This is a genomic window from Zobellia barbeyronii, assembly GCF_018603515.1.
GTDB lineage: Bacteria > Bacteroidota > Bacteroidia > Flavobacteriales > Flavobacteriaceae > Zobellia > Zobellia barbeyronii.
In genome coordinates, this window is sequence record NZ_JACATN010000005.1 from 115,344 (window position 1) to 173,014 (window position 57,671).

The window sequence follows — 57,671 nt, forward strand, 5'->3', positions numbered from 1 at the left end:
CATCTGTGTATTTTGGAGCCAACTGTTCCATAAAAGCTAAGTCGCCGATCAGCTCTATTTTTCGTTTACCATCAATGGTTTCTTTAGAAGAACTACTGCTCTTTAACGCGCCTATCTGTTTTAAATAGGAAAACGTTGCTACAGTGGCGTGCCCACAATGGGCTATTTGCTTGTTAGGCGTAAAGAAGTCCAACTTAAAGTCTGCTGTTTTAGATTTTGAAACAAATGCAGTTTCTGATAAACCTACTTTTCTAGCTATTTCTAATTTGTTCTCTGCAGTAAGCGCATCGGTATTTAGCACTACTCCTGCCGGGTTTCCTCCTTTTCCGTTTTCGGCAAAGGCATTAAGAATCTGTACGGTTATTTTCTTTTTTGAAGTTTCCATTGTATCTATTTATTAGGTTACAACTTATAGACGTAATGAAATGGAAAAAGACGTAGCTAATCTTCGTTATTTTCAAAATCGATTATTTTTCCAGAACTATCAGACGCTACATTGGGGCAGTCTAAAATATTATCTTTCAAAATTTCTCGGGCTTTTTGAACTCTAGATTTTGTTCCTGAATAAGAGATTTTTAGATGTTGGGCAAGCTCCTTTTGAGAATAATTTTTAAAGGAAGTTAAAACAATTGCTTCCTTATGTTCTGCAGAAAGACTATGTATTTTTGAATTGATGCAGTTAGTTAAATTCGCATATTCAAAATTGTTGCTTTCTGTTTCGGGAATATCTAAATCACCTATGGCTACATTTTGATTTTTTGCTTTGCGGAAGTAATCAATGATGGTGTTTCTTGTAATTTGATATACCCAAGAGGTAATCTTAGAAGTGTGTTTAAGCTGATGAATATTAGTTTGAATCTTGATAAAAACCTCTTGATGAATATCTTTAGCTAGATGCTCATCTTTAATCTTCCCTGAAATAAATTTATAAAGCTCTACATTGAGGTCTTCCCAAATGATATTGATTTCAGTTTTCAAGATTTCGTTTTTTTACTGAGATGGAAATACCAACACCAGTTATTCCTTATAATTTACACTTTTCAAAATAAAGTCTACTATGGGTGTAGGATCCTCCAAACTATGAGGATGGTGACCCACTCCTTCTTTTCCGATGAGCTCTATGGTGCCTCCCGCTTTTTCAAAGTTTTCTTTGAGTAATGCCGTATTTTCTTCAAAAGGAACAACTACATCTGAATCTCCATAAACATGGATTACAGGAATACCTGCTTTAGCGACTTTTACACTCGTATTGATAGGAATACCCTCAAAGCTTTTAACCGAAACGGAGTCCAACCCATACGCCGCTAAACAAAGTTCCCAAGCCTTGGGACTTCCCTCTCCGCTGAACATTCCTCCTGGCCAACTCTTAATATCACATACAGGCGCATCGGCATATATACTGAAAACCTTATCCGTGTTTTGTGACGCCCAATTATAAATAATTAATCCGCCACGGCTCAATCCTTCCAATACTACTTTCTGATTAAGTCCATATTCCGAAATACAAAATTTATAAAAGTCATTCCATAGTTGTACTGCCTCATCGTTCCCGAATAAGTTGGCAACGTCTACATACACCACATGAAATCCTTTTTCTAAAAGAGCTTTATCTACTTGTGGCTCAGTACCCCAAAAGCGCGCTCTCCAAATCCAATAGGTGTTGGCGTTCGCTTTGCTCGGAAAAACTACCTTGGCATCATGTCCTTGAAATACAAATTCTTTTACCTCGTATTCAGGAAAAACGGAATCCTGTGCAAAGGCAGAAATAGAAATGAAAAGGGTTAACAAAATAAGAATGTGGTTTGCACTTTGTTTCATTTGGTTTAGTTTGATGGATAAATCTACTGGTATGTATTACTCTTTTGTTTTATTTTAAATTGATTTCAAAAAAGGACACATCTGCGTTATGATAATGAGATGGCAAATCTGAAGTGTTTTTTAATTTCTTCATTCCCAAGAAATCAAAACCACAGCTTTTATAATGATTGATTAGTTTATCATTCTTGCCACAAGTATCCATTCTAATGTACTGTTTGTTTTCCTTTGCGGCGAAGTCTTTAGACCAGGCTACAATGGCTTGCACAAAGTTCTTACCTCTAAATTCGGGATTTGTAGCAATACGGTGAATATAGATAGATGAGTCATTATCTTTCTCTTCCCAAATTTGAGGGTCACTATAGGTTATGGCCCAAACACAAGCTATTTTATCGTCAATTAAGAGCTTAAATTGTCGGTTTTCAATAACTTCCGTTGTTATAAAGTCTTTTTTAAATTCAGGCCATTGGTTGTCAGGGAATTTTATTTTCTGAAATTCAGTAGCTAATTTATACAGCCTAAATATTTCAGGAATATCATTGAGAGTGCTTGTAGTTATTTTCATATTTGAATGGGATTTTAGCTTACAGGCTGTATGAAGATGTTAACTTTTAGCAGTGAGTCTTTCCCTATTATTTCAAACCATTTTCTAAACATTTTTTTCCCTTAACTTTTTTAGTTTTCTCTTAATTCTATTGTCACTATTGAGCTTAACAGTTACTCCGGAATTTTCTAGAAAAAACAACATTTTTGAAATTTCCATAAAACTATTATCCAGAAGCACGTTGTATTTTTTTCCAGAATTGGTGAAGATTTTCATACTAGTCAACAGCTTACGCCCTTGTAAAAAGTCAACTTCTCTTATTTCTCCATAATTAATTTTCCTTCGACTATTTTTATCCAGTCCAAAAGGTTTGCTGATCTCAACAATATTTTCGTAGAGTATTAGCTCCCATGAAAATATACGTTGTAAAAAGTGGAAGACAAGTACAACCAATGGGATTCCAATAAAAATAAACTTAATCACAAGAGGTACCTCCAACTCATAAGTGAATATTATAAATCCAAATATAATAGCTGACACAAAAACCAGTAACCCAATGGGAAACAATAAATTTTGCTTTACTATATGTTTTGGATTACTTTTCAAATCAATTAGAATTGTTGAGCTATATTAGCACGTACAATAAACTTTTAATTAACCACCTACTCCACACTAGCCACTTGGCTACTTCCATCGTCATAACTGACACGATAAATTGCATCACCAAAATCATCAGAAATTAAAAGCGAGCCGTCTTTAAGTAGCAATATATCTACTGGTCTACCAAAAGCTTCTTGGCTTTCCTGATCTAACCAACCTTCTATAAAAGTTTCATAAGACACAGCTTCATTATCCTCTATTTTCACCAAAGAAATTTTATATCCAGACTTTTTAGAACGGTTCCAAGAACCATGTTCTGCTATAAAGGCATACTGCTTATATTTTTCTGGAAACATATCTCCTGTATAAAACTTCATTCCCAAAGGAGCCACATGCGCATCTAAGGTTTGAACAGGCGCTACAAAATCTGAACAAGGACGTTGGTCACCAAATTCCGGGTCTGGAATGGTCCCGCCATGGCAAAATGGAAAACCAAAATGTTGGCCAGCTTCCGTAACTCGGTTTAACTCACAAGGAGGAATATCATCACCCATCATATCTCTACCGTTATCCGTAAAATACATTTCTTTGGTCTCTGGGTGCCAATCAAAACCTACGGTATTACGAACTCCCCTTGCATAAATCTCACGATTGCTTCCGTCTGGGTCCATACGGGAAATAGTAGCAAAACGCTCATCTACTGCCGTAGAATCGCAAATATTACAAGGTGCGCCAACGGGTACATATAATTTATCATCAGGACCAAAAGCAATGTATTTCCATCCATGGTGAAACGGCTCTGGAAAATCATCATAAATTACTGTTCGCTCTGGTACGCTATCTAAATTAGCTTCAATATTATCATATCTAAAAAGCTTGCTTACATCTGCCACATACAGCGAACCATTTCTGAAAGCTAAACCGTTTGGCGACTCTAATGTGGTATCAAGTTCAATTACTCTATCCGCTTTAAAATCTTTGTCACGATCCTGAATGGCATAAATTTTCTTTTCATTTCGAGTTCCCACGAACAAAGTTCCATCGTCACCCATAGCCATGGAACGTGCGCCATCTATACTATCCGCAAAAACCTCAATTTTAAATCCGTTTGGTAATTTCAGTCCTTTAATGGGTAATTTAGATTCTGGTTCATCATAGGTAACCATCGGTTCCTTTTCTTCAACCTTTTGCTTCTTTTCATTACAGGCGGTAAAACCCACAAGCGTCATTGCAATCAAAAATGTTTTTAGTGTATAGTTTTTCATGTGTTTGTTTTGTTAGAGATATTGTCTTAAATTTTTCTTGAAGAATTCTGCGCTATCCGCTATACTTTTCATGGAATCCAGGGCAAAATTACTTCCTTGTTCTATATAATAATACTGCAGAGCATCCGTATCTATTTGAGAAAGCATTTCTGCATAATTTATTGAACCGTTACCTAGTTCCGTATAATCACGGGTAACCTTATCCATATCCTTTATATGCCACATCACGTAGCGTCCGGGCTGATCGGCAATAAGTTCCTGTGGTGTCTTTTTTGAGGAGTGCATCACCCAATACATATCCATCTGCAGCTTTACCAACTCCGGATTGGTTTCTTTTAAAATGATATCATAACCAATTTGACCGTTATGGTCCGTGAATTCAAAATCATGATTGTGATATGCAAAACCAAATCCAGCGGAATTTACCTGCTCCGCCATCCAATTCAGTTTTTCGCTAAGCACTTTATAATTTTCAATAGTACGGAATTCAGGAGCTAACCAAGGCCAAGTAATATAAGGTTTGTTCAGCATGTGAGCTCCTTCTATACAAGCGTCCAAGTATTTTTTAAGCTCTTCATCTGGCTTATCAAAATAAGACGAGAAATCATAATGGCCACTGCTAGTCGTAAGATTAAGGTCATCTAAAATCAGTTTGAATTCTTTTGCCTTGTATCCGTAATATCCGATGTTCTCAGGGTCAAAACCATAAATTTCTAGGTCTTGATAACCCATTGCTTTTGCCTTTTTAAGGCTCCCCAACGGGTTTGCTTTCATGGCATCACGAATGGTAAAAAGCTGCAATCCCATTTTAAACTTCGGCTTCTTGTCTAAGGAAAAACCCGTAACTGGCAATAGGGTTGCTGCCGAAGCCATACTACTCTGTTTTATAAAATCTCTTCTATGCATATATCCTAACGGAAGTTTCTAAAATTGGACAAAAAAAAGGGCTTGCTTAAAAGCAAACCCTAATATATTACAATCTTTTGGTACGAACGAAAATATCTACAATTTATGAAACTGAATCAATAGCCTCACCAATTAAAGTTTCCCCTTCCAAAATCTCAAAAGTGGTGTTTTTTACGGCATCATCATGCAAAGCGCGTACTAAAGTCTGGGCTACATCATCTCTACTGATAGAACCTGATTTCTCTAAACTAGATGCTGCTTTAATTTTCCCTGCTCCCTTATCATTCGTTAAAGAACCTGGACGCACTATGGCGTAGGTTAGATTACTATCTTTTAGATAGACATCTGCATTATGTTTGGCCTTCAAGTAATCCTTTAAGTCACTAGCCTGTTCTGGGTTGTCAGCTCCCATAGAGCTTAACATTACAAATTTCTTTAAATGACCAGCTTTAGCTGCATCTACCATTCTTTTGGCTCCTTCTTGATCTACTTCTTTTACTTTTTTTCCGCCAGAACCTGCTGCAAAAATTACTTTATCTATATTTTTTACGGTGTGCGATATATCTTCTTCCAAATCACCCATAACTGTAGTGATATTATCTTTCTCAAATTGCTCTTTCTGAGATTCTTTACGAACCATTGCTATAGGATTGAAATATTGAGATTGATTTAAAAGTGTTACTATTTTTTTTCCTGTGGTACCATTGGCACCAGCTACTAATACATTTTCCATTTCATCATTTTTTAGTTACAACAAATTTAGATGATTGCCCCTTTATAACTTGATGCAGAATGATTCATTTTTGACTCAGAAGCATTGTTGGTGAATGCAAACTCTATCCAAGGTATTGACTTACCTTTGTGGCATAATTTTTTTGAATGGCCCATCAACATTTTAAAATTTACAAACCCTTTGGATTCATAAGTCAAATGGGTTCCAATAATATAAAGGAAAAACGTTCCAAGCGTTTTATAAGTGAGTTACATCCTTTTAAGGATGATGTTATGGCAATAGGACGATTGGATTTAAAATCCGAAGGGCTCCTTTTAATGACTACCGATGGAAAACTAAGCGATACGGTTAACCGCTCGGGAATTGAAAAAGAATATTACGCCCAATTAGATGGTGTCATTACCCCCGAAGCCATAGAAAAATTACAAAAAGGAGTGGAAATTGGTATTGAAGGAAAAAAGTATTTGACCAAACCTTGCCAAGCTAAATTTATTAAGGAAGAACCGAATTTTCCGGAACCCCATCATTTATTACGGGTTGGTACACATAGACCAAATTCCTGGCTGTCCGTTACTTTAACAGAAGGTAAATTTAGACAAGTGAGAAAGATGACTGCTGTAGTAGGTTTTCCCACTTTGCGTTTGGTACGGGTTAGAATAGGAACGGTAACACTTGAAGGAATGAATCCGTCTGACGTGATTGATTTCCCGAATTTACCTACAGAATTGAATTTGGAATAATTTGGTAAACTGAATTTACTCTGTTAGGTTACTAATAGGAAGAAGCTCTACTTTACGAAACTCAACTTCAGAGCCTTCGGCCTGTAATGCAATTTGTCCTGTTTGAGCTGTAGCATCATAACCATGATTTACCAAGTCACCGTTTACCCAAACTTTAATTTCGTTTTTTAGACATTCAATAATCATGTGATTCCACTCACCTAAGGGTTTTTCAGAACCATCGGTTAGGTTAAGTATTCTGCGTTTTTTACCTTCAGTAATACCCCACTCTTCTTTAGGTCCACGACGTTCTACCATATCATCTACAGTAATATCCTCAACAATGCACCAAAAGTCCCCTGCATTTTCATGCATCATTTGAACTTCAATAGATTTTGGAAACATCTTATATAATGAGCGAGGTGTAGAAGCAAAAACTAAAACACCACAATTACCGGGCTCACCGGCAAAACGGTATTCTACATCCAAACGAAAGTCTTCGTAGGAGGCATCAGTAATAATATGGCCTGCTGGTGTGCCTAAGCTAACCAACATGCCATTTCTTATAATAAAGGGATTTCTTGCATCTGTACTGTCCATTGCAGGAACATCTATATGCCAACCATTTAGGTCTTTGCCATTAAACAGGCTGTTGGCCGTTGGCTTACATGAGCATAGGGCAATAAGTGCCACTGAAAAAACTAAAATGAATTTTTTCATAGATAAAGAAAACGGACAAATGCTATGTCCTATTTAATTAGATACAATTCGAAAATTGAATAGTAGTAGTCTTACTATATTTTCTTAACACGAACGGCATTCATGCCCTTCATACCTTTTTCTAGCTCAAAAGAAACTTTATCGTTCTCATTAATTTCATCGATAAGGCCACTTACGTGAACAAAATATTTTTCCTGATTCTCAGAATCGATAATAAAACCGAAACCTTTAGAGAAATCAAAATAAGATACTTTACCATTGCGAACTGGATCAAATTCTTCTTGGTCTCCTTCTTCTCTTTTAGGAATACCCAAAACAATATCTTCAGCATCTATCTTCACCTTCTGTGATGGATCTGGCGGAGTGTCTACAAGGTTACCGTTAAAGTCAACATATGCGAAAGGAATCCCTTCGTCGTTTTCTTTTGAAGCGACTTTACGTGCATTTTTTTTCTTTTGTTTCTCTTCACGTTTTTTCAAACGTTTCTTCTCTTTTTCAGTCTTATTATAGGTTTGCTGCGATTTAGCCATGCGCTATTTTTCTTGTTTTAAAATTAGGAGGATAAGGTAAGAAATTATTTTGTTTTTATTTGCATTTTAAACGTTAGAAATTATAGAAATACAGAAGGTTAATATAAATTCGTTTTTTGCATATAAAAATATAACTGTCAGCGTTTTAGAAGGATTAATACAAAGCAAATACCATAACTTTTAACTCCTTTTTTCTGAGTAATTCCGTATCTCCTTTAAATAACGAGCTGAAAGATGTCATATTTTGAAAATGAAATATATAAATCTGCACGTTGATTAGTCCTCAAAAGCTAATTTTATGTTCTTATAACTTTCATTTTTTTGATTGGTATAAATAACTTTAATCACCTTTATTACTATCTTTCGCCCGAGTCATATCGTTATCCTACAGACGAATAAAACTTTATATTTTGAAAAAACACTTAAACATTCTTGTGTTAATTGGCCTATTGTTTTTAGGTTATGCTTGTTCTAGTGATAGCAACGAATATGAATCTGTTCCCAATCCGGATGAAGAAACTCCTACTCCACAGCCAGAACTAGCACCGGACGAAATTATAGAGGTTAATGCCATACCAGCATCTCCACAAAGACTTGGAGATGCCGAGAAAGGATACGAATTTCTGATTACCGGAAACTATATGAGTTCCGGCGTGCCTTACGATGCGTTTGTACAAGGTTCCGGAGGAGACAACACAAACTTACTACAACGTACCGGAGACAATGCTAATATTGCTTATGAATATACAGCGGTTAACGCTGCAAATGGTGTTAGAATCGTATCTCCCAATTGCATGTCTTGCCATGCAAGCTTTATAAACGATGAGTTTGTAGTAGGGTTAGGCAATCACGCAGCAGATTTCACTATAAATAGAGCAGACAACATTGGTTTGGTCAGTGCAGGTGTTTCTTTGCTTTACGGGGGGCAAGAAAGTGATGAATGGGAAGCTTATGACCAGTTTAGAAAAAGTATAGAAGCCATTGGCCCTAAAACACTTACCGAAACCAGAGGAGCTAATCCTGCTGATAAAATCACACGGGTGTTAGCCGCTCACAGAGACAAGAATACGCTAGAATGGACGGACTCACCTTATGTAAATGTAAGTGATGAAGTTATTCCTACAGATGTACCCGCATGGTGGTTGCTGAAGAAGAAAAATGCTTTGTTTTATCACGGAATAGGACGTAAAGATTTTTGTAAATCTTTCATAGGTTCTGCCCTATTAACATTGGACGACCAAACAAAAGCCGAAGAATTAGACCCAAAAATGCCAGACATACTTGCTTATATCTATAGCATAGAAGCGCCGGCCTATCCTTTTGAAATTGATGCCGATTTAGCAGCTGAAGGTAAACCTGTTTTTGAAGAGAATTGTGTAAAATGTCATGGTTCTTATGGCGAGAATGAAGAATATCCAAACCTTCTTGTAGCACTTAAAACTATTGGTACGGATGCTGCGCTTTCGGACCTTTACACAACACCATCTGATGTTAACGATTATTTTCTAGACTGGTTTAATTCGGGCTGGTTTGGAACAGGAGCCGCTGGTTTAGAATTCAATGCCGAAGGCGGATATATCGCTCCTCCTCTAGATGGTGTATGGGCAACTGCACCTTACTTTCATAATGGCTCGGTGGCTACTATAGCGGAAGTGTTGGATAGCTCAAAACGACCCACATACTGGAGCAGAAGTTTTAACAGTACCGATTATGACAAAGAAAATTTAGGGTGGAATTACACGGAAGAAACTTCTAAAATTGATAAAGAAACATACGATACCAGCTTAAAAGGATACGGTAATGGAGGACATACTTTTGGTGACAAATTAACTGACCAACAACGTCTTGCTTTACTGGAGTACGTAAAAACACTTTAGTTTTTCTCGCTCAATAGAACTCATAAAAAAGAGCCCTTATCTTCTGAAGATAAGGGCTCTTTTTTATAATAATTCTACTTCAGATATTAATCTTTTAGAGTAATAGTTTCTGTGGTTCCATCAGGATAAACAAGCTCACCAAGGTCATCACAAGTACCATCACCAAAATCAACATCTACCGTCAATCCGTTTTTAGAAAGTTCCATTAGACCTTTTCCTATATAATCACAACCAAACTGAGCCTGAAGGTCAGAGGTTACATTTACAGCATAGCTATCGTCATTTGCGTTCACTACCCATTCACCTCCAACAGAAAGTACACCGCTACCAAACTCCTCATCAAAGGCAATGGTAAAAGATTTGTTTCCTTTTTCGGTAACAACAGAATCATCTTCCAATGTTAATGACATTTCTGTAACAACATCAAAAACTATAGAGTTCTCTTCTCCCGCTTTATAACTAAAGCTACGAGTACCATTCATTCCTATTCCATCAATATTCAAATCATTATACGTAACCGTGTAAGCAAATGAATCTGCTTGCTCATCATAAACAACAGCCAGCGAGCCGTTAAGGACTTCACCTTCTTCCTCTACAGTACATTGGTCAAAAGAAACCGTAAATCCCGTGTCTGTATAATCTGCCGTATAACACGCGTCATCTTTAGCGGATTTTCCTGATTCTCGGTTGTTAAAAAGACTTTGTACAATAGAATCTGCCGCACTGGACAATTCATCTGTCTCCAAAATAGTCTTTACTTCAGATTGATCTAATTTTTGATCTTGTTCGTTTTCTAATACTTCTTCCGCATCACTAGTACAGCTAAAAGCTAAAAAAGCGGCTGCTCCAACAAGAGCGAACGTTCTAACATTTCCAAATAAGTGTCTCATATTTAATTTTTCGGGGTTATGCCCTTCAAACGATCAATTTTACATTTTAGTATATACAAGTCTGATTTTCAGATGAAATGTATCGAAACATTTTTTATTAATTTATTTTGTTTTTTCGATTAAAAATTAAAGTCAATAAATCTGAAAAATCATACGGAAAAAAAAGAAATAATCGTATACGATACTATATATTTACCATATGGGAATGAGTATTATACTACGTGATAAAGTACGAGAGCATCTTTTGAGACAAATGCAAAAAGGCGATTTACAACCTGGACAAGGCATTAATCTTGCTGCATTATCTAGAAAATTGAAAGTGAGCGTAACTCCTATTCGGGAAGCTTTGACACAACTGCAGCAATCCCACATCATACGTGCTATTCCCAACCGCGGATTCGTAATTGCAGCTGTTAATCCAGACGAGGCTAAGAACCTTTATGAGCTTGTTGCTCATTTAGAAGTTCTGGCACTAGAGGAATCTACGTTTAATGAATCTTCAATATCAAAATTAAAAAAACAAAGAGACCTCATTGCAAACGCCAAAGATGCGCTGGAACGTGTGAATGCATATATGGAATTTCATAGATTACTAACCTGTAACTACAAGAATCCTGTGTTCCAACAAATACTTAAAGATTTAAAAACAAGGGTTTTCTTCTATGAACGTGCTTTTATGTCCAACGATTCCTTTCATTATAATTCTAATGACCAGCATGATGCTATAATTTCTGCTATTGAGGATGATAATATTCCTTCTGCCGCATTAGTTCTAAAAATGAATTTAATGTTGGTGAAAAGCTACATTGAAAAGCAACTTGTGGTATTATAGATTCTTCAACAAAAATCTTAATTCCCGTCTTTTATTTAGGCATTTTGACCTAATTCCAAAATTATCTTCAACCTTTTTAAGTAAACCATTGAAGACTTATATGTTGTTCATTATCAATACATAGGTCAACAAATCACAAAGTTTTTGTAAAATTATATCTGAATTCAAATTACACATTTACATTTGAATTGTATTTCGACTAAAAACCGAAAACGCAGACAACAATTTTAAACTAAAGGCGTTTTAACGATACCTAAAAAAACAAAAAGACATGGGTTACTTATCTCCTCAAATAGAAGTTTTGGCTAGAAAGAAAAAGCAAACAGAAAAATCTTTAATCAAGAAAGAGCATTCTTGTGGTATTTTTCAAGATTACGGTAATCTAAGCGAAAAAGAAGAGCTAGTTAGAGACTAGTTTTTTAAAATTGTTTGGGCAACTTCTAGAATAGTTTTGCCTATTAGTTCCGGCGCTCCGTCTAACGGATAAATAGCGTGACCTTCTCGTGCAACAAATGCGGTTCGCAATCCTGCACGTTTAGCTCCCAAAATATCCCATCCATGAGCGGCAACCATCATGGTGCTTTCTGCTGATGCACTCATTTTACCAAGAACGGCTTTATAAGGAGACGCGTCAGGCTTATAACTGGCAACCACTTCCACAGACATTATAGCATCAAAATATGAAGCGATACCTGCAAACTGCAATTGTTCTTTTAACAAATTCTCATTACTATTAGAAAGAGCTACCAATTTGACACCCGCGTCTTTCAAAAGTTTTAAACCTTCTTTTACATCATCATGCGCGGGCAATTTCTTTATATTCCCTAAGATTGAATCCACAGTATCTTCCGACAAGTTTTTATCAAATTTTTGCATTGTCATTTTCAGCGTAGCCTTTCCTATTGCGCTAAAGTCTTCGTAATTACCAGTTAAAGTTTCAACTAAGGAGTAATGTAGTAAAGTCCTGAACCACAATGAAAAAGCATGTTTTGAATCCAATGCCTCATTTATAGCCGAAGCCAAAGGGTCTAGATTCAAAAGGGTTTCGTTAATATCAAAAATAAGTAGCTCAGGTTTATTCATTTTGTTCCGTATTTTACTTGCAGTTCAGTTATTTCCCTTTTGAATATCAGTTATGAAATGTCTGATTTTCTTAGGTAGATTAGACTCATTAAATTGCGATTCGTAAATTCCATCTTCATCCGTAAACTTTACAGTATAGGTAAAACCGTCACGCAGTTGGCTGTTGTCTTGTTGCGTAACGCTAACCGCCTCACGCATTTCTTTTTCCTCATCTTTACCAAGCTTAACTTCCCCCTCAAAACGCTTGGGAATCGCCGTAAAACCTCCTTCTATATTTATATCGTACTTCATTATACAACAATTGGAGTTAGACCTACTTGAGAAAAACTCATACTGATAGCTTCTACAGCATTTTGAGCTACTTTATCTTCTGAAATCAGCTGTTGAGCGGTACTTACCAAAGTTTCTACCATATCATTAAAGTCAGACGTACGCCAAAGGGCTTTTAATGTCTCAAACCATATCAATGCACAGTCATCAATACCAATTTCTAAACAGCACAGATAAAAAGCCTTATTAGGTATGCCTGAATTGATATGCACACCTTGGTTGTCTCCCATTCCGTTGTAATAATTATCCATATGGTCTGGTTGCGTATCAAAATCATTTGCGGTACCAGGTGCTTTCATGGAACGAATAGCAACGCCTGGAAATTCTTCGGTTACCACGCTATCACCAATCAACCAATCGGCATCAGCAATATCTTGCTCCAAGTATTTTTGTTTGATAATCGTTCCAAATACATCAGAAAAATGCTCGTTAAGTGCGCCAGGCTGACTTTGATATTCTAGATTAGCAAAAAACTGGGTTACACCATGTACAAGCTCATGAGCAACAACATCTATAGCGCTGGCAAAATCTGTAAATTCTTTACCGTCACCATCGCCATATGTCATTTCATCACCATCCCAATAAGCATTGTTATAAGCTTCACCATAATGCACGTTGGATATAATATCAAGTCCATTTCCATCAATTGAATTCAATCCAAAAGTCTCCTGAAAATATTTGCGAACAAAACCCGAAGTATCATATGCGTTATTCACACTTTCATCCTCTACAGGATCTTGTCCTTCTTGTCTAACCAGCTTCATACGCTGCTCAAATTGGTTCTGAGAATCGTATACGAAACGCTCCCCACTCCCTTCTGCTTGGTTGCGTAACAACAAATTATTGAGGCTACTGCGTCTGCGTTCCGCAATTCTTCCCGTATCGTTCAAAGCTCTTTTACAACTTCGGTTGCCATGTTTGGCTAATTTCTCAAGTAAGTACGGTGGAATTATATAGCAATGGGCTTTTGTGCACATAGAAATAGAATTTAGGGTTTGCGACGTAATTTCGCATGTTTTAAGAGTATCTCCAAAAAATAAGCGTTAAGCTTTTATCTAAAATTGACATAAGTTACGTCTTAATCAATCTTCGGGAAACAAGCTTTTATCCAAACCCGGAACTAAACTAAGGGCATTCTTATAATATACTTTTTTCAAAATTTCATCGGGCAAATTAAGGCCATACATAGCCCAGAACGCATGATATTTCTTATAGTAAGGAAAATACTCGTCATTGGTTTCTAAGACCCTAAAATAGGTAGGGAACTCCTCTGGCTTCCAACTATCCTTTCCAAATAGGATTCGATTTTGATACTTTGTGAAAAATTCACGTGCATTTTGCGGCTGACGACCTAGCTCTGCAATTACGGCAGCTATACCCACGTACATATTAGGAATGTCATCTAAGAAACCACCCAATTGTTGTAAATCATTGGCATACCAACCCATATGAGCACTAATAAATTTTGTTTTTGGATGTTTTTTGAACATACGGTGTTGCTCATCTATAATTTGTTGCCACGGTGCCGGGTCTGTGTCTGAACGCTTTCTACGGGAATGTGTTTTCAGCTCCAACCACCGTTCATTATCTGCATTCATATCATCCCAAAAGGATTTTGGGTCGGCAGAATGAATTAATACGGGAACGCCCAATTCCCCACACTTTGCCCAAATAGGGTCTAAGCGCACATCATCAACCGCCAATCGCTTACCATCACTATCTACATTTCTAAGCCCTAGACTTTTGAACACTTTTAAGCCTTTAGCTCCTTTTTTAATATCGGCTTCTAGTTGGTCTACGGTCTTTTGAATCCAACCTGATTTTCCAGCCCCATCAAAATCCACATTAGCAAAGACTACAAATCTATTAGGATAGTTTTTGGCTATATTATCTACGCTTTCCACCAGTTTGCTCCCTGAACCCCCGCTTAAATTGACCATAACAGCCTCATTCATAGCGTCCATATCTGCTACCAAACCATTAAGGCTCTGCGCACTCATACTTCTTTGATGACTATGAATATCTACAAAAGGATATTTCGCTTTTGTAACCTCATGCACCGGAACCACCAAGGTGGATTTTGGATTATACTCTTCAAACCCCATTTCCTGAGCAGCTAAACCATTGCAAACCAATACTATTATTGCAAGACTAATTTTCAAATTCATTCTTGTTCTTTAATTGTTTATAATCTTCCTCAGTATCAACATCGCTAATACGATTTCCTGCAGAAACTGTGATAACAGTGTCCCGCTCTTGCTCTAAAAGATGTTTCGCACCAAAATCTTCATTTAGATTTAATAGCATGTCCACATATTTTATTGGAAAAATGGTTGGCACTCCTGCCCTATTTTTATACGCGGTAGCAATGATTCTGTCCGTTTGCTCCACGGATGTAGCAATCAATGTATTAAGGTATCTAAAATCGATTAAGGGTTGATCCGCCAGCATAATTAATATCCCATCAAACTCTATATCAGATTGTAGCAACCATTTGGTTCCAAAAGCAATAGAACCACCTAAACCTAATTGCCAAGCGGTATTTTCAATAAAAATTACTTCCTCCTTAATTTGAGATTGTATCAATTTAGTATTTGCGCCCAATACAGTGACCACCTCAATTGCATCCGCAGATTTAGCTGTCTTAATAGCATGCTCCAACAAAGTAGTGTCTTTCCAAGGAAGGAGCTGTTTTGGTTTTCCCATTCTTGTGGAAGCCCCAGCGGCCAATATTAAAATTGCAATACGATGCGGCGTATTCTTCATTAGGTGTGTATTCTACCCTGCTTATTCTTGAGCATTATGGGCTCTTTATTTCTTGTAACCGAGAGTATTTCCGAAAGAATGGCCATAGCGATTTCCTGGGCAGTTTCTGCACCAATATCCAATCCTGCCGGACCATGGATTACATCAAAAAAAGCATCTGAGACTTCAGGGTAATTTTCTATGAATTCGTTTAGAAGTTTCTCCCTTCGTTTTGCAGGCCCCAACATTCCTAGATACACTGGGCGTGATTCTTTAATAGCTAACAAATACTTTAAGTCGCGAACATAACTATGTGTCATTAAAACAATTGCAGTTTGTTCGTCAATAGAATTAAGCGATAACATTTCTGGTTCTTCTGTTAGAAAAAGATTGGCTCCCGGGAAATCATTTATATTCTTTTCCTCTGCTGCAGAAGCCACAATAGTAACTTCCCAACCCGTTAAAGAAGCAAAGGAACACAACTGCACCGCATCATGTTCCGCACCAATTATAATCAGTTTAAAACAAGGGTTCATTTGTTGCTCAAATAACTCCTTATCATCTGTTAGAACTGTGTCATTCCGTAATCCAATTTTCTTTCCTCCAAAAACAAAAAACGAACCTAGGCTTGCATCGCTACCTTCACTCTTACTAAAAGATGAAACAATTTTAAATTGCTCTCTGCTATTCAATGTGAGCTCAAAGGCTTCAAGGAATGTCGAGCTTGGAGAAAAGGGTTCTATCAATATGTAAAGAATGCCCTCGCAGCCCAATCGATACCGACCATCATAAATCATCATCTTGGAAACATCTTCTGCAAAAACAGTTTGCGCCTGTCTAATGATTTCTTTTTCTACGCAACCGCCACTTACTGCTCCAATCCTCTTGCCGTCTTCACGAATGAGCATACGAACTCCAGGACGACGGTACGAAGAGCCCTCTAAAGCAACGACCGTCGCTAGGACGGTCTTTTGCTTCTTATTTTTAGCAGCCTTATAGGCTCTAACTAGGTTTTTTAATTCATGCGTCATACAAACCGGAATCGATTAAAGAAAGTGATTTTATTGGAACCCAATTTACTAGCCCAAAATATCCTCTTCTTTTACTTTCCACAAATCAGCCTGTTCTATAAAAGGTTGTTTATACGCTCTTTTGCCTGTTGCTGCCTTAAGTGCATTGGCTACTGCTCCTCCTGCTGGCGGTAATGTTGGCTCTCCTAACCCTGTTGGAGAAAGTTCATTTTGTACTAAATGAGTTTCCACAACTGCTGCGTCTTTCATACGGCCCAAACGATATTTATCATAATTGTTAGCGGTAGGTACTCCATTTTCAAAGCCGAAACTACCATACATACTATGGCCAATTCCATCTACAATACCTCCTTCAATTTGGTTTAGTGCGCCCAATGGGTTTACTACAATACCACAATCTACTATACAAGTTACTTTTTTGACCACTGGTAGACCATTTTCAATCTGTACGTCCGCAACTTCTGCAACATGCGTGTTATGACAATAATAAGCTACAAAACCTTGATAAGTTCCTTTGGGTTGTTTGCCCCAACCAGATTTATCAACTGCCATTTTTATAACGTTTTGCATACGTTCTGCCGAATATTGAATCCGCTCATCTTCGGTACCTTTTACTTTTTCTAAAAGGTCTAAACGCATCTTAATTTTATCGACCTCCATTTCTTCGGCTAGTTCATCAAAGAAACTCTGCTCTGCATAGGCCAAAAAGTTCGTATACGGTGCTCGCCATGCGCCAGTAGTAATGTTACTCTTATAGTTAGCTACATCTACCTGATAATTTTCCACGGTACCAGCAGGAAAGAAATTCGGAATTAATCCGTACATGTTTCCATTAATAGCTGCTTCTTTTAATTGGTAGCCTGTTAACTGACCGTCTTTTATTGCTGCTTTAATCCTATATTTTATAGCTGGTCTGTACACACCGGTAGACATGTCATCTTCACGAGAAGAAACCATTTTTATTGGTTTTCTAACTGCGTCACTAATTTCTGCTGCTTCATAAACAAAATCGCCATAAAGCCTTCTACCGAAACCACCACCCATACGGGTCATCTCTAAATGAATATCTTCAACATCTCTTCCCAAGAGTTCAGCAACGGTATTCGCTGCATCTTCAGGGGTTTGTACAGGTCCTACCAAATGAATTTTTTCGTCCGTTACGTTAGCGAAAAAGTTCATAGGCTCCATACAGTTATGAGGCAGAAACGGAGATTCATAGGTACGCTCCAAAACCTTATCTGCCGTAGCAAAAGCTTTATTAACATCACCATCTTTTCTCATGGTTACAAAATCTTTACCGTCTAGGAGAGCATTCAGTTTTTCATCGTGAAACTCCGTGCTTTCTAAAGGTGTAGCATCTGACCAAACGGCTTTAATAGCTTTTTTACCTTTAAAAGCATCCCAAGTCGTCTTTGCCAAAACAACAACTTTACCACTACCACTTAATTGGGCTGTCCAATTTACTTTTTCACCACCTAAAAGAGCTTTTGCTTTATCTCCAATCTTAATCACATCAACTACACCGGGCAATGCTTTAGCCTCAGCAGCATCAAAAGAAACCAATTCTTGTCCAAATGCCGGCGGTCTAAGGACTGAGGCATAAAGCATTCCTTCTTCCTTATAGTCAATACCAAATAATGGTTGACCCGTAACAATTTTATCAATATCTACATTACGTCTATCGGTACCTATAATTTTATAATCCTTTGGTTCTTTTAAAACTGCATTTTCAGGAACCTCTAAAGCAGCAGCGTCATCTACAACATCACCATAGGTTAGCGTTTCTCCCGCCTTGTTGGTGATTACACCTTCACTTACTGTAAGTTCAGAAGCATCTACACTCCATCGTGCAGCAGCCGCATTCACTAACATTTGTTTTGCCGTAGCACCTGTTTGACGGAGCGCATCCCATCCAAAACGAATGGACTGGCTACCACCAGCAATTTGTCTTGTGTAATTTTTGGTATCAAGAACCCCTTGCTGCACATATACATTATCCCAAGAAACATCTAATTCTTCGGCAATAATCATAGGCATAGAGGTTTTTACCCCTTGTCCAATTTCAGGATTGGGCGAAAAGATAGTCACCGCCCCGTTTTTGGCTATTTTTATAAAAGCATTGAAATCGTTGTAATTCAAATCGGCCAAATCTACCGGCGGTTTTACATCAGATTTACATGCGGTAAAAAGGTTGAAACCTATTAAAAGGCCACCGCTCGCCAGTGATGACGTTCGTAAAAAATTTCTTCTACTAAATTGTATGGATGATTTTGACATGAACAGTATATTATAGAATTGCGGCTTTTGGTTTTTTTTCAAAAGCGTAATAGTATTTTTTAAGCCATTTTTTCAGCAGCTACGCCTACCGCTTTCTTAATGCGGTTATAAGCGGCACATCTACAAATGTTACCGTTCATTGCGTCTTTGATTTCTTCTTCAGTTGGGCTAGGGTTTTTCGCTAAAAAAGCGGAAGCAGTCATCATTTGACCTGCTTGGCAGTAACCACATTGTGGAACATCTACCTCTTTCCAAGCCTGTTGTACCGGATGTGAACCATCTTCGGAAAGACCTTCTATAGTTGTAATACTCATACCTACGGCAGATGCTACGGGCAAGGAACAACTTCGTGTGGCGTTTCCATCAACATGAACCGTACAGGCACCACATTGTGCTATACCACAACCAAATTTTGTACCGACCATATTTAAATGGTCTCGTAAAACCCATAATAATGGGGTGTCTTCACTAGCTTCTACCGTATGGGCTTTTCCGTTTACCGTTAGTTGATACGTTGGCATAAATATCGTTTTAGTTTTGTTTCTTTATTAAGATACTTACAAGGTATTAAAATTTTAACTTTTCGTCGCTACTTTAACTTTTCCTTTGGTCTTTTAAAAACTAGGGCTAATCCCATATTTACATCTATTTTTTTACACTCGTTTTAAGGAATATTTACTTCGATATAAAATCGAATTATCATTTTCCATTAAAGAGGACTCCCTTTTTTCGAAAAAAGTATTTTAACGCTTGACTTAAGGCCTTAACAATAATTAACATCTTTTTTTACCGTCTTCATACTTTAAATCGAAAATTAGCGTTGTGATGGTTGAACGTAAAAATCACGAAAATGAATTCCTTCTTAAAACTTGTTATGTTTTTTCTATCTATCTCTTTATTTGTTTCCTGTGGGAATGCAGATGATGATGTAAATTATGCCTTAAATACAGGTGATGGATTTGGACAAGGACAATCTGTTGACAACTGCCTTGACTTGGGTGAAAATGATTTAATTCTATCCATTCAAGACCAGTACACTACAGATCCCGGTAAAGTTTCTATTTTCTTTAAAGTTTCTAATAGCGATGGAAGTCCAGTTTCAGGATTGACCGCTGATCAATTTACTATTTACGAACAAGGAAGAAATGATGATTGTTTCAATACCATTTCAACTTCAGAATCTAACGCTAGAATTTCTCCTAACGAACAGATTTTTTCAAGTAATACTTTATTGATTTTAGATTTAAGTAATAGTGTTTTGCAAAGTAGCCTAGAAGAATTAAAGACGGCAAGTACAAGCTTTGTTAACACTGCCATGCCAGAAACAACACAAGAATCTTATAAAATGGCCATTTATTGGTTTGATGGCGAAGATGTCTTGCACGAGCTAAACCCATTGACTTCTGAAAAATCAGAATTGACTGAAGCCATTGCTACTATCAACAAGGATATAAGTAGCGATGTTTCTACAGACCTTTATGGAGCTGTTATTAAATCTACTGATATTGCTACAGAGCTTTTGAACGCAAGTACACAAGGCGATAAAATTGGAGCTGCTTCAGTAGTTATCTTTACAGATGGTAAAGATCAAGCATCTCGTTATTCAAAAGATTCCGCTCAGAAAAAGGTTGATACCGCAGACCCAAATATTTCTTTTTTCACTATTGGTTTAGGTTCTGAGATAGATACGGAAGCTTTAACAGCTATTGGAAAAACTTCTAGTGAGTTTGCTGCTAATAAAGAAGAACTGGAAGAAACGTTCAATAGAATTTCTGACCTGGTTTCAGATAGAGCTAGCAGTTTTTATCTTTTTGAATACTGTAGCCCTAAAAGAGGTGGTGACAATAATTTAGCTATACAGGTTAATAAAGGAAGCTTACAAGGTGCTGTTCAGACCAAATTTAATGCTGACGGATTTACCGGAGGCTGCGAATAGTTAGTAAAACTCCAGAAAAAATAAAAAAAAGACACCTATTTTAGGTGTCTTTTTTTATGGCCTGTTTTTAAGCACAAAATACTATGAATCAAATGATTGATGTTAATTTCATCGTATTTCAATGGCCTTTGGTCGAGAATGTTAATAGCCCTTTAACATCCAATCGCGCACCAACTTCGTATTACTAATGAGTCAAAATACTTTATAACAAAACATTTGAAAATGAAAAAATCAATTATCCTAAGTACCCTTGCCGTTACCCTATTGGCATCTTGTGTTTCTAAGAAAAAATTTGTTGCTCTTGAGAACAACTTATCTGAAACGCAAAGCGCATTAACAAAGACCCAAGTTGAAAAGGAAGAGCTTGAAGGGAAAATGACTAAGATTGAAGCTCGTGTTGCCGAGTACAATTCTAAAATTGGTTCTTTAAAAGAAATCAACGATAGCCAAATGACTTCTGTTGATGATGTTGCTGTAATGAGCAATAACACTAAAGCTAAAATGAGAGCTACTCTTGCAAAAGTTGACCCTACTAAATTAGCAGGCGCTGAAACTTTACAAGATTCTATGAACTTGGCTATATCTTACAAATTGAAAAAATCTATCTCTGATGATGAAGATGATGTAGATGTAAACATAGACAAGACTGTTGTTATGATCAATATATCTGACAAACTTCTTTTCAACAGCGGTAGCTACCGTGTAAGCAGCAAAGCCAATAAGATTCTTGAGAAATTAGCACAAGTAATCAACTCTGAGCCAAGCATGGAAGTTATGGTAGAAGGTCATACAGATTCTAAAACTATTAGCACTGAAATGTTCCGTAATAACTGGGACTTGAGTGTAAAACGTGCTACTAGCGTTGTAGACATCCTTCAAAACAAATACAATGTTGATCCTACAAAAATGATTGCTGCCGGTAGAAGTAGCTACTTACCATTAGTAGAGAACGACACTAGAGAGAACAGAGCTACGAACAGACGAACTAAAATCGTTATCATTCCTAACTTAAACAAGTTCTTCGCACTTTTAGATGCTGAGTCTCTTTAAGACCTATTTAGTACCAAGTTTATGAACTTGGTGATTGAAAAAGGGAGAACATACCGTTCTCCCTTTTTTTATGCGGTTTAACGAATTAAAACAATATTAAGCAGGGTTTTTGGCTACTTCGCTGTCTAAAGGAAATGAGAACCCCCATATTCGAAAATGAACACCTACATCCGAGAACAAATGCTGTGTTAAATGGAAAACTTAGAACACATGGATGTATTAACAGTTATTATCAAGAATACCGCTTTAAACGGAATGCCTAAATGGTACCAGGCTTTAACCCTTTCGTTATTTGCAATTATAGCTACGGTTGCAATTACAATGTACTTTAAAATTGGTTTTCAGGCGTCTGAAATGTCTGAAATGGCTATGAGATTCGGCTATTAAGAGCTGAAAATCTCCTATCTGTAAATCATTGCATTTTTAAAATTCGTTTTCTTGTCGCTATTAAGGTCGATAAGAAAACCGTTGATTACGGCGTGCGTGATATTATCACCTTTTTTTAGAATGAAGGTAGGATTGAGTCCTACTTCAACTAAAAATTCTGGCACTTCATATTTCTTTCCAATCACGTGGATTGGAAAGGGTGATGATAAATTTTCCTTAGGAATGTTTACCACACGTACATAGGTATACCCAGATTTTAATAAAAATTTGATGTCCATAGCTGCTAATGCGCTAAATGACGATACTAGGTCCGGATACACCTTTCCAGGTGTTATCGTGTACCCAGTGGCATCTAACGTTTCGTACCCATAATAGGTAGAAAGGTCGCCTTGATCCAAAATGCGACTACTATGCCAAAAATCGTTATGCTCCTCTTTGTCTACTTCTAGGCGGTTCATACCAATATCCAAAATATAGTCTTTTCCTAAAAGCGGATAGGTTGCATTTTCGATTTTTAGGTCGAAAAGCTTTCGGTCGTTTTCAGGTATTTTTTCATATTCTTCTAAAGCAATCTCTTTGTAATTTTCAGTAGCAATGGAATAAATGGCAGACAGAATAGAAACATAATTCAGTTTTCTAATTTCTTGCTTTTCTACATCACCAAGATATCCACCGGACTCAATTAAAATCGTGCTTGTACCCCACTTTTGAATATTATCGCCAAAAGCTCTTGGCTCAAAGTCATCATTATAACGCCCCACTTGTCCCTGGGCATATTTTTGAATAATATTGTTCATAAAGACAATCACTTTCATGGCATTGCCCCTCTTTTCGTTTATATCCTTCTCATAGTTATACGCTGGAGCTAAATATGAGATAGTAGCAGGTTTTCCCGTTCTTTCTGCATTATAATAGGTGCTTTGATCATGTAAGTTGAAACCAAAATCTGCATCTAAACTATCCCTAACTCTTTTTAAAGTCTGCCCTTCGGGAGATTGTAACCGTAATGCATCTCGATTAATATCAATACCCAAGCGGTTTCTTCGTCTAAAGACCTCTGCCCCATCAGGATTTAACATTGGCAGAAAATGCAACGTACAATTGGCTAATATTTCCTGTTTTTCAGTTTCAAAATCAGGGCTATTAAAAAGATTGAAAATATCAAAAATGGCTTGGGTGGCCGTGGGCTCATCGCCATGCATCTGTGACCATAGAAAAACATTTGTTTCTCCTTCTCCAATACTAATAAGGGATAACGGGCGCCCTTCAATAGAACTTCCGACACGACTTACCTTGAATTTATCGTTTTCACGGTATTTTTCAATTAAAGGATATAAATCAAAATGCTTTATACGTCTCTTATTTAACGTTGTTTCTTTATACGTTTCATACGTATCATAAAGCATGGTAGTTAAATCTTTCTGCTGCGCACTACAAAATAGGCTAGCAACTAGAAACAAAGCGGTAAATTGTATTCTCATGGGGTATTATGTTTTTTTGGTATAAGTTCAAAATTAAGATTTTTGGTGGCTTGTCTTACTTTGTCCATAAAATCCTCTCCTGGATCTGTTTTTATGGTACGATAGCCTCTGTCCTTTTCCAACCACAAAGGGTGATCTTCAAATAGGGTGTATTCATAATGCCCAATTAGATAATCAATAGCATATTTGTTGGCTAAGTATTTTACCAAAGCAATATTAGATTTTACCTGCTCCTCCGTTAAGGGCAACGCATCAGTACCTCCTACGTTTTCAATTCCAATAGCGCAATGGTTTAGGCCAATAACATGCCTAGCCATAGTGGTTTCTGGTAGTAGTTGGTAAATACTGCCATCACGATCCACTAAAAACTGAGAGGATACATTTAGACCGCTTACATCCTTAATGTCTGGCCGCCAGTTTGGTAACGCAGAAGGATTAAAAGCTTCAAAAGATTCTTCTAGCGTGGGTATGACCGTCCAATGCAGCACTATCATTTTAGGTTCTATTATTGCCGTCTCTTGTATAATCCCATACCTACTTTTCAAGTATTCTAAACTCAATTGTTTTCGGGTTTCGTCAAAAACAATCGGTTTATCTATAATCTCAGGAATTTGTACTGTTTCCTTAGCTGGTTTACAATGTATGAAGAAGACGCAGCTGCAAATAGCAAAGAGTATTCTAGATTTTTTAATCATTCATCTTTTGTATTGACTTCCCGTTTAACACGGTATTTAATTTTTAGTGTCTTATTTCCCCAATTTCTAGCACGCTCCACATCTACACCCATATAAATATCAATTTTATTCTCCCATCTGCTATGCATTTTATCCATTACCACATAAATGCCGTCCAGACCATTTATCTTTACTTGCGTGCCTTGCCCTATACCCAAATGCAATAAATCCTGCGATACCGCAATGGTTTTCATACCAGGTATTAAAGTATCTCCCCAGGCCGCCACGCCGGGTTCATCATCTGTCTGCCAGTACACAGAATTGTAGGCAGTTACATCTACTTCTTTAGTTTTCCAAACGTAATCTTTGTCTTTTTCGGCACACGCAATACATAGCCAAGACAGCAACAAAAACAAGGTTATCTTTTTGTACATAACGAAAGGGATTTACTTTAAAGCTACATAATTTTAAGAAACTGGGTATGGTAGCGGTTCTTCCCTATGGAATGCAATAATGTTTTTAGCCGCAAAAACGGACATTAGATTTCTGGCTTCTACCGTTGCAGAACCAATATGTGGGGTAACCGCTACACGCTCCATAGAGAGCAACGGGTTATCGTTTTTCATAGGTTCTGGATCCGTAACATCCAAACCTGCTCCCCATATCTCATCATTTTCTAAAGCTGCTATCAACCCTTTTTCATGATGCACTTGCCCTCTAGAGGTATTAATGAAAATTGCGGACGATTTCATTTTCTTGAATGCACTGGCATCAAACTTGTGTTTTGTGGCCTCTGTTAGCGCACAATGAGCCGAAACAACATCGCTTTGCGCTAATAACTCGTCAAAAGTTACTTTTTGAGCTTGTAGTGCCACTTCCGCTTCTATATTGACAGAGCGATTACAATAAAGAACGCTCATACCATAAGCCCCTTTGCATCGCCGCGCAAATTCCAATCCTATTCTTCCTAAACCAAAAACCCCAACGGTTTTGTTTTTTAGTTCAATGCCTAAATGTGCCTGAGGTCTAAAATGTTGCCATTCTCCTTTCGCTATAGTTTTATGCATATAAAACAATCTTCTAGACACTGCCAACATAAGCATAAAAGCTATATCGGCAGTGGCATCGGTCATAGAATTAGGTGCGTTAGCAATAGGTATACCTAGTTTTTTTGCTTCGACTAAATCAATATTGTCATAACCAGCAGCATATTGTGATATAATTTTTAGATGTTTATTCGCATTTAAAAATGCAGCATCTAAACGATAATTACTGGTGCTCAGAAGCGCATCATGTCTAGCAGTTGCCTCATAAAGTTCTTCTTTTGTCATGGGTAAATCCTTGGTCCATTTAGTGACTTCAAGGCCTTCCTTTTTCAATAGCTCTATTCCGGCTTCGGGAATATTAAGTGGTACGAGTACTTTCATAGGAAGCAATTTATAAAATCTAGTAGACGGTTTTACAAATTCCTTTACTTTTGCAGACTTATACGTATCTTTTTCATTTTCACAACCCCCAAAAGTTTCTATGAAAATCTTCAAACGCATACTTTTAATTTTATTTGTAATTCTAGCAGTGGCAGTATATTTTAATTTCCCCAAACTCAATTTTATCTCCGGTTATGCCTCCAAAAATATGGCCTCTACCGTTTTTCTAACCAATAGAAGTGCCGAGTCCGTTGAATTAAACGATAATGACGTGCCACTAATAAACCTTGCCGATGTTGAGACAGATGGCAAGAGCGCTACAGCTTCGGTTTTTGGACTTATGGCACGAAAAGCGATATGTAATGAAGGATTAGGTTGCACACTAGTCAACAAAGACTACGACCCTGATATCAAGATTCCCGTTCCACAACGTGCGAAAAACGAAAATGACTTAGCCTTTCCTTACGGAGATAAAGAGCCTAAAGACACTGTTTTTCCTAACGTAGACTATGATCAGCTGCAGAAAGCAATGGACCAAGCTTTTACCAATAACGAAGTTCAAAAAACACGAACTGTTTTGGTAGCTCATAAAAACCAAATTATTGGTGAAAAGTATCTGGAAGGATTTACAAAAGACACACCTATTTTGGGCTGGAGTATGACCAAAAGTGTATTGGCTACTTTGTACGGAATTTTGGAGTATGAAGGGAAAATAGACTTAAATGAACCTATGCTTTTAGAAGGTTGGGAAAAAGACGACAGAAAAAAAATAACGCTTAACCATTTGCTACGTATGCAAAGTGGACTTGCATGGGAAGAAGATTATACTTCTATTTCTGATGTAACCCGTATGCTTTTCATGGATGCGGACATGACCAAGGCACAAGGTGAAAAGAAAGCTATTGCTGCGCCAACAGAAGTTTGGAACTACTCTTCGGGAACCTCTAATTTATTGTCCGGTATTTTAAGAAAGCGATTTAAAACGCACCAAGAGTACATAAATTATCCTTACCAAGCACTCATTGATAAAATAGGAATGAGCAGTATGCTTATGGAGACAGATATGAAAGGAAATTTTGTTGGTTCTTCCTATGCATGGGCAAATACCAGAGATTGGGCCAAGTTTGGACTATTGTATTTAAACAAAGGGAACTGGAACGGAGAACAACTTTTTGGACCTTCTTGGGTGAGTTATGTATCTGAACCCACCATACTTTCTAATGGCACCTACGGTGGTCACTTCTGGCTTAACGCCAACGGAAAATACCCAGATGTACCTAGAGACCTCTATTCTGCAAACGGGTACCAAGGGCAGCGTGTTTTTATTATTCCGTCTAAAGATGTAGTGGTCGTTAGAACCGGTCTTGCCGAAGACCCTGATTTTGACATTAACCTTTTCCTCAAAAATTTATTGGCTGCTATTAAATAAATAGCATCGTTTCTGGCTCACGAAAACCTAAGAAAAAGCTTACATATCTTTTTTGTGTAGTTACACAACAATTTTCCCTTGCGTTGCAACAATAGTTTCGTTGTAATGTAACTTCAGGGTAAGTTTACAGTGTAATAAAAACAAGAAATAAAATTTTCATTTTCATATAGTGTTCTCGATGAAAGAGCCTTTTCCTTACGGATGGGCTTTTTCTAGTTTTAATAGGTTCGTGCCCTATAAAACCATAATATTAAATACGAAAACACTTTGTTCTGAAAATCAAGGAATATACTTGTTCTTACCAAAATTAGGCTTCCGCTTTTCTAAAAAGGCATTTCTACCCTCTCTTGCTTCTTCCGTACCGTAAGCTAAACGCGTGGCCTCACCTGCAAATACTTGCTGACCTACCATACCATCATCCGTTAGGTTCATAGCGAACTTTAGCATTTTTATAGAAGTAGGTGATTTTTCAAGAATTTCTTGCGCCCATGAATAAGCGGTGTCTTCTAATTCATCATGGGGAATTACGGCATTTACCATTCCCATTTCATAAGCCTCCTGAGCAGAGTAGTTTCTTCCTAAGAAAAAGATTTCCCGCGCTTTTTTCTGGCCAACCATTTTAGCCAGGTAAGCAGAGCCATAACCACCATCAAAACTGGTAACATCAGCATCCGTTTGTTTAAAAATAGCATGTTCTTTACTCGCTAAAGTAAGATCACAAACTACGTGAAGACTATGTCCGCCGCCTACCGCCCAACCTGGCACCACAGCGATCACCGCTTTTGGCATAAAACGAATTTGACGCTGCACTTCTAGAATATTCAAACGGTGCATACCATCTTCTCCAACATAACCTTGGTCTCCCCTAGCCTTTTGATCACCACCACTACAGAATGAGTAAATACCATCTTTGGTAGATGGGCCTTCCGCAGAAAGCAAAACAACGCCTATAGAAGTATCTTCTTGAGCATCATAAAAAGCCTGATATAACTCGCTAGTAGTTTTAGGCCTGAACGCGTTACGTACATTAGGTCGGTTAAAAGCAATACGGGCTACACCGTTACACTTTTTATAGGTGATATCTTCAAATTCTTTGGCTATTGTCCAATCTGGTTTTTGCATAATAAAAGTTTAAACGCTGCAAAGTAAAGCAATTTGAAAAAAGAAAGAACCATTGTTTAAGACTTGTAAGAAATAAAGCTTTAATCCTCAAAAATAAATGCGCTACTATTTCAATAAAATGCGTTTTTATAAACATTTTATCGGAAGACAAGACAGTGTTACTTTCAAATTAGACCAATTGTAGGTTTTTTATCATAATAACACCAATAAACACCCTAATTGACAGCATATTACATCAAAATATTATATTTTTACACCATTCTTAAATGTAAGAACTAAAGAATATCTTTATTTACAAAGAAAGTTATACACTATGCTATTCTAATCTTTTTCTTGTTAAATTAGAGTATTACAAATAGCTAATGGACAAAATAAAACAAAATATAGATATTTCAATTGCCGATCTAAATGCGATTGCAAGAATTGGTTATTGGCAGCTTGACACTTCTTCCGATACGTATTTACTTGATGACATTTCTTGTGAAATTACTCAGTTACCAAATGGCACTACATTAAGCACAAAAGAAAAACCTCCCTTTTGCCCTACCGGAAATAAATGGGCCGTTATACAGGAGACATTAGCTAAAGCTATAGAACAAAAATCTTCTTTTAATCATGAAGTAGAGTTGTTCCTTTCTGATGGAAACTCTATTTGGGTGTTATTAATCGGAAAAGGTAATTATGATGAGGGAGGTAATTGTGTAAACGTTTCTGGAATGGTCCAGGACATAACGATAAGGAAAAATTCTGAAATTGAATTATTCAAAAAAAATGAGATTTTAAACTATACGGAGAACAAGGCTTCGTTAGGTCACTGGAAATGGGACTTAAAGAGTAATGTTATTACCTGCTCTAGAAATATATCTCGTATAATTGGCTCTCCTGATGGTGAAAAAATTACTATTGAGATATTAACAGAAGGAATTCACCCGGGTGATAAAAAACAGGTACAAGATCATCTAAAAAATTCAGTAGAAAGTAAAACATTTACTCCCCTTCTACACCGGTATATCTTAGAGGATGGTACCGAACGTATAATTCAAGTTTTAGGAGAACCCCTTTTCAATAAAGCAGAAGAATTAACCGGTTTCATGTGTAGTTCTCAAGATATTACTGCAAAAAAACGTTTTGAGGATGAGCTTTTTGAAAAAAATAAATTATTTCTCACTGCTCAACAGAAAGCTCATTTTGGCTATTGGCTATGGAATCTTACAACTGATTTATTTAGTTGTTCCGAGAATATGGCAGATGCTCTAGGATTTGAAAGGAATGTTGAGTTTACCATGAGTGATCTTCTAAAAGATATTCCTCAAGAAAATCAGAAAGATATCTTAGATACATTAAATAAAACAATTGAAACAAAGTCCTTTGTTGAATTTACCCATCCTATTTATATGCATGGGGAACTCAGACACATAAAAGTTACCGGAGAAGTATATACTGATTTAGAAGGCAACATTTTAACAATCTTAGGAATTTCACAAGATATTACCGATCAAAAAAACTTTGAAAATGAACTCATAAGCAAGAATCAATTACTTGGGTTCGCAGAACAAATCACAAAGATTGGTAATTGGCAATGGGATTTAAATACCAATAAAATAAAATGGTCTACTAACCTCTACCGGATTTTTGAACGAGAAGATAATTTACCAATTGTTTTTGATATTTATTACAGTTATATCCACCCAGAAGACAGAGAAAGGGTGAGCGCAATAATTGACACCATTTTAGAAAGCAAGGATTTTGAAAGAGTTATACACCGCATCTTATTAGAAAATGGTAAAATTAAAACTGTAGAACTATTAGCTATGGCTATACGGGACCAGTATGGTAATGCTATTGAGATGTTAGGTACGTTGCAAGATGTTAGTGAGCAACGGGCAGAAGAAATGAAATTTAAAGGTTTGTTGGAATCTGCTCCAAATGCAACGCTCATATTGGATGAAGGCAATATTATACAGATGATTAATAAACAAGCTGAGCGCCTATTTAAATATACTCCAGAAGAATTAGTAGGTAGTAATATAGACCTTCTAATACCTTCTAGATTTGATGAAAAACGAGCACCATTAAGAGAAGCTTTTTATGCCAACCCTACAGTAAAAACCTATGACATGGGTGCTGGTCTTCATATGTTGAACAAAGATGGCAAGGAAATTCCCGTTCAGGTAACTCTTGGGCCATTGCAAATTGAAGGTGGGCTTCTCCTTTCTGTAGTAATCCGTGATATAACAGAAGAGAAGCTACATCAAGAAAATATTATAAAAGCTAAAGAAGATTTGGAGACTCTTACTCAAGAGCTTACAACACAGAACCATCAGCTTGCAGATTTTACTCAAATAACCTCTCATAACTTACGTGCGCCGGTAAGTAACCTAAACTCTCTCTTGGATATCTATAAAATGATGGACAATGAGGAAGATCAAAAAGAGCTATTCAAAAAATTTGAAATCGTAATAGCCCATCTTACACTAACACTCAACACCTTAATAGAAGCACTGACCGCAAAAAACCATACTTCTCTTGAACGTAGTGAGGTATCATTTGGTGCTACTCTAACGAAAACAAAAGAAATTTTCACTGCTGAAATCAGTAATTCAAAAGCAATTATTAAGAGTAATTTCGCAAAAGTAGACTCTATACGCTACCATAAAATATACTTAGAAAGTATATTTCAAAATTTAATAGGTAACGCTTTAAAATATAAATCTAGAGAACGTGTTCCTGAGTTAGAGATAAGTTCTAAAATAGATAATGGAAAGACAATCCTAAGCTTTAAAGACAATGGCCTAGGTATAGATTTAGAGAAACATGGACACAAAATATTTGGATTAAACAAAGTATTTCATAACCACCCAGAAGCAAAAGGTATTGGTCTTTTTATGACCAAAACGCAAATTGAGGCCATGGGCGGAAAAATTACAGTTTCTAGTAAAGTAGACGAAGGCACTACTTTTAATATTCATTTCATTTAAGAAATATGCAACACCCCTTTCACCTTTGTATTGTTGATGATGACGATATTTATAGGTTTACAATTATTCAATCTGCAAAGTTTTCTAAGATTGAACATATAACCTCTGTTTTCCCTAATGGGGAAGAGGCGATAAATTTCATTAAAGAGAATCAGGATACTCCTGACGCGCTACCAAATCTAATTTTATTAGATATTGATATGCCTATTATGGATGGCTTTCAGTTTCTAAAAACTTACAAAGAGATTGAAGCCAAAATAAGCAAGAAGATTGCCATATATATGGTTTCATCATCTGTAGATCCAGAAGATATAGAAAGAGCCAAAAGTTACACAGCGGTTATTGATTATTTATCAAAACCTTTAAAAAGCGATAAGCTCAAGGCAATAATAGAAAAAACATTAGAAGGTTAAGAACCTACAGTTATACACATGCTTTTTTGCTATATAAAAATTTCAAGTTAGTTATTCATGAATATGAAAGATGATAAAAAAACAATGGACGATACTAGCGCGATAACCATTCGTGACATGTTACGCATTGGCACTTGGAATTTAAATATTGAAACAGGTATTTATTCGTTGGACAAGGTTACCTGCGAAGTGTTAGGCATACCTTACGATTGTGTAGTTAAAAGAGGTGAAAAATCACTATTTGACAAGCCTGAGGCTACTGAATTTTTAATTAAGGATGGGATAATTGAATTAATAAAAACGGGGCAACCTTTTGACCAAGAACTAGAGTTTAAAACTAAAAAAGGAACTGTGATATGGCTGCACGTTATAGCTACCCGCAAATTAGAAAATGATAAATGCACTGCAATTGCAGGAATCGTACAAGACATTACAAAAAGTAAGCAAACTCAAGAAACATTTTTAAGGCATAATCAATTATTAAAATTTGCTGAACACAAAGCAAAACTAGGGCATTGGAACTGGGATGCTAGTTCAGATACGTTAATTTGCTCAGAGAACATGACTTATATAGTAGGTGTTCCTACGGACGTTCCAGTACCTCTAAGTGTTTTGATAGATAAGGTTCATCCAGAAGACAGAGAGTTCGTAAGAAAGCAAATAGCATATAATATTAAAACCAAACATTACCATAGTTTTAACCACAGAATGGTAATGCCAGATGGCAGAACCCGAATTATTCAAGTTTCAGGAGATGCTATTTTGGATGATGAAGGAAACCTCACAAACATATTAGGTATTTCACAGGATGTTACTAGTTATAAAACCATAGAGACTGAGTTAACTAAAAAAAATGAGCTCTTAATTTTTGCAGAACAAAAGGCTTTATTAGGTCATTGGGAACTAAATACGCTTACCGATGAGGTATTCTGGTCTGCCAATTTGTATTACCTTTTTAAGCAGGAAGAAAACATAAAACTAGAATTCAATACGTATTTTGAATGTGTACACCCAGATGACCAAGCAGTAGTTACGGCCCATTTTGCTCAAGCGATAGAGCAAAAACATTTTGACAAAATTATACATCGCATCCTATTAAAAGATGGTACACTAAAGTGGATTAGATTGTTGGGTGATGTTGAGGTTGATAAAAAAGGAAATACGGTAAAGTTAGCAGGCACTTGCCAGGATATCTCTGAACAACAACTACAAGAAATCAAGTTTAAAGGACTTGTGGATTCTGCACCTAGTGCAACCATAATAGTGGGTAATGAAAGTATTATTCAAATGGTTAACAAACAAGGAGAAAGCCTGTTAGGTTATTCTTCTGAGGAATTGGTAGGAAAATCTATAGAAACGCTAATCCCTTCAAGATTTGATGAGATTCGTACTCCGCATAGAGAAAAATTCCTGACCAATATGGAGGTAACAATAGTAGACCTTGGTGAAGATTTCTACTTAACGCACAAATCTGGAAGGGAAATTCCAGTTGAAATAACCCTTGGCCCTTTGCAAACAGATGAAGGTCTTATTATATCTATGTCTGTAAGAGATCTTACTTCTGCTAAAATTGCCGAGAGTAAAATTTTAAAAGCGAAAGAGGACTTGGAAATTCTGACCGAAGAACTCACCGCTCAAAATAACCAATTGGCAGACTTTACACAAATTACCTCTCACAACCTAAGAGCGCCAGTAAGCAATTTAAATTCGCTTGTGGAAATATACAAAATGATGGGAAGTGAGGAAGAGCGCAATGACCTGTTCAAAAAATTTGAAACAGTAATCTCTCACCTTTCACTAACTCTCAATACGTTAATAGAAGCATTGAGTGCCAAAAGCCATAATTCATTAGAACGTAGCGAGCTTTCCTTTAGCAATAAGTTATCTAAAACAAAAGAGATTTTCTCTACAGAAATAGAAAGGACTAAAGCGGTTATTAAAAGTGATTTTTCAGCGGTAGATTCAATTCGTTATAATAAAATCTACATGGAAAGCATTTTTCAAAATCTAATTGGAAATGCTTTAAAATATAAGTCTCCAGAACGCGTTCCAGAAATAGAGATTACTTCAAAATTAGAAAATGGAAAAATTATTTTGAGCTTTAAGGATAATGGCTTGGGAATAGATTTGGAAAAGCATGGTCACAAAATATTTGGTTTGAACAAAGTTTTTCATAACCACCCGGAGGCCAAAGGAATCGGTCTCTTTATGACAAAGACCCAAATTGAAGCTATGGGCGGAAAAATTACAGTAACAAGTAAAGTCAATGAAGGCAGTACTTTCAACATTCATTTTATTTAAAACATATGGCACAGCCTTTTCACCTTTGTATTATTGACGACGATGATATTTATAGGTTTACAATTATTCAATCTGCAAAGTTTTCTAAGATTGAACATAAGACTTCAGTTTTTCAGAATGGAGAAGAAGCAATTAATTTCATTAAAGAGAATCAGGATTCCCCTGATGCGTTGCCAAATCTTATTTTATTAGATATTGATATGCCAATTATGGATGGGTTTCAGTTTTTAGAGACCTATAAAACTATTGGGCCCAATCTGACCGAGAAGATTCCTATTTATATGGTTTCTTCCTCTGTAGACCCAGAAGATATTGAGAAAGCTAAAAGCTGTGAATTTGTTGTTGATTACTTATCCAAGCCTTTAAAAAGTGATAAGCTTAAAGCTATAATAGAAAAGACGATCGGGCTTTAGAACCACTTCAATTCTGGGTAACTATTTTTTTTTATTCTTTTCTTCTATCCATTTAGACAAATACTTTGTACTCTGTAAAGTTTGATGCTGCACTAAATTTCCCATAAAATTATGAATACGGTGTTCTTCTAGATTTCGCTGTAGATTATTCAAGACCAAAGAAAACCGTTCACGTAACTTTTGCTTGTTATACAATTGATTAATAAGATCCAGACCATTCTGCTGTGATTTCTTCCAATCCTTTCTGTTACGGTATAATTGTATTGCTTCACGAGCAAAATTCTCTGGTGTTTCTGCTACGACTCCAGACCAAGGCAAACCATCATGCATACCCTCTGCTCCTATGGCAGTTGTAACGCTTGGTGTGCCATTTTGCATTGCCGTGGTAAGTTTTCCCTTAATACCCGCACCAAAACGCAATGGAGCAAGGTTTACACGTGTGTTCTCAAAAACCTCATTTACATCTTCGGTCCAACCTTTAATAAGAAATCCTATTTCCGGTTTGTGTAACTGATTTACTTGTTGTGGCATATATGCTCCGTAGACAGAAACTTCTGCTTCCGGCAAAGCTTTCCTTATCAACGGCCAAATTTCTTTAGACAGCCATAATACCGCGTCTACATTTGGTGCGTGCTTTCCATTCCCTATGCATACAAAGTTTATCCGTTCATCAAAATCAGACCAGGCTTCTTGTTCTGCATATTGTATTTTCTCCAAAAGAAAAGGTAGATGCAAAAGCAGATTAGAATCAATTTTTAAAGTTTCCGTCAGCAGTTGCACTTCAAAAGTAGAAACCATTAAAGAAAGATCACAACGCAGAATACTTGCAACTTCACGTTTGGTAATATCTTCCTGCAACCAGGTACGTAATGAAAATGGGACTTCTTTTTTATGAGAAACCTCTCTTACCTTTCTAAGCGAATGTAAATCTTCGGTATCAAGTATTTTAATAGCATTGGGAACATTCTCAGAGATACGCCACCCAAATTGTTCTTCGGTCAAAAACCGGTCAAATAATACAACCGTAGGATTTATATCTTTTATAAAATCATCAAAACCAGAGTCGTTCAACATAATATCCCTAGACTTTATACCTAAAGCATCAAGATCCAATGAGAGTTCGCTTTTGGAGGCCGTGCTTGTGAAGACGATATCGAAACCTTCATTTTTGAAAAAATCCAGAAGTTGCAGCATGCGGTTTCCCGCAGCTGTAGAAGCAGGTTCAGGCCAAGTAAAACCAATTACTAAAAGTACATTTTGCTTCACTTTGCTTTACTTATTTCCTGTAAACATCTGGGATCTAAACTACAGTCAATTAATTTCCCTTTAGGAAATTACATTCTTTCTGCGAACATTTTAGAGATACTTGAACGTAATTTACGCTCATAATCCTCTTCCAACCACTCTTTGTAGTTTTTGGTGTTGTTCATAATGCAGTACGAATATTGACGTACACGGTACTTAATTTCTTCTTTTAGTTCTTTTGCAAGAATACGAGCGTCAAAAACATCTTCTGAGTTCTCTACACAAATTTGAGCATGTTGATCAATACTTCGTTCCAATACAATTTTGGACCTTAGACCTTCTGCAAAAACCTTTTTGTATTCCTCTTTTATATTGAACTCAATATTGGTAGAATTTTTGAATTTTTCACGAAGTGCCGTAGGCATTTCGTAAACGAACTCTTTTTCTATCTCCTCGTCGTTCTTAATGTTTTCCAAGTAGAAATCTGGAAAGTGGAAAATTTCCTGCCAGTCAATAGGTGCACTCCATAATCCGAAACGTGCTACGTTGTTCCCTAAATCTACTACTGTAAATTCACTCTTATTAGGCAAAATACGAGACCCACGACCAATCATCTGAAAATATAGCGTAAGCGAGCGCGTAGCCCTATTTAGCATAATTGTCTCTACAGATGGTTCATCAAAACCAGTTGTAAGAATACTAACTGAAGTAAGAATGGCATCTGGTGTATTGGAGAACCATTCTAAAATATCCTTACGTTCCGTAGCCGTATTTTTATTATCTAAATGGCGGATGTTGTAACCCGCCTTCTTAAAGGTTTCATACACGTAACGAGACGTGTTGATACCGTTATTGAATATCAATGTTTTAGTACCCTCTGCAATCTCTTTATAGCCAGAAAGTAGTTTACCCAACATACTCTGATTACTATAAAGCTCATCAGAAGATTTTACCGTATAATCACCACTAATACCTAGTTTAAGACTCTGTAAACTAACATCATAATTATACATGTTACCCTTAGCCAAGAAGTTTCTCTCAATTAGGGCGCCTATAGACTCACCCACGATCAACTTTTGATAGTTGTCTTTCATGGGTAATTTTATGTTAGAACTCAAAGGAGTTGCCGTAACCCCTAAAATTGTAGATTTCTTGAAAAACTTAAAGAGTTTCCGGAAAGAATTGTAATGTGCCTCATCAATAATAACTAGGCCAATATCATCAATTTCTACCTTTTCTTCCTGCAACCTATTGTTCAAGGTTTCCACCATGGCAACAAAACACATGAACTCATGTTGGTCATTAAGTTCTTTTACCTCACTATTGATGATCTTATTCTTGACACCAAAACTCTTCAGCATTTTAGAAGTCTGCGTACTCAATTCTATACGGTGCGTAAGTACTACTACTTTCTTTCCCGTTTTTTCTATATAACGACGAGCAATTTCAGAGAAAACTACAGTTTTACCACCACCAGTAGGCAATTGGTACAACAAGTTTCCGTTTTCTTCAGGATCCTCAAGATGCTTGAAAATCGTATTCAGATCTTCGTTCTGATAATCGTATAATTGCTTTTCGGTTGTATCCTTTTTTAACTCCAAGTAGGTTCTAAAATTTAGCGTTCAATTATAATAAATATGTGGGGGCATCCCAAAATTTGAATTTTACAAAATTAAAGGAAATTTGTACTTATCTGAAATTTATTCCTCTTAAATCAATAAAAAGAAAAAAGAAAAGCCTCACTCTACCCTTAAAATATAGCTGTATTCAAGTAATTATTAAGATAAAAATTGAGGTATTAATATCCTTTATCCATCACCACCTCATTTAGTAATGGACTACCCTTCTGTAGCCTATCATAATTTTCTAAAATCTGTGGGACTACAGAACTCGTATCAGAAACACTAGCGTAATGAGGCGTCATCTGAATTTTCTCATGGTTCCAAAACGGATGTTCCATTGGAAGAGGTTCTTGATGATAAACGTCTAACCCTGCTCCGGATAGATGGTCGTTATTCAACATTTCTAATAAATCCTCATCTACCAAATGACCACCACGAGCCACATTTATTACAAATGCTCCTTTTGGAAGTTGCTTAAAAAGTTCTTTATTTAAAATTCCAGTAGTAGCATTGGTCAATGGTAAAAGGCAAACCAAGATTTGAGTGGTTTCAAGAAAACCAGAAAAGCCAGATTCACCTGCAAAACAACTAACGCCATGAATATCCTTCTTAGAATTTGCCCAACCCTGAACTTTAAAGCCGTATTTCACCAAATCTGTTGCCAATTCTTTACCTAGAGCTCCCAAGCCCATTATACCGACAGTAAAGTCTGAAATACGATTGTATTGCATAGGTTTCCAAATACCTTTTGTTTGGTTAATCCTGTATCTATCCAGATTTTTAAGGTGACTAAATATAACGGCAAGCACATGCTCGCTCATGTCTTTGGCCAACATATCATCTACCACACGGGTTATTGGCAAGTTTTCAGGAACTGTATCATCCTCAAAAATAAAATCTACCCCTGCCCCACTAGACGCTATAAGCTTTAGATTAGGATAATCTGCCAATGAGCCGTTTGGATGCTTCCAGACTAGGGCCATTTCTATTTTATCTTTAGGGTGATTTTCTAAATAGCTGTAAACTTCTAAACCGGGTTGTTGTGCTAAAAGAGCTTCTTTCCAAAGATCAATTTTACCATCCTGTCTTATAATTACTAACGCCATATTTAGTCTATGATATCTAAGGCTCGAGAAAATCCCTCGCCAAATTGCCAATTCTGCTCTTCAGTTATAGTATAAATTTTTACTATGCGCTTTTTATAATCTGCTAAAAGTCCATTTATAGAAATAAACTGAACAGCCTCAGTAAATGAATTCATCATGCTTTTATAAAAGGCATCGGGTATATTACGATTTTTCTCAAACACCTGAGCAATTTCCAAATTATATAACATAACATCTGCAATAAGGTGTGGATCCACCCCTAGTTTTATAAAATGCTTTATAAACTTTTGAGCTACAGAACGCCTAGCTTTTGGTCTTCTGCGTCTAACAGGGAAGTATTCATTACTTATTTTAGTCTTTGCTTCCTGAACAAGCTTGTCTTCCTTTGGATTAAAGATGAAATTATAATACTCTTTTACCTCAGGAAAACGGTCATAAAGGTCTAGAAGCTGTTCTTCTATAGCATCCTTATCAATCTCGTTGAGATACTTTTTCAGCTTTCGCTTGCTCATTTTTCATGATTTAATTTCAAAAATAATGTAACTATTAGAAACTCCTCAATTTTGTAGGTAAATTCTTAATTTTATAATAAATAGTGTATAAGAATACTCACAAGTCTTTGGAAAATTGGTTATAAAAATGTATACTGTACTCTTGTAGCAATCCTAAACATACTAGATATATGAGGCAACTAAAGATTATCAAGCAGGTTACGAATCGTGAATCAAAATCATTGGACAAGTACTTGCAAGATATCAGTAAAATTGATCTGATCAATGCATCTGAGGAAGTAGAACTCGCACAAAAGATCCGAAAAGGAGACCAAGCAGCTCTAGAGAAATTAACTACAGCCAACCTACGTTTTGTAGTATCCGTGGCCAAACAATATCAGAATCAAGGTTTAAAGTTACCCGATTTAATAAATGAAGGGAATCTTGGACTTGTTAAAGCGGCGAAACGCTTTGATGAAACTCGTGGTTTCAAATTTATATCATATGCTGTATGGTGGATTCGCCAATCTATTCTTCAGGCTCTTGCCGAACAATCTCGTGTTGTACGTCTACCTTTAAACAAAATTGGTTCTATAAATAAGATTAAAAAGACTTTTTCTTATTTAGAACAGGCTCATGAGAGACCACCTTCTGCCGAGGAAATAGCCAAAGAGCTAGAGATGACGGTTAGTGAGGTGAAGCAATCCATGAAAAATTCCGGAAGGCACGTATCTATGGATGCTCCCCTTCGTGAAGGAGAAGATTCAAATCTTTATGATGTACTTCGTAGTGGAGAGTCTCCTAGACCCGATAAACTTCTAATGCAGCAGTCCCTTAATACGGAGATTAACCGTGCATTAGAGACTTTGTCTCCAAGAGAGGCCGATGTAGTTAAATTATATTATGGCATTGGTGATCAACAATCTATGACTTTAGCTGAAATAGGCCAGACTTTTGATCTTACCAGAGAAAGGGTTAGACAAATTCGTGAGAAGGCCATTAGAAAATTGCGCCACAACTCAAGAAGCAAATTGTTGAAGACGTATTTAGGATAGTCTTTTTTTACAACATAATTATATATAAAAAAGCCCTGACGTTTTATCGTCAGGGCTTTTTTTGAACAACTAATATTCACTAAATAACTAAGAAAAATTCAATTTACTAATTTGTTCGCTGTTTAGAATTTCATTCAAATTTTCAATGAAATTTAAATAAGCTGCGTTGTCTGGGTTTTGTTTTGACATAGTTGTAGGTTTTAAAGGTTGATGGATTTGGGATCCTGATTTACATATAATCTAACTCTACCAATTCATTTAAACTTAAAATTTCATTTAAGTCTTGAAGGAATGATAGGTATTCTTCTCCGTAAGTATCGTAAAGCATAATAGTATAGGTTAAATTGTTATTTTGATTCGGTGTCTCAAGTATTATGATGTAAACTTATTAATTAAGGCAGCCTTCAACAACAAAATGTGGTGTAACGAATAAAACATGTTGTAAAACCTGTTAATCATGTATAAATCTAATTTTGAGAAGCAAATCATGTGTGTAATTCATCGTAAAAATTGAACATTTCATCTATTACGTGCTGTTTTCCAACTATTTGTCGTTTTCCGAAGCCAATGTTTACAGGTGACACAAGCTATATAAGCAATTATGATACCGATCTGTGCTACTTTGTTCCACCTGTTTCTATATTTTTTCTCTACTTGAAATTAAAAGGAAGTGAATTTCGAAAAATAATAGATTTATCATCTTCTATATCATCTATTTAAGACCAAAAAGATTTGATTTTTCCTCCTCCATTTTAATAACAATAAGGATACCTTTCAAAACGTTATTACATTGTATTTATGATAGAATTCAGTCTTCTTAATAGATAAACAAGGGATCTTCAAATTACATTCAGACTTATATAATGAAAAACAAAGCGAAAATAGCCACCTTGGCCTTTATGTGTGCCAACCTCTGTATTGGAGCATCTGACATTAATTTGATTGAAACTGAGTTTACTCCTATTACCTCAGCAATTGCTATCAATGAAAAAACTGTAACGCTCAGCAGTCATGGTTTTCTTGCCCAGCAGAAAAGTAGTTTCACTATTTCTGGTCAGACTGAGCATATTGAACGAGGACTAACAGTCATTCATTTTAATTCTGATGAAACCTTTGAGTATAAAACCTATGACACCTATTCCAGTCCTGAGGCAGTAGATAAACTTCTACTTATACTAAAGCAGTTACAAGTAAACAAGGCCACTTTTGCTATTCTAGCCCATGATTCTGCTGTAAACGGTGCTTTAAATTCATCTGCAGAGTTATCAGAAATGGGATTCATAAAACTTGGTACACTAAAAAGTCGGGAAGCCTATGTCATGTATAACTTTAGTGGTGTAATTACGGAAAAGGTTAACGATCGTTCTGTAATAATTTCAGAAGACGTTCCTGATCTATCAAAGGATGACAAAATCTATTTTCCGCGTATCACTTATGAATTTGAACCTAACAACAACCGCTATATTGCCCATGCGGGCGGGGAGATAAACGGAGTTAAGTCTACTAACAGTAAGAATGCCCTAGATGAAAATTATAAAAAGGGATTCCGCCTTTTTGAACTTGATATTATTGAAACTTTGGATAAAAAGCTGGTGGCAGCACATGATTGGGATATGTGGGCACGCTTTACAGATTATACGGGGGCATTGCCTCCCTCCCATTCAGAATTCATGAAACATAAAATTTATGGAGATTATACTACTCTAGATTTAAAAGGAATAAATGCGTGGTTCAAGGCGCATCCGGATGCTACCTTGGTTACCGATAAAGTGAACGACCCTGTTGCTTTTGCTAATCAATTTATAGATAAAAGCCGATTACTAATGGAACTCTTTAGCCCAATGGCGGTTGAAGAAGCTTCTCAACATGGTATTAACGCCATGATTTCCCAAGGACCATTAATGAAAATAAAAGGGGACAAAATACAATGGTTAGCAATTAACAATGTGAAACACGTAGCCCTCTCCCGCAGGATATTATCCGCACAGAATAAGTTGATGTTGCAATTAAGAGATGAAGGAATTAAAGTCTATGTCTACAATGTGAACTTTGACCCTGGTAAAGATGAAAAGTATGTACAAGAGAATGAAATTGGACTTGTATATGGCATGTATGCCGATAAATGGGTGTTTGATACTAAAGTAAAAAAAGACAGCAAGTAAACGGTGCATTTAGAATTTCACTTCATAGGTGACACCTGCTGAAACTCCATAAAAGAATTTACCTGATGCGAATGCTAATTCTTGTCTTGTAGCTCCCACATTTGCCCTATAAATATTCGGGCTCTTTTTTCCGGTGAACTGATACTCCAAACTTACCCTTTGCGACTCTACATACAACAAGGTCTCCGCCAACAGTTCATCTCCAGAAGTCAACTGTCGTAACTCAGGCGAAAAGCCCATACCCACATTCAATCCCAAATAGTTCTCCGCATCTTTCAAGTATTTGCGTACAAGAAAATTACCTGAAAATTTGGTTAGATTATCTGACAATGGTGTAATGTATGAACGAAGTGAAAAATAATAGTTACCTCTATAGTGCCCTAAGGAGTTGGAGATAACAGAAACGTTTTTAGTTTCATAGCTGATGTAACGACCTCCTGCTGAAAATTCAAACGCACCTGGTAAATTCACATAAAGATCACCACCCATTTTATGCTCCGGATAAATTGATGAGCTAGAATAGCCATAATTCAAATAAGCATAAAAGCGCTTTGAAAACTTTGGATAAAAATCTAGATCATACTGTACACCATTTGCACCTGATCGATTACTATAGTTTATTCTAGGAATAATACTACCCGCCAACGTTTGTCTTTTAAACGAAATACTGGAGTAGTAGATAGGATCATACCTCTGATCAAAGACCGTTGCAGCATTTCTTACTGAAATTTTATTATTGAATACTTCTTCCCCTAGTGGAGTTTTTGCAGCAAGTTTATCAATAGCCTCTGGTTTTAAGGTTTCTGATTTTTTTTCATTGCTAACCAAAAGAGCTTCTTCTTTAGAAACTACCGAATCGTCTTGATTAAACCATCCTGATTCTGGGTATTCAGCATTGGCTACGCCTTCTTCGGCAATCGCTTTTAGCCTTTCTACCTCATCATCACTTTTAAGATGCACCAAAGCTTTATTGGCCAGACCAATTGCGGTAGCATTGTTATCAGCATAAAGTTCATTCTTTATAGAAGCTATCCAGACACTTCTATCCGTCTTGTCTGAAGAAATTAAGATATTAAATTCATCTCTAGCTTTGTCATACTCTTCACTCCAGCTGTAGGTACTCGCTAACAAAGAGCGAGCGTCATGGTCTTTAGAGTCTGGCTTTATTAATTGTGTCAACATTACGTTAGCAGACCTAAAATCACCATCATAAGCCAAATTACGAGCCTCCTCAAAACTTACAGCACTAATTTCTTTATATGCCGTATCTTGACTCCGGGCGAAAAGGCCTACGAAAATACATAGCACGAACAGAGATGTAGCTTTAAGACTCATTCTGATTCAAACGAATTAATAGCAGTCTCCGTATCAGATTTTTTAATTTTCTCTAAAAAAGCAGTAATTCTTTTATTTCGCGCCTGATTACGTGCGCGTTCTATTTTATCTTCTATTTCATGAGCGCTAGCACTATTCTCCTGTACCGTTTCAATTAATTCTAAAGCTTCTTTTGAGCGTTCTGACCAGAAATAAACATCAAACAAAGCAGAATACGAATCAATATAATTTGGATTCATTTTAATACAATCGTTCAATATTTTGATAGATGTATCATAATTGCCTTGCCAAACATTAACCCTACCCATTAGTATCTTAGTATCTATGTGGCTGGGAACATCAGATAAGATGTATTTACATAGTAATAAAGCTTTATCAAATTTTTTATCGAATGCGAGGTCTCTTGCTATGAAATACCCCTTATCTGAATCCCGCCCATTATAAACGCTGTTGAGCCAAATGGTTTCACTATCAGTAAATTGTTCTTCTTTTACCGTAAAGACAGCCAAGTCATCTGGAATTATCTTATTGTTATTCGTCACATAAGCGTTCATAGCTTTGAAGGATTGCATCTTGCTTTCACTTTTAGAACCTCCAAAAGTAGAACCTAAATCCATATTCTCATCCAACGAATAAACAGAACCATCAGAGTACAGATTCTCCCCGTCAACAAATTCTTTTAATTCGTTCTTATTACGCATTAGAGGTATGTTCTTAATTGAACGATACTCTTCGCTCATATCTAACGCGCTACCCATCCATGCGACTTCTTTAGGTGTTTTAAGTTCGTATCTAGACTCAAGAAGAGCCAATAACGTTGGAGTTACATCAAAATGAGAATTGACCGCACTCATTTTCTTAGTTGTCTTCAAAAGCGGACTATACATAATTAACGGTACATGAAACCTACTTATATTATTCCGCTGTGGTATTGGTATTAATCTGTGGTCACCTGTAATAACAAAAATCGTGTTGTCATAATTAGGTTGCTTTTTATATTCTTCTAAAACATATTTTAAAGCATTATCCGTATAAAGTAGCGTAGCAAAAACATTCTCGTTCTTTTCTATTACTCTTTCTACCTTTCCTTCATAATCGCCCTGAGCTAGTATCTTGGCTACTTTGGCTTCGTAGAAATCTTGTTTGGGCGGAAGAAACGGTTCATGAGTACTAATAGTCATATAAACCTCCATACGTGGCTGTTCTGCTGCCCTAGGTAAACTCATACTCTTTTTAAAAAGTTCTTTATCTGGGTAGCCCCATGAAGTACCTGCGGCATCTTCTTCCTGCATCTGATACTTATTTCCGAATCCCGACTTATCTAGAACAAAATCTAAGTTTTCGCTCTGTAAAAATCGATCTACATTATCAAAAGAACTATTAGTTCCTTGATAAAATGAAGTATGGTAGCCGTTGTTCTTTAAAATACTGAACAAGGTGAGTTTGTTTGGGTATTTCTCAAGCTCCATAAATCCGCTTTTACCGAAAGGCAACGAACCCAATAGAGAAGGTAGTACACCAAAAGTTCTTCCAGTGTTACTCAAGCAGTTCTCCCAATACAAAGACTTGGTAGTAAGAGAATCCAAAAATGGAGTAAAACCGCCATATTCTGCTCCTTCACCAACGAAGTCTCTTCCCAGGCCTTCAACCATTATGAAAACGATATTGGGTTTCTCTTCTTTAAGTTCAAAATAATCACCTAAAACGTTCTCTATCGGTTTTGACTTAATTAGCGGATACTCTACATCTGAGTTATACGAGGTATCTTCCGTAGAAGTACCATAAAGATTGAGTGCTAGATATTGTGTTTTATTATGGTTAATAGGTTTACCTTCTATAAAAAGCGTAGCCATAAACATGCTAAATAGAATAATGGTAAATGGATACATTTTACTAATGTGATGGTAATGCTTTGACGTCACCTTATAAAACCCGTAAAACATACCAACTATAGACACAAGCGCTACTGGAAGCATCCAAGATATTCCTCCAGAATTTGCGATGGTCATCTGAATATCATTGAAGCTATATCCCAATAAATCTGACCCCAAAGGAACTAAGGCCGTACAGAAATAGCTTATAAGCATTGCCTCGATGATTAAAAGAACAAGAAGTAATGCAAAGATTAAATTGAAACCATAACGTGGACGTAAATTCTCCCAAAAATTGAATGGAAACGCCAGTATAACCCCTATCAAAGAAGTGAAGCCTATTTGATGCACTACGGCTATAAGAAAACTGGCTCCAAATATAACATCTACTACACCTTTGAAGTATAGGGTGGTATATTGATAAATAGTAAGCACCAAAAGACTACCGAAGAAAGAAATCATCAATCTCGTATAGTGCTTTAAAGAGTATCTATCTATTGTACTTGTATTCATTTATAATTTTAAGCGGCTTTTGCAAAGCCTTTACGTACCTGAGATCCCCAGCCCGATTTAATCCTGAACAATTTCTTGTAATTACCCCTAACAGCAGACCATACTACGATTGGATGAAAAAATATAGGCTCTATAATGGCACAGAGCATTAAGGTTAAAATATCTTTTGTTTTCTTATACTCGTTATAACTGTACACATCCCAAAGAATGGCATAAAACGAAAACATAACGGAAAATATATATACCATTGCCGTTATGGCGATAAAGAAATCCCAATTTAGAATCCCTAAATAGACGAAGAGTATTATGGTAAAAAAACCAAAGAACTCCATAAGCGGTGCAAGCCATTCATAAAAAAACCAATACGGGTAGCTTAATAACCCTAAGCGACCATATTTGGAATTAAAGAACATGTCTTTATGCTTGAATAAGGTTTCTAAGTTACCTCTCGCCCACCGATCTCTTTGGTTGACCAGTATTTTTAAATCTTCTGGTACTTCTGTCCAACAGAGGGGGTCTGGTATGTATTCTATGGTATAGGGTTCTTTTCGGTCATGCATGTACCTACGCATCTTAAAAACAATCTCCATGTCCTCTCCAACGGTACCTGTATCATAACCACCTACGGCTAATGCAATCTCACGGTCAAAAAAACCAAATGCACCGGATATGATTAGAAGACTATCTATACTACCCCAAGCCATTCTTCCTAAAATAAAAGAGCGGGTATATTCTAATAATTGAAACCTTGCCAGCCAATTGGTCGGTAAACGTATTTCTTCTAGCTGGCCACCTTCTATTACACAAGAGTTGGCCACACGTATAACGCCGCCAACAGCAATCACCCTTTTTTCTGAACGTTGATAAAATGATTTCACTACATGTAACAAAGCATCAGGAAGCAAAAGACAATCTACATCTATACAACCTACATAACGATTGGTAGAAAGTGCCATGCCTGTATTTAAGGCATCGGACTTTCCTCCATTTTCTTTGTCGATGACAGTTAGCTTAGAAAAAGCTCTGTGAGGTGATTTGTAAATACCGCGAATAGGTTTATTCTTCCAATTCGGGTCAATTTTTTGGTCTATTTGAACAAGGTCGTACGCATCTATCATCTTCTGAAGCGTATCATCCTTACTACCATCATTAACCACCATAACCTCGTAGTTCACATACCGAAGCGACATAAGCGACCGTATGTTCTCAACAATGGTCATACCCTCATTATAAGCTGGTGCAATAATGGTAATGCTAGGCGCTAAAGGAGATGCCATAACCTTTGAAAGGTTACCAAAACTATTCTTTTTTCTATAGTGTATAGAGTTTCTAGTAGACAGGAAACCCATTATGGTAAATAAGGTAAATAGAGTTACAGTAAACATCAAGAACATGATGTTTATGTAATCTAAGATTATATTAAAGAGAGTACTATCCATTAAACTTACCAATCAGCTTTTTTGGGAAATCTATGATATTGGTTAAAAATGAATTATCGTTAGAGGATATTTCATTAGCCTCAACTTGAATATCCAATACTTTTTTATCGTACTTTTTATCAAGCACCTCGGTGTCTTCCAATACAAAATCAAAATCTAAAGTATCTGAGGCTCTTGGTACAAAAGCTGTTTTCTTGGTTTTGAAGTACTCTTTCTTGGACTTAGTTTCTATAAAAGGTTCTAGTATAGAAAGGTCAATAGGTAGTTCTCCCACTGGTCTTGGTATGAGGTCCTTCTCAAATTCGGTTTTTCTCGAAACTTTTTCTACTAGCAGTTTTAAAACTTCTTGCGCCTTAGCCCTAATTTCTAAATTAGAATCTCCCAAAAGTCCATCCAAAAAAGTAATTTCCTTTTCATCTCCAACTGAAACAATCTCATCTAGAAGCAACAGCTTAGATTCCGTATCCACATTCTTGAATAAATCTGCAAATACATTAAATGTCGGCATCTCCAACTCGCGTTCTACTGGTGTTTTACTACTAGTTTGTTTTATTGTTTTCTGTGTATAAGAAAACTGCTCTATAAGACTTGAAATACGGTCTTTTATAAAACTCTGGTTTTCTTCTGCCAAAAGCTCTTGTAATAACGGTATCTCTCTATGATCACCCATTTCTTCCAAATCATCAAGAAGCCCCATCATGTACGCTTCATGTTCATTGTAATAAATGGGTTCTGGTATTAAATCTGCAAAGGGTTTAATGGGCTTTATAGGCTCTACCTTATCGTTTTCTAATTCATTTTCTCGAAGTTCATTTTCTGCCATTAGCCAAGATATTACATCTTGAGAATCATTGACCACAGGCCCTACTTGATTAGTATTACTGGGCTCTTCTGAAATTTCTTCTTTTTCCTCTTTTACTTCTGGAATTGAGTTTTTTGTATCTTCAAACTGAACCTCAAAATCAGATAATGTATAGCCATCTATACTATTTGTATTTTTAGTCTCTACTTCTTCAGGCGTTGTGTCAACAACATGTTGCTCATCTACAACCTCGTTATCCATAACGATTGGCAAAAAATTAAGCTCATTAATTTCATTAATGAGTCCCTGTAAATCTTCATTTTCATCCAAAGTACTAGATTCAGGTAATTCATTCTCTACTTTCTGCTCCTCTACTACAATTGGTAGAAAATCGATTTTAGAAACGTCAAAATCTGGTTTATCTATTGTAGCATCGGATTGAATAATAGAATTAATTTCATCGAATTCAACTTCAATCTTTTTAATATCGCGGCTGGTGTTTTCTGAATCTGCCATGGGTTTATATTTTGGTATAGTATGGTTAGTTGTGTGTGTGTTATCATTTGTTACAAGGGGTAAAAAATCGAACCTTAGTGAAGGTTCTGAAAATATTTCCGCTTCTGGACTCCTTATTTTCGTTGAAATACCAGAGACCACAACAGGGTCAACAACAATTATCTCGGTTACTTGTAAAGCTTCGATTTGTTCTGGTTCGCAATCTTCTTTTTCTTCAACTGTTTTATTTTCAGTAATCTCAGGTACTTCAGTATTCACGATTATCTGCTCTGTAGCTTCTTCCTCTGATTGCTCTATGCTCGTATTAAAATGAACATCATTAGGTAGCTCTTCTGGGGCGCTATCAACAGATATTGATTCCTCTACCGTATCTTCTTCTTTAAAATCCTTAACAATAGCAGGAACACCTGTTTTTTCTTCAATCTCTTTTGCTGCTGCAGAAACTTGAGGTAATTCAATTTCTATATTTTCAGTAGTATCAAGTTTTATTTGTCCTTCTTTGATTTCAGCTACATACTCTTTTGAAACCTCAATACCTTCAGATGGCATAACACTTTCTGGATCAATAGTATTTATAGCTAACAAAGCCTTACTAGAAACTAAAAAATCGCTTTCTCCTTTTTCGATTTCATTTAGAAAACCAAGATCATCATGACTACCTATTTCTGCAATGGCCCCTAAGACAGCAATCTTACTATAGGTGTTAGATTTTTTAAAAATTGATTTAAGCGTAGGTATAGCCTCAGCCACATAAAACTCTTTAATACAGCTAATTGCCTCTTGTTTAATTTGATTGTCTTTATGCTTTAGCAGCTCAATAAGAGAGGCATTAGCATCGTTTTGGTTATAATATTTTATAAGCCTCAAGGAGAAAAGAACCACATGCTTATTCTTTGAAGTAAGCCACATTCTAAACCTAGGCGGTTCAAAACCGTCTTGGTTACGGATAACGTCTAACAACTTTAACTGCTGCCATTCAGATATTTTATAGCGTGTAGTGTCAAGAAAATAGTTAATTCCTTCTGGTTTTAGTGTAACCGTGGCAATTTCTGCCTGTTTCCTTATAGTGCCTGTTTTGTGATTAATGAATTTAGTAATAAAACTATAGGCTGATACAACCTGCATTTGTGTAAGTTCCAAAATACCTTTTGAGACAACTTCCCAATGCCAGCTTTTAAGTTTTTCAAAAGCATCTTTTTCAAGTCCTAAATCTTGATACAGAGCAAAGAGTCGCGTTTGTGTATCTCCAGAAACATCTTTTCTCAGGTCCAAAAGTACTTCTACTAGTATTTTTCTATTGAAATCGTTTTTAAGTAATTCACGTATTTCAATTTTAAGGGAGATGTAATTAGATTTTTCGTCTTTATTAGCATCCTCTTCATAAAACAAAAACTCACTAATCATTGGTGAAAGTTCCTTTTTACTTTGCCTTGTAAGTCGCGCGGTTCCAGATATTCTATTTCTAAAAAAGAAAACAGAGAGAAAATAGATTACAGCTAGGACAATAAAAAATATAGATAAAGCCCACAGAACATCTGTGTTTATCTTAGGTGCCGTTATAAAAGCCACCCCGTTGTATGTGCCGTAGGTATCTAACAAATTAGTTTTTGTTCAGTTCGCGGGCAACGCGCACCAAAAGTTCTGACGGACTTACTGGTTTTGATATAAAGTCGTTAGCGCCCAATTCAAATGCATTCAATACGTTTTCTTCATTTCCCGCAGAGGATATAATAATAATGGGTATTTGAGAATTCAATTCCTTGCGGACGTATGCAATGAGCTCCATACCTGAGAAGTAAGGCATCATAATATCGCTCACTATTATATCCGGCATAGTACCAGCTAGATATTCTTTTACTTCTTTTCCGTTGGCACGGTGGCTAACATCATAGCCTCCTTTTTTTAATCGAAAGTTTAGTAGAGATGCAAGCAACTCATCATCTTCCGCCAACAATAATCTCTTTTTGGTCATTGTTGGGGATTTTAGTTGTTGGTCAACTCCACATAAGCACTATCTAATGATTTTTTTACTTTTGGAAATTCTTCATTAAAGCACTTGCAAAGAAACTCTAGATGCTTTGGGTCCTGGTCTATTTTGCATCCTTTTTGAATTTGGACAACAATATCATGTAAACCATCTGTTCGCATCATGGCCAGTCCTGCTTTTATTTTATGTGCAGCGAAATCTAACTGTTCAAAATCCTCACTTTGAAGGTGAATTTTGGCAGCTCCCATGAATTCAAGGGCATTCCCTATGAAAAGGGTAATTAACTCACGCAAAAGGCCCATTTCGCCCATGCATTCCTCTAGAATTATACTTAAGTCTATTTGAGTATCGCTATTTTGCTTATCGTTGGTCTTTCCTTTAAAAATTAAAAAGTCTTTTTCGTCCATAGCAGCATCAATTTCAAGGTCTTTTAAAACATTACCATAAGATTTATGGTGTTCTACAATAGCTTCGTATGTCTGCAAATCTATTTCTGGATAAGCAGTTTCAAACTCATTAGTTCTGGCTATCGATTTTTTTTCTTGACTATCATTACTAGAATCATTATTGCTCTCCCTAGATAGGAAGACCATTTCTAATAGATTCTTTTTGAAATGTTGAAAAGATATTTTAAGATGGAAAGCTTCGTCTGTAGTTAATTTTTCAGATGAAAAATTATTAAGATGTGATTCTAAATCCGATAATTGGAAAAGTAGGTTTTTCGTTTTCAATTTGGGTAGTTTAGGTTAATAAGAATGGGACTGATATATTGTTATTTTTTCATTACTTCATTTATAAAATCCTTAAGTATATTATGCTATAAAAGTAAAATTCTCTTTTTATCAGAGGGTAGCCAACTTTATGTTCCCTAGAGGCCTATACCTGTTGTCAAAGTGCTTAAATTGTAGGTTAAAACCATATCAATATGAAGCATTTTATCTGTTTATTAAGTATTCTATCTGTCCTCTCCTGTGGCGAGACCAATAAAAAAGAGCATGATACCGCACAAGAAACTGTCCTAGAAAAAGCCAAAAGGATTCATGAAAAAGTAATTACCATTGATACGCATAATGATATCAATGTCCACAATTTTACAGATAGCCTGAACTATACTCAGCGGCTGGAGACACAAATTAATCTACCTAAAATGGAAGAAGGTGGTTTGGATGTTTCTTGGCTTATAGTTTATACCGGTCAGGATACATTAACCGATGAAGGTTATGCTAAAGCTGAACAGAATGCTATTTCAAAATTTGAGTCCATTCATCGTTTATGCGAAGAAATTGCTCCGGACAAAATAGATTTGGCCCTAACATCGGATGACGTAAAACGTATACATGCATCCGGTAAAAAGGTAGCCATGATCGGTGTTGAAAATGCGTATCCCATGGGTAATGATTTAACCAATTTTAAAAAGTACTATGACCTAGGAGCACGTTACATTTCATTGGCGCATAACGGTCATAGCCAGTTTAGTGATTCCAATACAGGAGAGAAAGATAGTGTATGGCTTCATAATGGTTTAAGTAAATTAGGTCAAGAAGCTGTAAAAGAGATGAATAGATTGGGGATTATGGTAGATGTTTCGCACCCTTCAAAAGAGGCTATGAAACAGATGATTGCTCTTTCCAAAGCACCTATTATAGCTTCACACTCTTCGGCAAGAGCCTTGTGTAACCATAGCAGAAACCTTGATGATGAGCAGTTGAAACTTATGAAAGAAAACGGCGGGGTTGTACAAACCGTAGCTTTTAGTTCTTACTTGAACACAGAAAAAGACGAGACTTACAATGCTTATATGAAGTCTATCTTAGAAAAGGTGGCCGATTCTATGGGTCTTGAATGGTATACGCGAGATCAGTTTTCTTCATTGACCGATACGCAGAAGGAGACCTTTATGAAAAACTACCCTAAAGTAAAAAAGATAGGAATTTCAATTGCTGACAAAACTGCTGGTGCTCCCCCAATGGTAGATGTAGCAGATTTTGTAGACCACATAGACTACATAGTCGATTTAATAGGAATCGACTATGTAGGTATTAGTTCTGATTTTGATGGTGGTGGCGGTATCAAAGGTTGGTCAGATGCTTCTGAGACCTTTAATGTTACCCTTGAACTTGTAAAACGTGGATATACCGAAGAAGAAATAGCCAAATTATGGGGCGAAAATCTGTTGCGGGTTTTAGACGAAGTTCAAGCTGTTGCCAAAGGCATGCAAGAATCTTAGTCTTCTTTAGCTAAACGATCTACAACGTATTCAATCTTTGTTTTCCCATGAGGCTTCGGCTTCCCGTTATCACCAAGGTTTACCATAATAATATTATCAACGGTAACGATGGTCTCATGGGTCATTTTATTACGGACTTCGCAATTTAATGTTAATGAGGATTTGCCAAATTTTACGACCTCAATACCAATTTCAACAATATCACCCTTTACCGCAGAGCTCATAAAATTGATTTCTGACATGTACTTGGTAACAACTTTTTTACTCTCTAATTGAATAATGCTGTACAATGCAGCTTCTTCATCTATCCAAGCTAATACGCGACCTCCAAACAAGGTTTCGTTAGCATTTAAATCTCCGGGTTTAACCCATTTTCTAGAATGAAATCTCATGATACTAATGGTTTAAGTGTGTTGAATTTTCTGTAAAATTAGCAAACAAATGCACCCTAAAATAGTTTACCGGTAGAATCTTGCAACGTTTTTGGGATATGAAGGTCAGTATTCCATTTTTTATTCAATTTGTCAATAAATTGAGCAGAAATTAAAGGAGACTCCAATTCCATATTTTGATGAACAAAGAAATGAATGTTTCGCAAACCTTGTTCTTTCCAACCATCAAGCCTATCAATCCAATCATCTAAACGGTCATAATCGCTTATGTGATTTGCTCCTACATAGCGCACAAAAGCCTCATTATTAGTGAGACGCATATGCAACATATCTCTACGACCCGCGGTGTCTACAACAATATTTGCAATGTTGTTTTCTTGTAAAAGGTGATACAATTCCTGACTTACCTTTTCATCATTAAACCAATCCGTATGTCTAAACTCCATAGCCAAAGGAAATTCTTTAGGCCAGAATTCTACAAAACGCACTACCCGGTCCCAATTTTTAGGATCAAAATTATCATGCATTTGCAAGAAAATTGTCCCCAACTTCTCTTTAAGGTTTGAGGTAACTTCCAAATATCTATCAACTATGGGCAGTGAGGCTTCATTTAATCGCCTCAAATGGCTGATGTCTCTAGATATTTTTGGAAAAAATTTGAAGCCTTCTGGCGTTTTATCATACCATTTCTCATATTGCTCCCCAGGAAAGATTCGGTAAAATGTAGCATTCAATTCTATACTATTAAATTGAGAACTATAATAAACGAGTTCATCTTTTGTGCCGCGAGGATAAAAATTCTTTAAATCCTGACGATTCCATTTAGCACAACCAATTGAGATACTCAGAGGCTGATTTTTATCCACAGTAGCCAACACTCCTGCCGTATCATTATGGTCCTTTGGCAAGGTGAAATCTACTAGTTCTGGGTGTTCTACTTTTCCGAATTTCATCTAAAAACATTTTTTGATTGCGAAGCTCTATTTATCAAAGGGTACATAATCGTTTTTAAAGAAAAAAAGCGACTAATTTAATAGTCGCTTTCTATACTTAAAACTTAAAGTCTTTATTTTAATGCTTTCTTTATAATAAACCCGGCAATGTTCTTAGCTAGTTTTGCATAACATTCTGAAATACGGTAACCGCTATTGTAATCATTACCCATGGCACCATACCCTTGAACATCTACATACGTACCTTCCAATAATATATTACTTGGATTCGCAGTTTCATAAACTGTAATAGTAGCATCTATTTCCGCATTCTTTCTTACCACACCAACATTATAACCTGCATAGATTTTATTTGAATGAATCTTCATTGTATAATCTGCTGGGTCCATAGAAACGCTAACCTCGCCATCATCAAACCGTTTGTTGAACGATTCAATAAATTTAGGTTCGTAACGCTCTTCTCTATCTGCAAACCATGACTTTTTAAACTCCTCTCCCTTTCCAGCTTCTTTTTCTTCACGTTTTGCCATCTTATCGGCTAAGAAATCCTCCTCTGAATCATATTTAGGAATCTCTAGGTTACTATAATCGAATTCTAAAGTATAAGCCGATACATCTTTTAGGTTTTTAATATCGCCTTGACTTACTTTCATCTTTTGTGCATAGGTACTAGCCGATACGACTAATAATGCCATTACTAAATGTTTACGCATCTGAGTACAATTAATTATTATGGTTAATATTTAAATACAAGATACAAACGTTTCTAAAATGTGCAAGTTCTGTAACGACTTAAGTACACATATTTATTTTTCCATTGTAGAAGAATTATTTAAAATTAAATAATCATAAATAAAATAGTAACCACTTCTAATTAAACATATTAACAGATTTATTTAAAGTAAATTCTATTTCTTGATATATACCGTTTTTTTGTTCAAAAACTCCTTAATACCATGGGAAGAAAGCTCTCTTCCGTAACCGGAAATACCAACCCCTCCAAAAGGTAACCTTGGGTCACTTTTCACCAATTCGTTAACAAAAACTGCACCTTCATCAAATTGAGGAATAAGTTTTTCTACACGGTCTTTATTTGAAGAAAAAATACTCACTCCCAATCCAAAAACAGAATTATTAGAAAGTTCAACAGCCTCTTCATCTGTATCAAAAATTGTAATTCCTATGGCAGGCCCAAATGTTTCCTCTTTAAAAATAGGCATATCCACGGTAACTTCAGAAAGTATGGTAGGTTCAAAAAAGGTGCCTTTCCTATTTCCACCTAAAACAACTTTAGCACCCATTTCAATAGAACCGGAAACTTGCTTTTCTAAATCTTCTGCCAAATCCTCACGGGCCATAACGCCTATATATGTGTCCTCGGCCATTGGGTCCCCCACTTTAAAACTCTTTACTTTCTCAACATACTTTTCAGTAAACTCTTCAGCTATACTCCTATGTACCAAAAGGCGCTTACCAGCAATACAACTCTGACCAACATTTTGAAAACGAGCCATAGCGCATGTCTCTACAGTTTCATCTAAATTGGCGTCCTCAAACACGACTAGCGCATTGCTCCCTCCTAACTCTAATACCGATTTTTTTATATTTTCTCCAGCAATAGAAGCTACAGAAGCTCCTGCAGGCTTACTCCCCGTAAGTGTTACGGCCTTTACCAAATCATTCTCTATCACCGATTTAATCTTGTCGCTGCTTAGTACTAAGTTTTGAAAACATCCTTTAGGAAAACCGGCATTCTCAAATACTTCCTGTATCATTTCAGCAGACTTCATAACATTTGAGGCATGCTTTAAAATACCCACATTACCAGCCATTAAATTAGGAGCTACAAAACGGAAAACTTGCCAAAATGGATAGTTCCAAGGCATGACCGCTAATATCACACCCAAAGGTTGGTACTTTACATAGCTGGTTTCCGCATCCGTTTCAATAATCTCATCTTGCAACTGATTTTCTGAATTTTCTGCGTAATATTCACAAGCCCATGCACATTTTTCTACTTCTGCAATGGATTGAGAAATTGGTTTCCCCATTTCTTTGGTGATAATCTCAGCATATTTCCTTTTGTTGTTGCGAAGCTCTTCGGCTGCTTTAAACATCAGCTTTGATCGTTCTTCATAAGAAGTCTTTTTCCAATCAAGAAAACATTCATGTGATGCTTTAATCTTTTCTTCTAACTCACTATTATTTAACTCTTTAAATTGAAATAATTTTTCTCCGTCATATGGATTTACCGACTCTTTCATCTTCCGCTTTTTTTTATTTGAAACCAACTATTTCTTCATTGGCCGTATTTGTCTCTATTACAAAGTAACAGGTTTGAATTAATGTTCATAACCTCGTTAAGAACTAATTTTAACACAAAAAGGCACTGCCCGCTTAATCTCTACCTTTATAAAAACCCGTATTATGAGCGATCGATCTAGTATTCTCTTAAGCATTCGTCCAGAAATTCCTTCCGCAAAAATTACCGATGGTATGAGCGAAAACGAAAGGTTTCAAAACCTAACCCTACGCCCTATTCTTAAGCTACAAAATTTCATGCTTGTAGCCGTTTTCAAAAATTACATTGCAAAACATAAGAACAGTTTTTATGAACTTACTTTGGAGAAACGCTTAGACTTCATTGAAAACGCAATCCAAAAAGACATCAAATTCCGTAATTCGTTAAAAGGAATTGTAATTGGCCAATTTACCTTAGAAGAGTATGAAATATACATCAAGAACTCTTCTGCTCTAAACAAGCGCATGATGAGCATGGTTGTAGACCGCCTAAAAGACCAAATACAGCTGTTTGAGCAGAAAGTACTAGTCTAATAGTGATTCCCCGTTCAAATTGGTTGTGAGTACATCACTCATATAATCGAAAAAAGGTCGTATTGCTCTAAAGGTCTTATTAACTTCATCTGCAAAACCAGTAGAAAGCACTTCCTTATCCGTGAATTTCCGGGTAAAAATAAATTGTTTCTTTTTTATCAAATCAATATCCTCATGGGTTTTATCAAAACCTTTGGGAGCTGTTTTCAATTCGTCACCTTGTAGTTCGCCCCAAGTGGACTTTAAGTTCTTTTGAGATAGAATTTCTCGCATTTCAGAAGCGTCTTCTTCCAATTCTTTTCGAATACGAAGTAAATCTTCTTTATTCGGATCCCAAAAACCAGTTGCCAAAAATGACTCTCCTGGCTTTATTTGTAGATAGTAACCACCACGTCTTTGGGCTCCTGCCCTGGAGAAAGAACCTGCAAAATGAGCTTTATAAGGTGTTTTGTCCTTAGAAAAACGAACATCCCTATAAATTCTAAACATTTTTGTTCTTTCTATTTCATCGTGAGTACCAAGCTTAACCGCTATGGCTTCAAAAAAAGCTTTTACGCTCTGTTCGTGACGTTTAAACTCTGGTTTGTTTTCAGTAAACCATTCCCTGTTGTT

General features: G+C 36.4%; 55 protein-coding genes (2 of these 55 cut by a window edge). 16 read left to right on the forward strand and 39 right to left on the reverse strand.

Annotation, left to right across the window (positions count from 1 at the left end; translation table 11 throughout):
• The 8 genes from HW347_RS16655 to HW347_RS16690 form a co-directional block, all read right to left on the reverse strand.
• Positions 1 to 385, reverse strand: partial view of a PhzF family phenazine biosynthesis protein gene (locus HW347_RS16655; RefSeq protein ID WP_214612884.1) — the beginning only. The gene continues 500 nt to the left of window position 1, outside the view; 385 of the gene's 885 nt are visible here — the first part of the coding sequence; its start codon is at positions 383 to 385; the stop codon falls past the left edge of the window.
• Between the two features lie 56 nt (positions 386 to 441).
• Positions 442 to 978, reverse strand: a complete 537-nt coding sequence (locus tag HW347_RS16660; protein WP_214612885.1) for a sigma-70 family RNA polymerase sigma factor — start codon at positions 976 to 978, stop codon at positions 442 to 444.
• Positions 979 to 1,017: 39 nt separating this feature from the next.
• A complete protein-coding gene (locus HW347_RS16665; protein WP_214612886.1) occupies positions 1,018 to 1,818 on the reverse strand; it encodes an alpha/beta fold hydrolase in 801 nt (266 codons plus the stop codon).
• Positions 1,819 to 1,867: 49 nt separating this feature from the next.
• Complete coding sequence (locus HW347_RS16670; RefSeq protein WP_214612887.1) at positions 1,868 to 2,380, reverse strand: GNAT family N-acetyltransferase; 513 nt, start codon at positions 2,378 to 2,380, stop codon at positions 1,868 to 1,870.
• An 84-nt stretch (positions 2,381 to 2,464) separates the two neighbouring features.
• Complete coding sequence (locus HW347_RS16675; protein WP_214612888.1) at positions 2,465 to 2,965, reverse strand: YdbT family protein; 501 nt, start codon at positions 2,963 to 2,965, stop codon at positions 2,465 to 2,467.
• A 56-nt stretch (positions 2,966 to 3,021) separates the two neighbouring features.
• Positions 3,022 to 4,224, reverse strand: coding sequence for a PQQ-dependent sugar dehydrogenase (locus tag HW347_RS16680; protein WP_214612889.1), 1,203 nt, complete (start codon positions 4,222 to 4,224; stop codon positions 3,022 to 3,024).
• Between the two features lie 12 nt (positions 4,225 to 4,236).
• A complete protein-coding gene (locus tag HW347_RS16685; RefSeq protein ID WP_225901959.1) occupies positions 4,237 to 5,097 on the reverse strand; it encodes a sugar phosphate isomerase/epimerase family protein in 861 nt (286 codons plus the stop codon).
• A 136-nt stretch (positions 5,098 to 5,233) separates the two neighbouring features.
• Positions 5,234 to 5,863, reverse strand: a complete 630-nt coding sequence (locus HW347_RS16690) for an SDR family oxidoreductase (RefSeq protein WP_214612891.1) — start codon at positions 5,861 to 5,863, stop codon at positions 5,234 to 5,236.
• A gap of 146 nt (positions 5,864 to 6,009) precedes the next feature.
• Here HW347_RS16690 and HW347_RS16695 point away from each other — a divergent pair, with 146 nt between their 5' ends.
• Positions 6,010 to 6,603: a pseudouridine synthase gene (locus tag HW347_RS16695; protein ID WP_214612892.1), complete on the forward strand. Its 594-nt coding sequence runs from the start codon at positions 6,010 to 6,012 to the stop codon at positions 6,601 to 6,603.
• A 15-nt stretch (positions 6,604 to 6,618) separates the two neighbouring features.
• Here the strand turns inward: HW347_RS16695 and HW347_RS16700 are convergent, their stop codons facing one another.
• Both HW347_RS16700 and HW347_RS16705 read right to left on the reverse strand, forming a co-directional pair.
• A complete protein-coding gene (locus tag HW347_RS16700; protein WP_214612893.1) occupies positions 6,619 to 7,302 on the reverse strand; it encodes a 3-keto-disaccharide hydrolase in 684 nt (227 codons plus the stop codon).
• A gap of 74 nt (positions 7,303 to 7,376) precedes the next feature.
• Complete coding sequence (locus HW347_RS16705; RefSeq protein WP_214612894.1) at positions 7,377 to 7,832, reverse strand: cold-shock protein; 456 nt, start codon at positions 7,830 to 7,832, stop codon at positions 7,377 to 7,379.
• Positions 7,833 to 8,242: 410 nt separating this feature from the next.
• On the opposite strand from HW347_RS16705, the gene HW347_RS16710 reads away from it, so the two are divergent.
• Entirely contained in the window at positions 8,243 to 9,709 is a 1,467-nt protein-coding gene (locus HW347_RS16710) for a c-type cytochrome (protein ID WP_214612895.1), read from the forward strand.
• A gap of 86 nt (positions 9,710 to 9,795) precedes the next feature.
• Here HW347_RS16710 and HW347_RS16715 read toward each other — a convergent pair whose 3' ends face one another.
• Positions 9,796 to 10,599, reverse strand: coding sequence for a hypothetical protein (locus tag HW347_RS16715; RefSeq protein ID WP_214612896.1), 804 nt, complete (start codon positions 10,597 to 10,599; stop codon positions 9,796 to 9,798).
• A 205-nt stretch (positions 10,600 to 10,804) separates the two neighbouring features.
• Between HW347_RS16715 and HW347_RS16720 the strand changes: the two genes are divergently transcribed.
• Complete coding sequence (locus HW347_RS16720) at positions 10,805 to 11,431, forward strand: GntR family transcriptional regulator (RefSeq protein WP_225901960.1); 627 nt, start codon at positions 10,805 to 10,807, stop codon at positions 11,429 to 11,431.
• Between the two features lie 271 nt (positions 11,432 to 11,702).
• The gene (locus tag HW347_RS16725; RefSeq protein ID WP_214612898.1) at positions 11,703 to 11,846 is read left to right on the forward strand and encodes a hypothetical protein; all 144 of its coding nucleotides are present in this window, start codon (positions 11,703 to 11,705) and stop codon (positions 11,844 to 11,846) included.
• Here the strand turns inward: HW347_RS16725 and HW347_RS16730 are convergent.
• From HW347_RS16730 to HW347_RS16765, 8 genes are all read right to left on the reverse strand, one after another.
• Positions 11,843 to 12,514 (reverse strand): haloacid dehalogenase type II, encoded by a 672-nt coding sequence (locus tag HW347_RS16730; protein WP_214612899.1) that lies wholly within the window; start codon positions 12,512 to 12,514, stop codon positions 11,843 to 11,845. The two genes, HW347_RS16725 and HW347_RS16730, sit on opposite strands and share 4 nt — an antisense overlap.
• 24 nt (positions 12,515 to 12,538) lie before the next feature.
• The gene (locus HW347_RS16735) at positions 12,539 to 12,805 is read right to left on the reverse strand and encodes a hypothetical protein (RefSeq protein ID WP_214612900.1); all 267 of its coding nucleotides are present in this window, start codon (positions 12,803 to 12,805) and stop codon (positions 12,539 to 12,541) included.
• Entirely contained in the window at positions 12,805 to 13,821 is a 1,017-nt protein-coding gene (locus HW347_RS16740) for a M4 family metallopeptidase (protein ID WP_214612901.1), read from the reverse strand. Before HW347_RS16740 ends, HW347_RS16735 begins: the two co-directional genes overlap by 1 nt.
• Before the next feature lie 105 nt (positions 13,822 to 13,926).
• Complete coding sequence (locus tag HW347_RS16745) at positions 13,927 to 15,012, reverse strand: amidohydrolase family protein (RefSeq protein WP_214612902.1); 1,086 nt, start codon at positions 15,010 to 15,012, stop codon at positions 13,927 to 13,929.
• Positions 14,996 to 15,610, reverse strand: a complete 615-nt coding sequence (locus tag HW347_RS16750) for a nucleotidyltransferase family protein (protein WP_214612903.1) — start codon at positions 15,608 to 15,610, stop codon at positions 14,996 to 14,998. Before HW347_RS16750 ends, HW347_RS16745 begins: the two co-directional genes overlap by 17 nt.
• Positions 15,610 to 16,620 (reverse strand): XdhC family protein, encoded by a 1,011-nt coding sequence (locus HW347_RS16755; protein ID WP_214612904.1) that lies wholly within the window; start codon positions 16,618 to 16,620, stop codon positions 15,610 to 15,612. Before HW347_RS16755 ends, HW347_RS16750 begins: the two co-directional genes overlap by 1 nt.
• Before the next feature lie 48 nt (positions 16,621 to 16,668).
• Complete coding sequence (locus tag HW347_RS16760; protein WP_214612905.1) at positions 16,669 to 18,897, reverse strand: xanthine dehydrogenase family protein molybdopterin-binding subunit; 2,229 nt, start codon at positions 18,895 to 18,897, stop codon at positions 16,669 to 16,671.
• A gap of 59 nt (positions 18,898 to 18,956) precedes the next feature.
• Positions 18,957 to 19,418 carry a (2Fe-2S)-binding protein gene (locus HW347_RS16765; protein ID WP_214612906.1) on the reverse strand — a complete coding sequence of 154 codons (462 nt, stop codon included), beginning with the start codon at positions 19,416 to 19,418 and terminating at the stop codon, positions 18,957 to 18,959.
• Positions 19,419 to 19,747: 329 nt separating this feature from the next.
• Here HW347_RS16765 and HW347_RS16770 point away from each other — a divergent pair, with 329 nt between their 5' ends.
• The 3 genes from HW347_RS16770 to HW347_RS16780 all read left to right on the forward strand — a co-directional run bounded on the left by HW347_RS16770 (position 19,748) and on the right by HW347_RS16780 (position 22,270).
• On the forward strand, positions 19,748 to 20,833 hold the full coding sequence (locus tag HW347_RS16770; protein ID WP_214612907.1) for a vWA domain-containing protein: 1,086 nt from the start codon (positions 19,748 to 19,750) through the stop codon (positions 20,831 to 20,833).
• A 222-nt stretch (positions 20,834 to 21,055) separates the two neighbouring features.
• Positions 21,056 to 21,883: an OmpA/MotB family protein gene (locus HW347_RS16775; protein WP_214612908.1), complete on the forward strand. Its 828-nt coding sequence runs from the start codon at positions 21,056 to 21,058 to the stop codon at positions 21,881 to 21,883.
• Positions 21,884 to 22,075: 192 nt separating this feature from the next.
• Positions 22,076 to 22,270, forward strand: a complete 195-nt coding sequence (locus HW347_RS16780; protein ID WP_155596517.1) for a hypothetical protein — start codon at positions 22,076 to 22,078, stop codon at positions 22,268 to 22,270.
• A 14-nt stretch (positions 22,271 to 22,284) separates the two neighbouring features.
• Here the strand turns inward: HW347_RS16780 and HW347_RS16785 are convergent, their stop codons facing one another.
• From HW347_RS16785 to HW347_RS16800, 4 genes are read right to left on the reverse strand one after another with little or no spacing between them, the layout of a single operon-like run.
• Positions 22,285 to 23,751, reverse strand: coding sequence for a M14 family zinc carboxypeptidase (locus HW347_RS16785; protein WP_214612909.1), 1,467 nt, complete (start codon positions 23,749 to 23,751; stop codon positions 22,285 to 22,287).
• On the reverse strand, positions 23,748 to 24,446 hold the full coding sequence (locus HW347_RS16790; RefSeq protein WP_214612910.1) for an N-acetylmuramoyl-L-alanine amidase: 699 nt from the start codon (positions 24,444 to 24,446) through the stop codon (positions 23,748 to 23,750). The genes HW347_RS16785 and HW347_RS16790 overlap by 4 nt, the downstream gene beginning before the upstream one ends.
• A complete protein-coding gene (locus tag HW347_RS16795; RefSeq protein ID WP_214612911.1) occupies positions 24,443 to 24,859 on the reverse strand; it encodes a 3D domain-containing protein in 417 nt (138 codons plus the stop codon). The genes HW347_RS16790 and HW347_RS16795 overlap by 4 nt, the downstream gene beginning before the upstream one ends.
• Positions 24,860 to 24,892: 33 nt before the next feature.
• A complete protein-coding gene (locus tag HW347_RS16800) occupies positions 24,893 to 25,972 on the reverse strand; it encodes a 2-hydroxyacid dehydrogenase (protein WP_225901961.1) in 1,080 nt (359 codons plus the stop codon).
• On the opposite strand from HW347_RS16800, the gene HW347_RS16805 reads away from it, so the two are divergent.
• Entirely contained in the window at positions 25,953 to 27,281 is a 1,329-nt protein-coding gene (locus tag HW347_RS16805) for a serine hydrolase domain-containing protein (RefSeq protein ID WP_214612912.1), read from the forward strand. The genes HW347_RS16800 and HW347_RS16805 overlap by 20 nt on opposite strands.
• A gap of 279 nt (positions 27,282 to 27,560) precedes the next feature.
• Here the strand turns inward: HW347_RS16805 and HW347_RS16810 are convergent, their stop codons facing one another.
• A complete protein-coding gene (locus HW347_RS16810; protein ID WP_194550260.1) occupies positions 27,561 to 28,403 on the reverse strand; it encodes a 1,4-dihydroxy-2-naphthoyl-CoA synthase in 843 nt (280 codons plus the stop codon).
• 362 nt (positions 28,404 to 28,765) lie between these two features.
• Between HW347_RS16810 and HW347_RS16815 the strand changes: the two genes are divergently transcribed.
• The 4 genes from HW347_RS16815 (at position 28,766) to HW347_RS16830 (ending at position 34,508) form a co-directional block, all read left to right on the forward strand.
• Positions 28,766 to 31,381, forward strand: coding sequence for a PAS domain-containing sensor histidine kinase (locus HW347_RS16815; protein ID WP_214612913.1), 2,616 nt, complete (start codon positions 28,766 to 28,768; stop codon positions 31,379 to 31,381).
• A 5-nt stretch (positions 31,382 to 31,386) separates the two neighbouring features.
• Positions 31,387 to 31,794, forward strand: a complete 408-nt coding sequence (locus HW347_RS16820; protein ID WP_214612914.1) for a response regulator — start codon at positions 31,387 to 31,389, stop codon at positions 31,792 to 31,794.
• A 63-nt stretch (positions 31,795 to 31,857) separates the two neighbouring features.
• Positions 31,858 to 34,095: a PAS domain-containing sensor histidine kinase gene (locus HW347_RS16825; RefSeq protein WP_214612915.1), complete on the forward strand. Its 2,238-nt coding sequence runs from the start codon at positions 31,858 to 31,860 to the stop codon at positions 34,093 to 34,095.
• A 5-nt stretch (positions 34,096 to 34,100) separates the two neighbouring features.
• Positions 34,101 to 34,508, forward strand: coding sequence for a response regulator (locus tag HW347_RS16830; RefSeq protein WP_214612916.1), 408 nt, complete (start codon positions 34,101 to 34,103; stop codon positions 34,506 to 34,508).
• Between the two features lie 21 nt (positions 34,509 to 34,529).
• Here the strand turns inward: HW347_RS16830 and HW347_RS16835 are convergent, their stop codons facing one another.
• The 4 genes from HW347_RS16835 to HW347_RS16850 form a co-directional block, all read right to left on the reverse strand.
• On the reverse strand, positions 34,530 to 35,774 hold the full coding sequence (locus tag HW347_RS16835) for a glycosyltransferase (protein WP_317195326.1): 1,245 nt from the start codon (positions 35,772 to 35,774) through the stop codon (positions 34,530 to 34,532).
• A gap of 68 nt (positions 35,775 to 35,842) precedes the next feature.
• On the reverse strand, positions 35,843 to 37,354 hold the full coding sequence (locus tag HW347_RS16840; RefSeq protein ID WP_214612917.1) for a DEAD/DEAH box helicase: 1,512 nt from the start codon (positions 37,352 to 37,354) through the stop codon (positions 35,843 to 35,845).
• Positions 37,355 to 37,551: 197 nt separating this feature from the next.
• A complete protein-coding gene (locus HW347_RS16845; protein ID WP_214612918.1) occupies positions 37,552 to 38,481 on the reverse strand; it encodes a 2-hydroxyacid dehydrogenase in 930 nt (309 codons plus the stop codon).
• A 2-nt stretch (positions 38,482 to 38,483) separates the two neighbouring features.
• Entirely contained in the window at positions 38,484 to 38,993 is a 510-nt protein-coding gene (locus tag HW347_RS16850; protein WP_214612919.1) for a DUF6155 family protein, read from the reverse strand.
• A gap of 170 nt (positions 38,994 to 39,163) precedes the next feature.
• On the opposite strand from HW347_RS16850, the gene HW347_RS16855 reads away from it, so the two are divergent.
• Both HW347_RS16855 and HW347_RS16860 read left to right on the forward strand, forming a co-directional pair.
• On the forward strand, positions 39,164 to 40,027 hold the full coding sequence (locus tag HW347_RS16855; RefSeq protein WP_214612920.1) for a sigma-70 family RNA polymerase sigma factor: 864 nt from the start codon (positions 39,164 to 39,166) through the stop codon (positions 40,025 to 40,027).
• 863 nt (positions 40,028 to 40,890) lie between these two features.
• On the forward strand, positions 40,891 to 42,189 hold the full coding sequence (locus HW347_RS16860) for a PI-PLC domain-containing protein (RefSeq protein WP_214612921.1): 1,299 nt from the start codon (positions 40,891 to 40,893) through the stop codon (positions 42,187 to 42,189).
• 9 nt (positions 42,190 to 42,198) lie between these two features.
• On the opposite strand, the gene HW347_RS16865 is transcribed toward HW347_RS16860, so the two are convergent.
• The 6 genes from HW347_RS16865 to HW347_RS16890 are packed head-to-tail and all read right to left on the reverse strand — an operon-like array spanning position 42,199 to position 51,383.
• Positions 42,199 to 43,524, reverse strand: a complete 1,326-nt coding sequence (locus HW347_RS16865) for a YaiO family outer membrane beta-barrel protein (protein WP_214612922.1) — start codon at positions 43,522 to 43,524, stop codon at positions 42,199 to 42,201.
• A complete protein-coding gene (locus HW347_RS16870) occupies positions 43,521 to 45,908 on the reverse strand; it encodes an LTA synthase family protein (protein WP_214612923.1) in 2,388 nt (795 codons plus the stop codon). The genes HW347_RS16865 and HW347_RS16870 overlap by 4 nt, the downstream gene beginning before the upstream one ends.
• Before the next feature lie 8 nt (positions 45,909 to 45,916).
• The gene (locus tag HW347_RS16875; protein ID WP_214612924.1) at positions 45,917 to 47,347 is read right to left on the reverse strand and encodes a glycosyltransferase family 2 protein; all 1,431 of its coding nucleotides are present in this window, start codon (positions 47,345 to 47,347) and stop codon (positions 45,917 to 45,919) included.
• Positions 47,340 to 50,264 (reverse strand): HEAT repeat domain-containing protein, encoded by a 2,925-nt coding sequence (locus tag HW347_RS16880; protein ID WP_214612925.1) that lies wholly within the window; start codon positions 50,262 to 50,264, stop codon positions 47,340 to 47,342. Before HW347_RS16880 ends, HW347_RS16875 begins: the two co-directional genes overlap by 8 nt.
• A gap of 1 nt (position 50,265) precedes the next feature.
• Positions 50,266 to 50,637: a response regulator gene (locus HW347_RS16885; RefSeq protein ID WP_155596535.1), complete on the reverse strand. Its 372-nt coding sequence runs from the start codon at positions 50,635 to 50,637 to the stop codon at positions 50,266 to 50,268.
• An 11-nt stretch (positions 50,638 to 50,648) separates the two neighbouring features.
• Complete coding sequence (locus tag HW347_RS16890; RefSeq protein WP_214612926.1) at positions 50,649 to 51,383, reverse strand: Hpt domain-containing protein; 735 nt, start codon at positions 51,381 to 51,383, stop codon at positions 50,649 to 50,651.
• A gap of 194 nt (positions 51,384 to 51,577) precedes the next feature.
• Between HW347_RS16890 and HW347_RS16895 the strand changes: the two genes are divergently transcribed.
• Positions 51,578 to 52,879, forward strand: coding sequence for a dipeptidase (locus HW347_RS16895; protein WP_214612927.1), 1,302 nt, complete (start codon positions 51,578 to 51,580; stop codon positions 52,877 to 52,879).
• Here the strand turns inward: HW347_RS16895 and HW347_RS16900 are convergent.
• The 4 genes from HW347_RS16900 to HW347_RS16915 all read right to left on the reverse strand — a co-directional run bounded on the left by HW347_RS16900 (position 52,876) and on the right by HW347_RS16915 (position 56,488).
• Positions 52,876 to 53,271 carry an acyl-CoA thioesterase gene (locus tag HW347_RS16900; RefSeq protein WP_214612928.1) on the reverse strand — a complete coding sequence of 132 codons (396 nt, stop codon included), beginning with the start codon at positions 53,269 to 53,271 and terminating at the stop codon, positions 52,876 to 52,878. The two genes, HW347_RS16895 and HW347_RS16900, sit on opposite strands and share 4 nt — an antisense overlap.
• 56 nt (positions 53,272 to 53,327) lie before the next feature.
• Positions 53,328 to 54,224: a DUF72 domain-containing protein gene (locus HW347_RS16905; protein ID WP_214612929.1), complete on the reverse strand. Its 897-nt coding sequence runs from the start codon at positions 54,222 to 54,224 to the stop codon at positions 53,328 to 53,330.
• Positions 54,225 to 54,337: 113 nt separating this feature from the next.
• Positions 54,338 to 54,919: a hypothetical protein gene (locus HW347_RS16910; protein WP_225901962.1), complete on the reverse strand. Its 582-nt coding sequence runs from the start codon at positions 54,917 to 54,919 to the stop codon at positions 54,338 to 54,340.
• Between the two features lie 213 nt (positions 54,920 to 55,132).
• Positions 55,133 to 56,488, reverse strand: coding sequence for an NAD-dependent succinate-semialdehyde dehydrogenase (locus HW347_RS16915; protein WP_214612931.1), 1,356 nt, complete (start codon positions 56,486 to 56,488; stop codon positions 55,133 to 55,135).
• Positions 56,489 to 56,651: 163 nt separating this feature from the next.
• Between HW347_RS16915 and HW347_RS16920 the strand changes: the two genes are divergently transcribed.
• Positions 56,652 to 57,059 carry a glyoxalase gene (locus HW347_RS16920; RefSeq protein ID WP_214612932.1) on the forward strand — a complete coding sequence of 136 codons (408 nt, stop codon included), beginning with the start codon at positions 56,652 to 56,654 and terminating at the stop codon, positions 57,057 to 57,059.
• Here HW347_RS16920 and HW347_RS16925 read toward each other — a convergent pair.
• Positions 57,051 to 57,671: the 3' portion of a DUF2461 domain-containing protein gene (locus HW347_RS16925; RefSeq protein ID WP_214612933.1), read on the reverse strand. 60 nt of this gene lie beyond the right edge of the window; the window shows 621 of its 681 coding nt (coding positions 61-681); the start codon falls outside the window, past its right edge; the stop codon is at positions 57,051 to 57,053. The genes HW347_RS16920 and HW347_RS16925 overlap by 9 nt on opposite strands.

Excerpts from the sequence above, each read along its gene's own strand:
- HW347_RS16665 (WP_214612886.1), bottom strand. The coding sequence starts at position 1,818 with ATGAAACAAAGTGCAAACCACATTCTTATTTTGTTAACCCTTTTCATT.
- HW347_RS16670 (WP_214612887.1), bottom strand. The coding sequence starts at position 2,380 with ATGAAAATAACTACAAGCACTCTCAATGATATTCCTGAAATATTTAGG.
- HW347_RS16680 (WP_214612889.1), bottom strand. The coding sequence starts at position 4,224 with ATGAAAAACTATACACTAAAAACATTTTTGATTGCAATGACGCTTGTG.
- HW347_RS16685 (WP_225901959.1), bottom strand. The coding sequence starts at position 5,097 with ATGGCTTCGGCAGCAACCCTATTGCCAGTTACGGGTTTTTCCTTAGAC.
- HW347_RS16690 (WP_214612891.1), bottom strand. The coding sequence starts at position 5,863 with ATGGAAAATGTATTAGTAGCTGGTGCCAATGGTACCACAGGAAAAAAA.
- HW347_RS16695 (WP_214612892.1), top strand. The coding sequence starts at position 6,010 with ATGGCCCATCAACATTTTAAAATTTACAAACCCTTTGGATTCATAAGT.
- HW347_RS16700 (WP_214612893.1), bottom strand. The coding sequence starts at position 7,302 with ATGAAAAAATTCATTTTAGTTTTTTCAGTGGCACTTATTGCCCTATGC.
- HW347_RS16705 (WP_214612894.1), bottom strand. The coding sequence starts at position 7,832 with ATGGCTAAATCGCAGCAAACCTATAATAAGACTGAAAAAGAGAAGAAA.
- HW347_RS16715 (WP_214612896.1), bottom strand. The coding sequence starts at position 10,599 with ATGAGACACTTATTTGGAAATGTTAGAACGTTCGCTCTTGTTGGAGCA.
- HW347_RS16720 (WP_225901960.1), top strand. The coding sequence starts at position 10,805 with ATGAGTATTATACTACGTGATAAAGTACGAGAGCATCTTTTGAGACAA.
- HW347_RS16725 (WP_214612898.1), top strand. The coding sequence starts at position 11,703 with ATGGGTTACTTATCTCCTCAAATAGAAGTTTTGGCTAGAAAGAAAAAG.
- HW347_RS16730 (WP_214612899.1), bottom strand. The coding sequence starts at position 12,514 with ATGAATAAACCTGAGCTACTTATTTTTGATATTAACGAAACCCTTTTG.
- HW347_RS16735 (WP_214612900.1), bottom strand. The coding sequence starts at position 12,805 with ATGAAGTACGATATAAATATAGAAGGAGGTTTTACGGCGATTCCCAAG.
- HW347_RS16740 (WP_214612901.1), bottom strand. The coding sequence starts at position 13,821 with ATGTGCACAAAAGCCCATTGCTATATAATTCCACCGTACTTACTTGAG.
- HW347_RS16745 (WP_214612902.1), bottom strand. The coding sequence starts at position 15,012 with ATGAATTTGAAAATTAGTCTTGCAATAATAGTATTGGTTTGCAATGGT.
- HW347_RS16750 (WP_214612903.1), bottom strand. The coding sequence starts at position 15,610 with ATGAAGAATACGCCGCATCGTATTGCAATTTTAATATTGGCCGCTGGG.
- HW347_RS16755 (WP_214612904.1), bottom strand. The coding sequence starts at position 16,620 with ATGACGCATGAATTAAAAAACCTAGTTAGAGCCTATAAGGCTGCTAAA.
- HW347_RS16760 (WP_214612905.1), bottom strand. The coding sequence starts at position 18,897 with ATGTCAAAATCATCCATACAATTTAGTAGAAGAAATTTTTTACGAACG.
- HW347_RS16765 (WP_214612906.1), bottom strand. The coding sequence starts at position 19,418 with ATGCCAACGTATCAACTAACGGTAAACGGAAAAGCCCATACGGTAGAA.
- HW347_RS16770 (WP_214612907.1), top strand. The coding sequence starts at position 19,748 with ATGAATTCCTTCTTAAAACTTGTTATGTTTTTTCTATCTATCTCTTTA.
- HW347_RS16775 (WP_214612908.1), top strand. The coding sequence starts at position 21,056 with ATGAAAAAATCAATTATCCTAAGTACCCTTGCCGTTACCCTATTGGCA.
- HW347_RS16780 (WP_155596517.1), top strand. The coding sequence starts at position 22,076 with ATGGAAAACTTAGAACACATGGATGTATTAACAGTTATTATCAAGAAT.
- HW347_RS16785 (WP_214612909.1), bottom strand. The coding sequence starts at position 23,751 with ATGAGAATACAATTTACCGCTTTGTTTCTAGTTGCTAGCCTATTTTGT.
- HW347_RS16790 (WP_214612910.1), bottom strand. The coding sequence starts at position 24,446 with ATGATTAAAAAATCTAGAATACTCTTTGCTATTTGCAGCTGCGTCTTC.
- HW347_RS16795 (WP_214612911.1), bottom strand. The coding sequence starts at position 24,859 with ATGTACAAAAAGATAACCTTGTTTTTGTTGCTGTCTTGGCTATGTATT.
- HW347_RS16805 (WP_214612912.1), top strand. The coding sequence starts at position 25,953 with ATGAAAATCTTCAAACGCATACTTTTAATTTTATTTGTAATTCTAGCA.
- HW347_RS16800 (WP_225901961.1), bottom strand. The coding sequence starts at position 25,972 with ATGCGTTTGAAGATTTTCATAGAAACTTTTGGGGGTTGTGAAAATGAA.
- HW347_RS16810 (WP_194550260.1), bottom strand. The coding sequence starts at position 28,403 with ATGCAAAAACCAGATTGGACAATAGCCAAAGAATTTGAAGATATCACC.
- HW347_RS16815 (WP_214612913.1), top strand. The coding sequence starts at position 28,766 with ATGGACAAAATAAAACAAAATATAGATATTTCAATTGCCGATCTAAAT.
- HW347_RS16820 (WP_214612914.1), top strand. The coding sequence starts at position 31,387 with ATGCAACACCCCTTTCACCTTTGTATTGTTGATGATGACGATATTTAT.
- HW347_RS16825 (WP_214612915.1), top strand. The coding sequence starts at position 31,858 with ATGAAAGATGATAAAAAAACAATGGACGATACTAGCGCGATAACCATT.
- HW347_RS16830 (WP_214612916.1), top strand. The coding sequence starts at position 34,101 with ATGGCACAGCCTTTTCACCTTTGTATTATTGACGACGATGATATTTAT.
- HW347_RS16845 (WP_214612918.1), bottom strand. The coding sequence starts at position 38,481 with ATGGCGTTAGTAATTATAAGACAGGATGGTAAAATTGATCTTTGGAAA.
- HW347_RS16850 (WP_214612919.1), bottom strand. The coding sequence starts at position 38,993 with ATGAGCAAGCGAAAGCTGAAAAAGTATCTCAACGAGATTGATAAGGAT.
- HW347_RS16855 (WP_214612920.1), top strand. The coding sequence starts at position 39,164 with ATGAGGCAACTAAAGATTATCAAGCAGGTTACGAATCGTGAATCAAAA.
- HW347_RS16860 (WP_214612921.1), top strand. The coding sequence starts at position 40,891 with ATGAAAAACAAAGCGAAAATAGCCACCTTGGCCTTTATGTGTGCCAAC.
- HW347_RS16865 (WP_214612922.1), bottom strand. The coding sequence starts at position 43,524 with ATGAGTCTTAAAGCTACATCTCTGTTCGTGCTATGTATTTTCGTAGGC.
- HW347_RS16870 (WP_214612923.1), bottom strand. The coding sequence starts at position 45,908 with ATGAATACAAGTACAATAGATAGATACTCTTTAAAGCACTATACGAGA.
- HW347_RS16875 (WP_214612924.1), bottom strand. The coding sequence starts at position 47,347 with ATGGATAGTACTCTCTTTAATATAATCTTAGATTACATAAACATCATG.
- HW347_RS16885 (WP_155596535.1), bottom strand. The coding sequence starts at position 50,637 with ATGACCAAAAAGAGATTATTGTTGGCGGAAGATGATGAGTTGCTTGCA.
- HW347_RS16895 (WP_214612927.1), top strand. The coding sequence starts at position 51,578 with ATGAAGCATTTTATCTGTTTATTAAGTATTCTATCTGTCCTCTCCTGT.
- HW347_RS16900 (WP_214612928.1), bottom strand. The coding sequence starts at position 53,271 with ATGAGATTTCATTCTAGAAAATGGGTTAAACCCGGAGATTTAAATGCT.
- HW347_RS16905 (WP_214612929.1), bottom strand. The coding sequence starts at position 54,224 with ATGAAATTCGGAAAAGTAGAACACCCAGAACTAGTAGATTTCACCTTG.
- HW347_RS16910 (WP_225901962.1), bottom strand. The coding sequence starts at position 54,919 with ATGGCATTATTAGTCGTATCGGCTAGTACCTATGCACAAAAGATGAAA.
- HW347_RS16915 (WP_214612931.1), bottom strand. The coding sequence starts at position 56,488 with ATGAAAGAGTCGGTAAATCCATATGACGGAGAAAAATTATTTCAATTT.
- HW347_RS16920 (WP_214612932.1), top strand. The coding sequence starts at position 56,652 with ATGAGCGATCGATCTAGTATTCTCTTAAGCATTCGTCCAGAAATTCCT.